Annotated in this window: 60 protein-coding genes and 5 pseudogenes (1 of these 65 running past the window's edge); 31 read left to right on the top strand and 34 right to left on the bottom strand. The window is 45.8% G+C overall.

Annotated elements, in window-relative coordinates:
- Positions 1–154 precede the first annotated feature (154 nt).
- Positions 155–1291 carry an MFS transporter gene (locus AC0IYG_RS08110; protein WP_471710590.1) on the top strand — a complete coding sequence of 379 codons (1137 nt, stop codon included), beginning with the start codon at positions 155–157 and terminating at the stop codon, positions 1289–1291.
- A gap of 4 nt (positions 1292–1295) precedes the next feature.
- On the opposite strand, the gene AC0IYG_RS08105 is transcribed toward AC0IYG_RS08110, so the two are convergent.
- Positions 1296–2387: a BamA/TamA family outer membrane protein gene (locus tag AC0IYG_RS08105; protein ID WP_471710882.1), complete on the bottom strand. Its 1092-nt coding sequence runs from the start codon at positions 2385–2387 to the stop codon at positions 1296–1298.
- 173 nt (positions 2388–2560) lie between these two features.
- On the opposite strand from AC0IYG_RS08105, the gene AC0IYG_RS08100 reads away from it, so the two are divergent.
- From AC0IYG_RS08100 to AC0IYG_RS08090, 3 genes are all read left to right on the top strand, one after another.
- Positions 2561–4669, top strand: coding sequence for a family 10 glycosylhydrolase (locus AC0IYG_RS08100; RefSeq protein WP_471710589.1), 2109 nt, complete (start codon positions 2561–2563; stop codon positions 4667–4669).
- A gap of 103 nt (positions 4670–4772) precedes the next feature.
- Positions 4773–5798: a DKNYY domain-containing protein gene (locus AC0IYG_RS08095; RefSeq protein WP_471710588.1), complete on the top strand. Its 1026-nt coding sequence runs from the start codon at positions 4773–4775 to the stop codon at positions 5796–5798.
- A gap of 30 nt (positions 5799–5828) precedes the next feature.
- The gene (locus tag AC0IYG_RS08090) at positions 5829–6302 is read left to right on the top strand and encodes a group II truncated hemoglobin (protein WP_471710587.1); all 474 of its coding nucleotides are present in this window, start codon (positions 5829–5831) and stop codon (positions 6300–6302) included.
- A gap of 7 nt (positions 6303–6309) precedes the next feature.
- Here AC0IYG_RS08090 and AC0IYG_RS08085 read toward each other — a convergent pair whose 3' ends face one another.
- The 11 genes from AC0IYG_RS08085 to AC0IYG_RS08035 form a co-directional block, all read right to left on the bottom strand.
- Positions 6310–7863 (bottom strand): SMP-30/gluconolactonase/LRE family protein, encoded by a 1554-nt coding sequence (locus AC0IYG_RS08085; protein ID WP_471710586.1) that lies wholly within the window; start codon positions 7861–7863, stop codon positions 6310–6312.
- 50 nt (positions 7864–7913) lie between these two features.
- Positions 7914–9104, bottom strand: coding sequence for an acetyltransferase domain-containing protein (locus AC0IYG_RS08080; protein WP_471710585.1), 1191 nt, complete (start codon positions 9102–9104; stop codon positions 7914–7916).
- Between the two features lie 100 nt (positions 9105–9204).
- Positions 9205–9492: an ROK family protein gene (locus tag AC0IYG_RS08075; protein WP_471710584.1), complete on the bottom strand. Its 288-nt coding sequence runs from the start codon at positions 9490–9492 to the stop codon at positions 9205–9207.
- A gap of 29 nt (positions 9493–9521) precedes the next feature.
- Positions 9522–9668, bottom strand: a complete 147-nt coding sequence (locus AC0IYG_RS08070) for an ROK family protein (protein ID WP_471710583.1) — start codon at positions 9666–9668, stop codon at positions 9522–9524.
- Positions 9661–9840 carry an ROK family protein gene (locus AC0IYG_RS08065; protein ID WP_471710582.1) on the bottom strand — a complete coding sequence of 60 codons (180 nt, stop codon included), beginning with the start codon at positions 9838–9840 and terminating at the stop codon, positions 9661–9663. The genes AC0IYG_RS08070 and AC0IYG_RS08065 overlap by 8 nt, the downstream gene beginning before the upstream one ends.
- A gap of 23 nt (positions 9841–9863) precedes the next feature.
- The gene (locus AC0IYG_RS08060; RefSeq protein WP_471710581.1) at positions 9864–10112 is read right to left on the bottom strand and encodes an ROK family protein; all 249 of its coding nucleotides are present in this window, start codon (positions 10110–10112) and stop codon (positions 9864–9866) included.
- Between the two features lie 78 nt (positions 10113–10190).
- Positions 10191–10481 (bottom strand): hypothetical protein, encoded by a 291-nt coding sequence (locus AC0IYG_RS08055; RefSeq protein WP_471710580.1) that lies wholly within the window; start codon positions 10479–10481, stop codon positions 10191–10193.
- 156 nt (positions 10482–10637) lie between these two features.
- Complete coding sequence (locus tag AC0IYG_RS08050; RefSeq protein WP_471710579.1) at positions 10638–10802, bottom strand: hypothetical protein; 165 nt, start codon at positions 10800–10802, stop codon at positions 10638–10640.
- A gap of 89 nt (positions 10803–10891) precedes the next feature.
- Complete coding sequence (locus tag AC0IYG_RS08045) at positions 10892–11185, bottom strand: MFS transporter (protein WP_471710578.1); 294 nt, start codon at positions 11183–11185, stop codon at positions 10892–10894.
- A 22-nt stretch (positions 11186–11207) separates the two neighbouring features.
- On the bottom strand, positions 11208–11423 hold the full coding sequence (locus AC0IYG_RS08040) for a hypothetical protein (RefSeq protein WP_471710577.1): 216 nt from the start codon (positions 11421–11423) through the stop codon (positions 11208–11210).
- A 38-nt stretch (positions 11424–11461) separates the two neighbouring features.
- Complete coding sequence (locus AC0IYG_RS08035) at positions 11462–12220, bottom strand: alpha/beta hydrolase (protein ID WP_471710576.1); 759 nt, start codon at positions 12218–12220, stop codon at positions 11462–11464.
- Positions 12221–12484: 264 nt separating this feature from the next.
- Between AC0IYG_RS08035 and AC0IYG_RS08030 the strand changes: the two genes are divergently transcribed.
- Both AC0IYG_RS08030 and AC0IYG_RS08025 read left to right on the top strand, forming a co-directional pair.
- Complete coding sequence (locus AC0IYG_RS08030; protein WP_471710575.1) at positions 12485–12649, top strand: lmo0937 family membrane protein; 165 nt, start codon at positions 12485–12487, stop codon at positions 12647–12649.
- Between the two features lie 140 nt (positions 12650–12789).
- Entirely contained in the window at positions 12790–13350 is a 561-nt protein-coding gene (locus AC0IYG_RS08025; RefSeq protein WP_471710574.1) for a hypothetical protein, read from the top strand.
- 3 nt (positions 13351–13353) lie between these two features.
- On the opposite strand, the gene AC0IYG_RS08020 is transcribed toward AC0IYG_RS08025, so the two are convergent.
- Positions 13354–14037, bottom strand: a complete 684-nt coding sequence (locus AC0IYG_RS08020; RefSeq protein ID WP_471710573.1) for an arylesterase — start codon at positions 14035–14037, stop codon at positions 13354–13356.
- Between the two features lie 174 nt (positions 14038–14211).
- On the opposite strand from AC0IYG_RS08020, the gene AC0IYG_RS08015 reads away from it, so the two are divergent.
- From AC0IYG_RS08015 to AC0IYG_RS07995, 5 genes and pseudogenes are all read left to right on the top strand, one after another.
- Complete coding sequence (locus tag AC0IYG_RS08015; protein ID WP_471710572.1) at positions 14212–14880, top strand: ABC transporter ATP-binding protein; 669 nt, start codon at positions 14212–14214, stop codon at positions 14878–14880.
- 1 nt (position 14881) lies between these two features.
- On the top strand, positions 14882–16072 hold the full coding sequence (locus tag AC0IYG_RS08010; RefSeq protein ID WP_471710571.1) for an ABC transporter permease: 1191 nt from the start codon (positions 14882–14884) through the stop codon (positions 16070–16072).
- Positions 16073–16095: 23 nt separating this feature from the next.
- Complete coding sequence (locus tag AC0IYG_RS08005; RefSeq protein ID WP_471710570.1) at positions 16096–17427, top strand: ABC transporter permease; 1332 nt, start codon at positions 16096–16098, stop codon at positions 17425–17427.
- 357 nt (positions 17428–17784) lie between these two features.
- Positions 17785–20816 (top strand): annotated as a pseudogene (locus tag AC0IYG_RS08000) (SusC/RagA family TonB-linked outer membrane protein).
- Between the two features lie 10 nt (positions 20817–20826).
- Entirely contained in the window at positions 20827–22521 is a 1695-nt protein-coding gene (locus AC0IYG_RS07995) for a RagB/SusD family nutrient uptake outer membrane protein (RefSeq protein WP_471710881.1), read from the top strand.
- 66 nt (positions 22522–22587) lie between these two features.
- Here the strand turns inward: AC0IYG_RS07995 and AC0IYG_RS07990 are convergent, their stop codons facing one another.
- From AC0IYG_RS07990 to AC0IYG_RS07980, 3 genes are all read right to left on the bottom strand, one after another.
- Entirely contained in the window at positions 22588–22887 is a 300-nt protein-coding gene (locus tag AC0IYG_RS07990; RefSeq protein WP_471710569.1) for a type II toxin-antitoxin system RelE/ParE family toxin, read from the bottom strand.
- Positions 22869–23039: a hypothetical protein gene (locus AC0IYG_RS07985; protein WP_471710568.1), complete on the bottom strand. Its 171-nt coding sequence runs from the start codon at positions 23037–23039 to the stop codon at positions 22869–22871. The genes AC0IYG_RS07990 and AC0IYG_RS07985 overlap by 19 nt, the downstream gene beginning before the upstream one ends.
- Before the next feature lie 152 nt (positions 23040–23191).
- The gene (locus AC0IYG_RS07980) at positions 23192–24223 is read right to left on the bottom strand and encodes a LacI family DNA-binding transcriptional regulator (RefSeq protein WP_471710567.1); all 1032 of its coding nucleotides are present in this window, start codon (positions 24221–24223) and stop codon (positions 23192–23194) included.
- Positions 24224–24350: 127 nt separating this feature from the next.
- Between AC0IYG_RS07980 and iolB the strand changes: the two genes are divergently transcribed.
- The 10 genes and pseudogenes from iolB (at position 24351) to iolE (ending at position 34425) form a co-directional block, all read left to right on the top strand.
- On the top strand, positions 24351–25217 hold the full coding sequence (gene iolB / locus AC0IYG_RS07975) for a 5-deoxy-glucuronate isomerase (protein ID WP_471710566.1): 867 nt from the start codon (positions 24351–24353) through the stop codon (positions 25215–25217).
- A 33-nt stretch (positions 25218–25250) separates the two neighbouring features.
- Positions 25251–26258, top strand: a complete 1008-nt coding sequence (iolC, locus tag AC0IYG_RS07970) for a 5-dehydro-2-deoxygluconokinase (protein ID WP_471710565.1) — start codon at positions 25251–25253, stop codon at positions 26256–26258.
- A gap of 44 nt (positions 26259–26302) precedes the next feature.
- Positions 26303–27769, top strand: a complete 1467-nt coding sequence (locus AC0IYG_RS07965; RefSeq protein WP_471710564.1) for a CoA-acylating methylmalonate-semialdehyde dehydrogenase — start codon at positions 26303–26305, stop codon at positions 27767–27769.
- Positions 27770–27872: 103 nt separating this feature from the next.
- On the top strand, positions 27873–28901 hold the full coding sequence (iolG, locus tag AC0IYG_RS07960; protein WP_471710563.1) for an inositol 2-dehydrogenase: 1029 nt from the start codon (positions 27873–27875) through the stop codon (positions 28899–28901).
- Between the two features lie 52 nt (positions 28902–28953).
- Positions 28954–30566, top strand: a pseudogene (locus AC0IYG_RS07955) (sodium/sugar symporter).
- Between the two features lie 109 nt (positions 30567–30675).
- Positions 30676–30996 carry a class II fructose-bisphosphate aldolase gene (locus AC0IYG_RS07950; RefSeq protein WP_471710562.1) on the top strand — a complete coding sequence of 107 codons (321 nt, stop codon included), beginning with the start codon at positions 30676–30678 and terminating at the stop codon, positions 30994–30996.
- Positions 30941–31627, top strand: a complete 687-nt coding sequence (locus tag AC0IYG_RS07945) for a class II fructose-bisphosphate aldolase (protein WP_471710561.1) — start codon at positions 30941–30943, stop codon at positions 31625–31627. The genes AC0IYG_RS07950 and AC0IYG_RS07945 overlap by 56 nt, the downstream gene beginning before the upstream one ends.
- Positions 31628–31652: 25 nt before the next feature.
- Positions 31653–32291 carry a thiamine pyrophosphate-binding protein gene (locus AC0IYG_RS07940; protein ID WP_471710560.1) on the top strand — a complete coding sequence of 213 codons (639 nt, stop codon included), beginning with the start codon at positions 31653–31655 and terminating at the stop codon, positions 32289–32291.
- Position 32292: 1 nt separating this feature from the next.
- The gene (locus AC0IYG_RS07935) at positions 32293–33519 is read left to right on the top strand and encodes a thiamine pyrophosphate-dependent enzyme (RefSeq protein WP_471710559.1); all 1227 of its coding nucleotides are present in this window, start codon (positions 32293–32295) and stop codon (positions 33517–33519) included.
- A 3-nt stretch (positions 33520–33522) separates the two neighbouring features.
- Positions 33523–34425 (top strand): myo-inosose-2 dehydratase, encoded by a 903-nt coding sequence (gene iolE, locus AC0IYG_RS07930; protein WP_471710558.1) that lies wholly within the window; start codon positions 33523–33525, stop codon positions 34423–34425.
- Positions 34426–34534: 109 nt separating this feature from the next.
- On the opposite strand, the gene AC0IYG_RS07925 is transcribed toward iolE, so the two are convergent.
- On the bottom strand, positions 34535–34774 hold the full coding sequence (locus tag AC0IYG_RS07925; protein WP_471710557.1) for a DUF433 domain-containing protein: 240 nt from the start codon (positions 34772–34774) through the stop codon (positions 34535–34537).
- A 175-nt stretch (positions 34775–34949) separates the two neighbouring features.
- Between AC0IYG_RS07925 and AC0IYG_RS07920 the strand changes: the two genes are divergently transcribed.
- From AC0IYG_RS07920 to AC0IYG_RS07910, 3 genes are all read left to right on the top strand, one after another.
- Entirely contained in the window at positions 34950–36404 is a 1455-nt protein-coding gene (locus AC0IYG_RS07920; protein ID WP_471710556.1) for a S41 family peptidase, read from the top strand.
- A gap of 155 nt (positions 36405–36559) precedes the next feature.
- Positions 36560–37063, top strand: coding sequence for a hypothetical protein (locus AC0IYG_RS07915; protein WP_471710555.1), 504 nt, complete (start codon positions 36560–36562; stop codon positions 37061–37063).
- A 16-nt stretch (positions 37064–37079) separates the two neighbouring features.
- Positions 37080–38552 (top strand): gliding motility-associated C-terminal domain-containing protein, encoded by a 1473-nt coding sequence (locus AC0IYG_RS07910; RefSeq protein WP_471710554.1) that lies wholly within the window; start codon positions 37080–37082, stop codon positions 38550–38552.
- A gap of 29 nt (positions 38553–38581) precedes the next feature.
- Here the strand turns inward: AC0IYG_RS07910 and AC0IYG_RS07905 are convergent.
- Positions 38582–39566: pseudogene (locus tag AC0IYG_RS07905) on the bottom strand (acyl-ACP desaturase).
- A gap of 143 nt (positions 39567–39709) precedes the next feature.
- On the opposite strand from AC0IYG_RS07905, the gene AC0IYG_RS07900 reads away from it, so the two are divergent.
- Positions 39710–40447: a lysophospholipid acyltransferase family protein gene (locus AC0IYG_RS07900; protein ID WP_471710553.1), complete on the top strand. Its 738-nt coding sequence runs from the start codon at positions 39710–39712 to the stop codon at positions 40445–40447.
- Positions 40448–40578: 131 nt separating this feature from the next.
- Positions 40579–41007: a hypothetical protein gene (locus AC0IYG_RS07895; protein ID WP_471710552.1), complete on the top strand. Its 429-nt coding sequence runs from the start codon at positions 40579–40581 to the stop codon at positions 41005–41007.
- A 49-nt stretch (positions 41008–41056) separates the two neighbouring features.
- Here AC0IYG_RS07895 and AC0IYG_RS07890 read toward each other — a convergent pair whose 3' ends face one another.
- Positions 41057–41515 carry a GNAT family N-acetyltransferase gene (locus tag AC0IYG_RS07890; RefSeq protein WP_471710551.1) on the bottom strand — a complete coding sequence of 153 codons (459 nt, stop codon included), beginning with the start codon at positions 41513–41515 and terminating at the stop codon, positions 41057–41059.
- Positions 41516–41652: 137 nt separating this feature from the next.
- Between AC0IYG_RS07890 and AC0IYG_RS07885 the strand changes: the two genes are divergently transcribed.
- Positions 41653–41865, top strand: a complete 213-nt coding sequence (locus AC0IYG_RS07885; protein ID WP_471710550.1) for a hypothetical protein — start codon at positions 41653–41655, stop codon at positions 41863–41865.
- Position 41866: 1 nt separating this feature from the next.
- On the opposite strand, the gene AC0IYG_RS07880 is transcribed toward AC0IYG_RS07885, so the two are convergent.
- The 14 genes and pseudogenes from AC0IYG_RS07880 to AC0IYG_RS07815 form a co-directional block, all read right to left on the bottom strand.
- A complete protein-coding gene (locus AC0IYG_RS07880) occupies positions 41867–43717 on the bottom strand; it encodes a glycoside hydrolase family 9 protein (RefSeq protein ID WP_471710549.1) in 1851 nt (616 codons plus the stop codon).
- A gap of 27 nt (positions 43718–43744) precedes the next feature.
- Positions 43745–43984, bottom strand: a complete 240-nt coding sequence (locus AC0IYG_RS07875; RefSeq protein ID WP_471710548.1) for a Dabb family protein — start codon at positions 43982–43984, stop codon at positions 43745–43747.
- A 44-nt stretch (positions 43985–44028) separates the two neighbouring features.
- Positions 44029–44157 carry a hypothetical protein gene (locus tag AC0IYG_RS07870; RefSeq protein ID WP_471710547.1) on the bottom strand — a complete coding sequence of 43 codons (129 nt, stop codon included), beginning with the start codon at positions 44155–44157 and terminating at the stop codon, positions 44029–44031.
- Positions 44158–44164: 7 nt separating this feature from the next.
- Positions 44165–44341, bottom strand: a complete 177-nt coding sequence (locus tag AC0IYG_RS07865; protein ID WP_471710546.1) for a hypothetical protein — start codon at positions 44339–44341, stop codon at positions 44165–44167.
- 36 nt (positions 44342–44377) lie between these two features.
- The gene (locus tag AC0IYG_RS07860; protein ID WP_471710545.1) at positions 44378–44857 is read right to left on the bottom strand and encodes a DUF6934 family protein; all 480 of its coding nucleotides are present in this window, start codon (positions 44855–44857) and stop codon (positions 44378–44380) included.
- A 92-nt stretch (positions 44858–44949) separates the two neighbouring features.
- Positions 44950–45976, bottom strand: a pseudogene (locus tag AC0IYG_RS07855) (DUF6807 domain-containing protein).
- Between the two features lie 43 nt (positions 45977–46019).
- Entirely contained in the window at positions 46020–47360 is a 1341-nt protein-coding gene (locus AC0IYG_RS07850; protein ID WP_471710544.1) for a Gfo/Idh/MocA family protein, read from the bottom strand.
- Positions 47361–47386: 26 nt separating this feature from the next.
- Positions 47387–48754, bottom strand: a complete 1368-nt coding sequence (locus AC0IYG_RS07845; protein WP_471710543.1) for a 3-keto-disaccharide hydrolase — start codon at positions 48752–48754, stop codon at positions 47387–47389.
- A gap of 263 nt (positions 48755–49017) precedes the next feature.
- Positions 49018–50680 (bottom strand): annotated as a pseudogene (locus tag AC0IYG_RS07840) (RagB/SusD family nutrient uptake outer membrane protein).
- 44 nt (positions 50681–50724) lie between these two features.
- Positions 50725–50952 carry a hypothetical protein gene (locus AC0IYG_RS07835; protein WP_471710542.1) on the bottom strand — a complete coding sequence of 76 codons (228 nt, stop codon included), beginning with the start codon at positions 50950–50952 and terminating at the stop codon, positions 50725–50727.
- Positions 50939–52060, bottom strand: a complete 1122-nt coding sequence (locus AC0IYG_RS07830) for a TonB-dependent receptor domain-containing protein (RefSeq protein ID WP_471710541.1) — start codon at positions 52058–52060, stop codon at positions 50939–50941. The genes AC0IYG_RS07835 and AC0IYG_RS07830 overlap by 14 nt, the downstream gene beginning before the upstream one ends.
- Positions 52032–52838 carry a hypothetical protein gene (locus tag AC0IYG_RS07825; protein WP_471710540.1) on the bottom strand — a complete coding sequence of 269 codons (807 nt, stop codon included), beginning with the start codon at positions 52836–52838 and terminating at the stop codon, positions 52032–52034. The genes AC0IYG_RS07830 and AC0IYG_RS07825 overlap by 29 nt, the downstream gene beginning before the upstream one ends.
- Positions 52839–52866: 28 nt before the next feature.
- On the bottom strand, positions 52867–53187 hold the full coding sequence (locus tag AC0IYG_RS07820; protein WP_471710539.1) for a hypothetical protein: 321 nt from the start codon (positions 53185–53187) through the stop codon (positions 52867–52869).
- Between the two features lie 151 nt (positions 53188–53338).
- Positions 53339–53671 (bottom strand): hypothetical protein, encoded by a 333-nt coding sequence (locus AC0IYG_RS07815; RefSeq protein ID WP_471710538.1) that lies wholly within the window; start codon positions 53669–53671, stop codon positions 53339–53341.
- A gap of 32 nt (positions 53672–53703) precedes the next feature.
- On the opposite strand from AC0IYG_RS07815, the gene AC0IYG_RS07810 reads away from it, so the two are divergent.
- Positions 53704–53838, top strand: a complete 135-nt coding sequence (locus AC0IYG_RS07810; protein ID WP_471710537.1) for a hypothetical protein — start codon at positions 53704–53706, stop codon at positions 53836–53838.
- A 654-nt stretch (positions 53839–54492) separates the two neighbouring features.
- Here the strand turns inward: AC0IYG_RS07810 and AC0IYG_RS07805 are convergent.
- Positions 54493–54666: a hypothetical protein gene (locus AC0IYG_RS07805; RefSeq protein ID WP_471710536.1), complete on the bottom strand. Its 174-nt coding sequence runs from the start codon at positions 54664–54666 to the stop codon at positions 54493–54495.
- 1202 nt (positions 54667–55868) lie between these two features.
- Between AC0IYG_RS07805 and AC0IYG_RS07800 the strand changes: the two genes are divergently transcribed.
- The 3 genes in view from AC0IYG_RS07800 to AC0IYG_RS07790 are tightly spaced (each overlapping or abutting the next) and all read left to right on the top strand, a layout consistent with a single transcriptional unit that may run on beyond the window.
- Complete coding sequence (locus AC0IYG_RS07800; RefSeq protein ID WP_471710535.1) at positions 55869–56168, top strand: integrin alpha; 300 nt, start codon at positions 55869–55871, stop codon at positions 56166–56168.
- The gene (locus tag AC0IYG_RS07795) at positions 56165–57646 is read left to right on the top strand and encodes an FG-GAP-like repeat-containing protein (RefSeq protein ID WP_471710534.1); all 1482 of its coding nucleotides are present in this window, start codon (positions 56165–56167) and stop codon (positions 57644–57646) included. The genes AC0IYG_RS07800 and AC0IYG_RS07795 overlap by 4 nt, the downstream gene beginning before the upstream one ends.
- A protein-coding gene (locus AC0IYG_RS07790; protein WP_471710533.1) for a hypothetical protein crosses the window boundary here: on the top strand, positions 57643–57671 show its 5' end (the start). Its footprint extends 97 nt past the window's final position; 29 of the gene's 126 nt are visible here — the first part of the coding sequence; the start codon lies at positions 57643–57645; the stop codon falls past the right edge of the window. The genes AC0IYG_RS07795 and AC0IYG_RS07790 overlap by 4 nt, the downstream gene beginning before the upstream one ends.

Raw genomic sequence — 57671 nt, 5'->3', positions numbered from 1 at the left:
TTTGAAAAAACTATCCGGCTTCAACAAGCCCGGATAGTTTTTTTTTGAGTTTGTATTAACAAATGAATTTTTGCTGTTTTTTGCAATTTGCAATGCTGAAATCTCGCATATGTTGCATATTATTGCAAATCAATTCTGTTGAACTATTCCTTTTATGCAAGAAAAAGCAAAGATCAGTGCCGCTCGCCGGGCAGTTTTACTCATTTTCCTGGTCTGCGGGATCGGACTTTCCAGCTGGGCACCCATGGTCCCGTTTGCAAAGCTAGCGCTCGGACTGAGTGAGGCAGATTTAGGCATTGTGCTTTTATCATTGGGTGCGGGCGCCATTTTAACCATGCCGCTAACGAGCGTTCTGATCAATAAATATGGAAGCAGAAGGATCTCATTAATATCTGCCATTATTATTGCTGTGGTGCTCCCGCTGCTTTTACTCGCCCGGACTCCTTACGAATTGGCTGCGGCACTTTTTGTTTTCGGCGCGGGAATCGGATCAGTGGACGTCGCCATGAATGCGCAGGCTGTTTTGGTTCAGGAGAAGCACGGAAGCCACATTATGTCGTCGTTTCACGGAATGTTCAGCGTCGGCGGCTTGCTCGGCTCCATTGGACTGGGTTTTCTGATCAAGGCAGGATTATCGCCAACGGTTGCGGCAGTCAGCATTTCAATCATGCTAATCATTATAACAGCGACGCAATTCAAATATTTACTCCCGCATGCCGAAGAGGCTAAAATGGATAGCGCGGGTTTTGTTCTGCCTAAGGGCCCGGTGGTCATCCTTGGGTTGATGTGTTTCATTCTTTTTCTTGCAGAAGGCTCATTGCTCGATTGGAGTGCGGTTTTTCTGCAATTTTCGAGAGGCTTTGATCCTTCACTTTCCGGCATCGGCTATGCTGCTTTCTCTGTCGCAATGGCCGTTATGCGCTTAACCGGCGACGGGCTGATCCATAAGCTGGGGCCTTCCAAGGTGGTTTTTTACGGAACATTTTTAGCGGGAGCTGGTTTTCTGCTCGCAGTGCTTTTGCCCTGGGCGCCGGCAGCATTGATTGGTTTTGTTATGGTAGGCCTGGGCGCTGCAAACGTGGTCCCTATCTTTTTTACGGCTGCGGGCACATTTCCCAACATTCCTCCCTCCATTTCTTTGCCTGCTGTCACGACACTGGGTTATGCAGGACAATTGGCCGGACCTGCATTGATCGGTTTCATTGCAGAATTTACGTCCCTATCCATTGCACTGGGTTTTGTAGGCGTGCTGCTGTTTATCGTTGCATTTACTTACAAACACAGGGAATAATTTATCAAAAAGCCTCACCTGTAAACAGATAAAAGCCCGGGCCATCTTTGGTAAAACCAACGTCCAATCTCAGGAAAATGTCTTTTTTAGGAAAAAGCAGATAACGCAAACCCACGCCGCCCGAAGGACGGAGGTGCTTAAACGTAAACGCATTGATCTTCGGCGCAACGACCGCGGTGCCGGCAAATGCCACCGCACCAAATCTTTTACTAAAACCAAAAGGCAGCCAACGATGCTCAACCTGGCCCGCAATCATGTTTTTATCCCGGTAGCGGCCATAATAGTAACCACGCATAATCATCTCGCCGCCCATTAATGCAAGCTGATTAAACGGCACATTACCCGAATAAAAATTGCCTAAAACCTGCCAGGCCAGCACATTACGTGAACTGGTAGGATGTGACGAACGCACATCCAGGTTAACGCCCTGAAAACTATAATTGCTTCCGACTTCCCGTGCGTATTTCAGGAACGATATTTCACCAAAAAACCCTTTCCGGACATTGAGAACATTATGCCGGTTGTCATAAACCAGCGCAGCGCCCAGCCCAATATTCCGCGTGCCGTCACTGCCGAGCGGCTTATCATAAGTGTGGTTATCAGGTTGCTCAAAGTGTGTGTTATAGAGTTGCTGATAGTCGATTTCAGGTCCTATAAACAGATTAGGCCGTATTTTTCTTAAAACGCGCTGCTTAAACAGGATATAATTCGCATCAATCAAAGCCGGATCTTTGCCCACCGTTTCTGGCCCTATTCCGTAATAAAGGAGCGGAAACCGCTGGAAACGCGTTCTGCCGAGAAAGAACCATTTGTCTTGGTCACCATAAATCGCATTGTCCAGCCAAATGCCGTATTGCGCCTCTAATGTGAGAAATGTGAAAGCCTGAATTTCGCTCAGCCGGTTCAGCGTGTCTTTTTTTGCCTGAAAAATGAGCAGGGAAGAAAGTCCGAACTCGAAGCTCGTTTCGGGTGAATAACCCAAAGTGGGGTAAATCCTGAAACTCGACTCGCCCGGTGCGGTGGTGTCGGAAATGGTCTTTTGTACGAAGCGCTTAAACCAGCCTTCCTGGGCCTGGACGCAAGGATTGGCCGCCATGAAAATAGCGGAGACAAGCAACAGGGCTTTGATCTTCTTCAATTTTTGTAACTTTTGATAAGAAAGCATTTACAAATGCAAAAGATATAAAAACTGAGCCAGTTACCGGATCGGATTAAGTAGAACCTAAATAAAAGGCCGCTTTCCACTTTTAAACGACCTTAATACCGATAATGAAAAAATTCGCAGCACTATTTTGCCTTATATTCTTTGCCAATTTATCATTTGCTCAAAAAAATCCGGCTGGCGATCTCTGGTGGAAACGCAATAATCTGCGGGTGATCCAGATGAACCTCCCGCAATATGAAGCCGCAACAACCAATGCCGATTCCATCGTTGCCGACCTGATCACTTATTCTGCTAACACGCTGCTGATCAATGCTGGTGGCATCATGGCATTTTATCCAACCAAGCTCGATTTCCATTATACAAATCCTTTTATGAAGGAGAATGTGCTGGGCGATGTGATCAAAAAATGCCATCAAAACAACATTAAGGTCATCGTCCGTTTTGATTTCAGCCGGGTGCATGAAAGCATTTACAAGGCACATCCGGATTGGTGTTACATTTCACCCAAAGGCGAAAGGATCATTAACACGGATATGTATGTCGTGTCCATAAATGCGCCTTATGTGCAGGAAAAGGCATTCAAGATCATCGAGGAAGTGATTGATATGTTTCCAATCGACGGCGTTTTCCTGAATATGCCGGGTTATCAGGTCAATAATCCTTACGAAGGAAAATATCACGGCATTGATCAAAATGATTACGACAAAAAAGCCTTTGCTGCGTATACAAATGGAGAAGTGCTTCCAACCGAGGAGAATAAGGCCGATTCGCTTTACCAGAAATATCTGGCATTTAAGAAATATTCGGTTGAAAACTGGTCAGAAAAACTGCATAAGCTAGTCAAATCGAAGAATGAGCAAATCGCCATCTGCACGTATTCCGACAAATTTGTGGACATTATCCGGCATGAATCGCAGAGCATGACCACCCTTCCCTACTGGCCTTACACGGCTTCTGATAATGTGAGTAATGCCGTTAATTCGTTTCCTGACCACATTATCAGCAATGCGAGCATTCAGCAGATCTCATTTCAGTCGCGCTACAATGCGGTGGAGCCGCAGGAAGTTCAGATTCGTCTTTATGAGAACATTGCGAACGGTTCGGGGCTGGATCTTAGCATGATGGGCGACATGCGGGGTTATGAAGACGAACGAAATTATGGCGTGATCAGGAAGGTTTATGCGTTTCACAAAAAGCATGAGCCCTATTTTGGCAAATATAAATCACTTGCAAAGATCGCCATTATTGCACCAGGAGCCTGGCCAAACGGCGAGCCAATGCAGGAATATCGCGGCATTCAGCTCATGCTACGGGAAGCGCACATTCCGTTTGACATTATTGAAGATGGGCAGATTGGGAATCTTGCAGAAAAGATGAAAAGCTACAAATTAATTATCCTGCCCGAGATCACTTACTTGAAACCGGAGGCCATTCAGGTGCTGAAAGATGCTAGCAAAGCGGGCACAAACCTGATTGCGACAAACCGCACGCTGTTTGATAGTCCCGAAACATTGCAGGAATTGTTTGGGGCGAAAATTGAGAAGAAAGACAATGACGGAGCTGGAAATTATCTGGTGCCTGATGACAGGAACATTTTTAAAAGCTTTCCCGGCCAGAAAATGTTATTCTGGAAATTCAATCTCGGGCTTTATGATCTTTCGGGCACCGATCAAAAGTTACTTCCCGTTTTATCCAAAGGCCGCCCCGGCCCACCCGAAATCATCGGCGGCCACGAACCGACTGGCTATTATGCATTAGGGATCAAAAACCATCCAAACAGCAAAGCATTAATTTTCCCAATCAATCTCGGCCGGATTTATTATATGCACGGTTATCAGGAACACAAAAATCTGCTTCTGGACGCCATTAACCACGTTTTACCGGAAGCCAGCCAGGACATTCAGACCAACGCCCCGGAAAGAGTTGAAGTTATTTTAAAGGAATTTTCGAAGAACAACGTCAGTAATAAAGAGAAGGTGAAAAGCGACGGTCTGATCCTGCATTTGGTGAATCTGACAGGTTTCAGCGGCAACACATATTTCGAGCCGCTGCCGGTTTACAATCTCAATTTCAAGATCAAATCAGCAAAAAAACCCACGAAAATCTTCTCATTAAGCACCGGAAAACCAGTCAAGTTTGCATACAAAGATGCCGCTATTGACTTGGAGGTTAGCAAGTTGGAAGGCTTTGATGGGATTGTGATGGAATATTGAACCATTGTCCTTTGGGTAAACGATTTGCACCGAAGGATAACTTAAACGGGATTTTGTATTTGATCTATGAAGCTTAGTTGTCACACTACTAAACTTCTCTGAGATGAAATACATTCTGAGTGCATTATTCGTCATTTTTATTATCTGGGTGTGTTCAAAATTCGTTGGCTGCTCTTTCAAGAAAGGCGTTTTCAAACCGGGCATTTTAACACCGAGTGGCTATCACGTGCGAGACCATCGGGTTTATTATTATGGAGGATTGATGAATGCTTATATCCAAGAACTCGCAGAAATTGATGCATCGTCTTTTCAAATCGTTAAACTCGAGAAAGACATAACGGAAAGTATAAGTCAATCAGACTTTGCGAGGGATAAGACACATGTTTATTGGAAAGGTCTTTTAATCGCTGGCGCCGACCCGGAGTCGTTCAAAGCTTTGGGAATGGAAAGAAGCAAGGATAAATACCATATGTATGACGGGACTAAACCATTTTCAGATGATCCAGAGCACTATAAGCACTTAATTGGCGATCTATTCATTGACTCAAAATATATTTATCGGGGCACGGTGATCATTTCCGATCAGCCGTACAATTTGAGATTTAAAGTGAGTGCAGATCCAAATTCGATCACTTACTTCGCCGATAGTAAAGGAGTCTTTTCAAGTTATGGATGGCGCCTGAAAGACGTTGATGCATCCACCTTTAAGCCGCTGCCTGGAATGTATTGCGCAGATAAAGACCATGTTTACGTTTTTGATTATCTGGTGCTGAAAGAGATTGAAGGCGCTGACCCCGCCAGTTTCAAATTGCTTGGTGGAAAGTATGCTATGGATAAAAGTCGTGCTTATTGGCATTTTTCAGCAATTCCCGGTTCAAATGCAGGCGCATTTGAAATAATAAATGAAATGTATGCAAGAGATAGCAAACACGTATACTTCAGAGATAAAGTCATAACCGATGCAGATCCCCAAACCTTTGCAACATTCAGGGATAGCCTGGCGTGTTCACGTGACAAAAACCATGCGTACTATGGCGAAAACATCATTCCGAACATAAATCCTGCGGATTTGCCGAAAGACAAACTATGTAAATTTTGTGATTCTGAAAGGATCATTTTCAAGGAATAATCAATTTCATTTTTACCAGAAAGCATCACAATGGAACAAAACACAACACCAACATTATACGAGTGGGCGGGTGGAATGCCTGTTTTTGAGAAACTGACGAAGCTTTTCTATGAGAAAGTGTTGTCTGATCCGTTGCTCGAACCGGTTTTCAAGCATATGTCAACGGAGCATCAGCTGCATGTGGCGCATTTTATAGCCGAGGTTTTTGGCGGGCCCGAAATGTATAGCACGCAGGAAGGAAGTCATTTTAAAATGATCCAGAAGCATTTGTCGAAGCATTTGAGTGAGGCGCACAGAAAACGGTGGGTTGCGCTTTTGCTGGAAACTGCTGATGAAATCAATCTTCCCGACGATCCTGAATTCCGTTCCGCATTTGTGGCCTATATCGAATGGGGAACGCGGATCGCTGTGCTGAATTCCAATATTGACGACCTGCAAATGAACCCCGACGAACCAATGCCGAAATGGGGCTGGGGCGTTCCGGGCGGGCCTTTTGTTGGCTAAAATCTAGTTACAGTTTCGGTGCGTCAGGCTTGTTCGGGACGTCCCGACTATTTGCTCCTTTGACATTTAGTTTGCGGCGATATGTTTTGCCGGACGCATTGACGTAAAGCGTATCTAAATCTTTGCCGCCAAATGCAACATTAGTTACTATGCCTGTGGGCGTTGGCAATATTGCATTTACACGGCCCGTTTGGTCCAAAACCTGAATTCCAGAGTGCGTAGCTACGTATATTCGACCATCGCGATCGCAAGTAAGCCCGTTTGCACCTGCGTTTTCATCATCATCGCGGACGTGCAGCCAGCCAAACTTCTGCTTGTAACTCAATTTTCCGTCAGGCTGGATTTGATAAGACCAAACCCAATGCGAGGCCGACTCGGTTGCATATAATAAGGTCTGGTCAGGAGATAATGCAATGCCGTTGGCTGAAAGACTTTTGTCTGCAACGACTTTTTTGCCATTCGGTTTCAGCAAAGAAATTGTGTTTGCTTTTGTGCCTACGTTTAATGTTGTGAAATAAACATTGCCATTGTGGGCGACCGTCGAGTCCGTTTTCTCAACCTCTTTTTCAATTTTCTGTTTGCCATTTTTACCAGCATTCACTTCTGAAACGAGCTCCCAATCCTGCGCGGTAATGAACATTGCGCTTAGCATTTGATTTTGAGAAGTGCCTTTTTTGACCGGTTCAGGCCAGTTTTTCCATAAATATCGCATAGCTTCGGGAAACAATGCTGTGCCGTGTTTGCCATTGTGGCCGCCCTCGCCCCACTGATGTTTCACCTCATAACCTGCAAATGTCAGCGCACGCAGCATGGTTTGATTGGCCATCCACCAGTCACCCGCATAAATGTTCAGGTCATTGGCGCCATCCTGCAAAAAGATCCGGATTGGTTTTGGTTCAAACTTCCTGACCAGCGTATGATAATGATCGGCGCCACGCAGCCCTACATACGTTCCAATGGCGCTATAAACGCGTGTAAATGCATCCGGCCGCTCCCACGCAGCCGTAAAAGCGCAAACCGCTCCGCTGCTCGATCCGCCTATCGCCCGGTCGTTACCATTTTTAGATAAACGGATTTGCCGGCCGTCGCTCGATTTCTGTTTTTCCACTTCCGGCAGGAGCTCTTCCAAAATAAATCGCGCATAAGCATCCCCCAAACCATCATATTCAAAGCTTCTGTTAAACCGGTCATTTGCCTCACTCGCATTGGCCGCCCTTACTTTTCCATGCATCACGAAAACACCGATCGTAACCGGCATTTCACCTTTATGGATCAGATTATCGAACACAACAGGTGCTTTCCACTGAATTCCATCCTGATTAATGTAAACACAAGCGGGCTTGTCGGACTTGTATTGCGCAGGCACATAAACCCAGTATTCACGCCAGGTGCCCGGAAAAATTTTCGATTGATCAAATGTAAATTTCAAAACCTCGCCTTTGGGAACGCCGAGCTGCTCTTCCGATGCCGGATCTGCGGGATAATTTTCTTCCTGGGTCTGCGCAAAGAGGGTTTGGATTGATATAGAAAAAACAAGCAGAAGCGTGCGCAAAATGTGCATAAATTGGTCTGATTAGGGTAAATTTCAATAAAAATTGTGATCTGCAAATGCTATAAATAGCTCAGCCACCATTTCTTATTTCGCTCGCGGTAATTCCCAAACCAGCGACACGGATAGTAAAGGGCGAGCACGACCGAGATCCAGATCACATACACCAGTCCGAGGTTATAGCCAAAATCTGTCGGACGGAAATTAAAAAAAAGCTCCGGCGCAGTGGCCTGCTCCCACGTGTAACCCGAGGACAGCACGGCGATCATGGTCAGGAAGTGAACGAGATAAAAATGCAGCAGAAAATAGAAGAAGGGCACTTTCCCGTAAACTGTGAAAAACCGCGTCAGTTTTGTATCCGTATGCTCGGTTAAGGCCAGCAAAATTGGAATCGGGCCCAATGTCATCAACGTAAACATCAGCGAAGGCGGGTATTTGGACACATTCATAAAAGAAAAGAATGTCCTCAATGCCTCCGGCTGCGCACTCCACGGAGCCTGATCTCCATAATAATTAATCAAGCGAAGCACGATAGAGAGGGCGATTGCCGCAAATCCTGATTGCAAAAGCAGTTTTCTACGCTTCGCTTCCGGAAAAGCCCGGTTATAAATCATACCCAACCCATAACCGGACATCATTACGCCTGCCCAGGGCAGAATTACGTAAAGAAATGCAATGTTGCCGCCATCGCCTCTCGGTACAAACAGGCCAGCGCCTTTCAAGAAAATACTAAGGAAAATATCGAGTCCTGAACCAGGCGGAGCTTTTACCAGATCAACCAGATTGTGGCCAAAAATCAGGATTAATCCTGTAATAAGAATTGCTTTTGGAGAAAAAAAACGAACAGATAAGCCCAAAACAAGCATGCTCGTTCCTAATGCCCAGAGCACTGCCAGGAAAATGGTTTTGAACGTAATGTCAAATGAAAACGCAAATGTCATGAAGGTCAGCTCCACGATAATGAGCCACAAACCGCGTTTCAAAAGAAATGATGAGGTCTGTGCAGGCGTTTTATTTTGGCCGGATAAATAGGCCGAAATTCCGGAAAGCAGCATAAAGGAAGGCGCGCAAAAATGCGTGATCCACCTTGTGAAAAACAATGCAGCGGTGGTTGTGCGGGGATCGAGCGGATCGGCTGTGAATGCGGTGATGTGAAAATAATCCCGGACGTGGTCCAACGCCATGATGACCATAATCAGTCCGCGGATTGTATCAATGGACTTTACGCGCAAGGAGATTACGTTCGTAGACATACAACCAAAGGTTTTCCGAAAAGTGTTAGAATGCACTAAGAAGCTTCGGAACGTGCTGGTTTACTGCTTTATGCGACGGAATCGCCTTGCTTTACACGTATTACAAAAGTGCTGCTCCAAAAACCCCTGCGCTGTCGCCCAGCTTTGGTTTAAGGATCGGAGTGGTCACCACACCTTTATTGAAAATGTATTTTTTGATTTTTTCAAAACCTGCTGTATAAAGCAATTCAACATTGCCCACGCCGCCACCAATGACGATCAAACCCGGATCGAGGACATTGATCAATGTGGAAATGGCGCGGCCGTAAAATTCAAGTAAACGCTCAATTGTTGCTTTTGCAGGAAATTCGTCCTTGCCTTCGTGATATCGTTCCAAAATAACCTTCATCGTCAGCTTTTCGCCGCTCAGCTTTTTCGTTAAAAACGCTCCGATGCAGGACCGGAAATCGCCTGCTCCACGCAGCCTGCTTTTCCGCAATAACACGGCTCGCCGTTTTCTTCGAGGATATTATGACCCCATTCGCCACCGATTCCGTGATGTCCGGCAATGATCTTATTATTCACTACCAAATCCGCCGCCAACACCCGCGCCCATGATCACGCCAAAAACAACTTCTGCTTTTGGAAAATCTTTTCCGGCACCGATTAATGCCTCCGCCAATGCAAAGCAATTGGCATCATTGGCAAGCTGAACGGGAATGCCCAGTATTTTTTCGAGGTCAGCTTTTAACGGCATGCCATTTCGAGGCAGATCGTACCTCAGTTTTTCATCGGCTGCGAATCCGGCTCCAAAACGCCCGGCGTAGCAAATCCAATCCTCGTTGGCTTCTCTCCCACTTGCTCAGCCACCTGATCCATGAGCTTTTTGATCTGTGACAAGATGTGTTCGTATCCATTTGCGGATTCAGTCGGAAGGCGCATGCGCACAACCACTTCCAAATTGCGGTCCGGATCGAGAACGGCACATTCTATTTTGGTTCCTCCTAAATCAATTCCCCAGAGTTTCATAATATTAAGGCTGTCGGCTGTTGGCTTTCAGCAATCGTTTTTTTATTGATTAATTTAATTTCAGGATGCAATCGGCGCTTACAGCACTTTGTAATATTTGTATCCAAACATAAAGATCACCGCATAGCAGATGATCGGCAGATAATAAGCATGCGCCACATCAGACTCTGCAACAGCGCCCATCGCGAATGGGAAGAATGCTCCGCCCACAACACCCATTGAAATAAAGGAAGACGCCTGTTGTGTATGTTGCCCAGGTTCTTCAATCCCAAACTGAAAATGGTCGGGAACATAATGCTGAAGAAAAAGTTGAGCATCAGTAACGCGATGAATGAAGGCCAGCCAAGGCTTTGTGCGATAATGAAGCACATTACAATGTTACAAGCTGCAAAATGGCTGAGATGGTGTGGCGCTACAACCCGCATCAGGAAGTTGCACAAACAAGCAGTTAGCATTAACACGAAAAACAGAATCATGTAATTACCCGCCACAACGTCGGTGAAACCCATTTTTTCGTGACCGTAATTAATGAAAAACGCCCATGTTCCGGCTTGTGCCGCCACGTTTGAAAAATTGTGCTATAACTGCCCATTTGAAATGTCTGTGATCGAAAAGTCCTCTTTCCGGATGCGTGTCCACATTGGCAGCGGAAGGATCGGCAACAACGTGCGGGTCAGTAAGCGCAGGCACTTCACAAAGGAAAAGAGCACTGCGATCGTTGCGATAACGCTCCGATTACAATATATAATGTCTTAACCGACGTAAGGTCCGTGCTGCCTTCAACATTGTTTCTCAACAAAAAGTAAGCCAACCGCTGGCCCGATGATCGTTCCCAATGCATTGAATGCTTGTGCAAAGTTGATGCGCATATCACTCGTGCGCTGGTCGCCGAGCGATGCTACAAATGGGTGCGCTACGGTTTCCAATGTTGAAATGCCGCATCCCAGAATAAACAATGCGCCGCCAAAGAATGGAAATGAAGCCGCAGCAGCAGCCGGAACAAAGAGGAATGAGCCGAGCGCAAAAAGAGACAATCCAAAAAGAACGCCATTTTTATAGCCGAAACGCTTCATAAAAAGCCCCGCAGGAATGCCATCACACCATAAGCGCCGAAAATCGCAAATTGCACAAATGCGGATTGTGTTTTGGTAAGACTAAAACGTGTTGGAAATGCTTGTTCAAAACGTCGCCCATCGTAATGGCAATCCCCCAAAACATGAAAAGAGACGTGACGAAAATGAGCGTGATGAGATATTTATTTTCAGTGAACTTGGCTTTTGTAGGCTCCGCAGTCGGGGAATAGTTGCTCATTTAGCTGAATAGTAAAATTAAATGTAAGGTAGGTTCTATTATTGCAAATGTAAATTAGAGAAATTTAATTGGAAGCGTTTGGCTTTCGATTGAAAAAATTGCTCATAAAAAGCAGTTGATATTGGATCGCATTCGTCCAGTAAGGCCAGTTGTGTCGCCGGGCGAACCAGATAATCATGCGGAATATTCCTGTAAACAAGCTGATCGTGCAGGTTTTCATTCACTTTGAAAAAGAAATCGTCCGTGCCGCAATCGATGATCAATGCTAATGCGTTGGGCGTCAGCAGATGCAGCATGTTAATGACTGTATTTTTCTCCCAACGCTCGGGTTGCTCGGCATATTTACCCAGATTTTTGGCCATATCCCAGTTGTTAGGAAAAGGCCTTATATCGACGCCGCCGCTCATGCTTCCGGCTGCTCCAAACACATCCTGGTGCTTCAAAGCCAGATAAAGCGCGCCATGTCCGCCCATGCTCAGTCCCGTGATGGCCCGGCCGCTTTTGTCTTTAATGGTTTTGTATTTGCTGTCAATGTGTGCCACCAATTCCTTAGCTACATAAGTCTCAAATTGCGATTTCGGATCCACTGGACTATCCCAATACCAGCTTCCATAACCCCCGTCCGGGCACACAATGATCATATTATGCAGATCAGCCGCCTTTTGGAAACCAGCGGCCTTTGAAACCCAGTCGGCATAGTTGCCGCTGTAACCATGCAACAGATAAACGACCGGAAAAGCCTTGCCGGCATCGTACAGATCCGGTCTGATAATCACAGTCTTTAAATTTTTCTTCATCGCGTTGCTGTAAACCTGAATGGTGTCAACAGTTGCGGCGTGGGCCTGGAATGCCAGGGAAAGACAGCAGAATGCTAATAACAGGATGATTCTTTTTCATAAAACTTTGAGAAATTTTTCTACAACAATAAGCTATAAGATTTGTCATTTGCTCAATTATTGTAGAATACGGGGAATAATAAGGCCTTATTTTGGGCAGGAGTCGCTGGCACCCTAATTGATATATCACTGTTGTCACAATCTCTAACTCAAAAAATTAATACGATGGGAAATCTTCTTTATACAATCGCCGTGATCCTGGTCATTATCTGGCTGATCGGCTTTTTCGGCTTCGCGAGCTTTGGAATGGGTAACATCATTCACATTCTTTTGGTGATTGCAGTTGTTGCAATAATTCTTCGTGTGATTCGTGGCGACAGGGTTGTGTAAGGGAATTTCCCTGCTAATATATTAGCAAAAGCCCGGAATGGATGTTTTTAACATCGTTCCGGGCTTTTAATTTTTTGGCATAGTTGTTTTTTATGAGAGAATTGAAAAAGAAAGAAATGCATTCTTGAAGCTATAATATCATGGAAAATACAACCGATTTTAATGTTCCGACAATGGTTAATGCTGCTTTTACAGACAAACTGGAAGCGCAGAAAGCCTATGATGAACTCATTTACCGTGGTTATAAAACGGAAGAAATCAATGTCATCATTTCCGATGAAACGCATAGAGTTCATCACGCAGACACTGCAAATGAGGCACATACGGGAAATCGCACAATGGAAAAAGCAGGCGTTGGTTCAGCAATTGGCGGAACGGCCGGTGCCATTTTCGGAGCGCTGGCGGCGATTGGAACAGCTGTTGTAATCCCACCATTGGGCATCGCGGTTGCGGGACCATTGCTGGCGGCATTGACGGGCGCAGGCGCTGGCGGATTAACGGGCGGGATCATCGGTGCATTGTCTGCCTCCGGCGTTGCAAAAGAGCATGCCGAGGAAGTCGAATCCAGTTTGAAAGCAGGCGGCGTGGTTATTTCATTTACTCCGAAAACTGTTGAAGACAGAATGGAGATCATCACGGCCTGGAAAGCTTATGGTGCAAGATTACTCCACGGCAACGAAACTTATAAAGCCGACGCTTAGCGCTTATAAAAGATCCTTAATCTTCACCCAAACGTTCTCTGCAAGGATTTTATGTCCTTCCTCGGTTGGGTGAATGCCGTCGGGAAGATTCAGTTTTGCCTCACCGCCTACGCCTTCAAGCAAGAATGGAATGAGTGTGATATTGTTACGTTTGGCAATGTCGGCGTAAACGGCTCTGAACTCAGAAGCATATTTTTGCCCCATATTAGGAGGAATTTGCATGCCCGCGAGGACAAGTTTCGCGTCGGGATATTTGACCTTGACTTTGTCTAAAATGGATTGCAGATTTTTCCTTGTTTCTGAAACCGGAATCCCTCTTAATCCATCATTTCCACCCAATTCGAGCACAAATATGTCCAGAGGCTGCTTCAATAACCAGTCAATTCGGCTGTTTCCCCCCGAAGTTGTTTCGCCGCTTACTCCGGCATTAATCACCTTATAATTCAGGCCAAGCGAATCAATGCGTTTTTGAATGAGCCCGGCAAAACCTTTTGAAGGGTCGTCGAGGCCATATGCCGCGGTAAGGCTGTTTCCAAAGAAAACAATGGTCTTTTTTGCATCGGCTGCGGGTTTTGAAGCCGTTTTTGTGGAGTCAGTCTGTGCTGCGGTTTCCTTCTTTTCGTTATTGCAGGAAGTAAAAACTGCTATTAAGAGCAGCAGCTTGGTCATCAGGACTATGCGGTTCATATTTATTTTTTATAGGTCAATCTGAACATTGAATTTGCAGCGGTGCCCGTTCATTTAGTTTTAAACGCCGCTTACACTATATTTATGTGCAACCTTAATCCAAAACAGCCAAATTGGAGTAAATCAAAATGCTCTGATAAGGCGCTGCGGAAAACATAAAATTAAAAACAATTGATGGATACCATACTCGATCTGCAACAGGTTAGTAAAATATATAAAAGTGGCGACCGTTCCCTGACCGTTTTAGACAATATTAATTTTTCAATAACTGCTGGCTCAACCATGTCTATCGTGGGACCTTCGGGAAGCGGAAAAACAACATTATTAGGCCTCTGCGCCGGTTTAGATCGCGCAACTTCGGGCAGCGTTGAATTGCACGGAACCCGGTTGAACGGATTAAGCGAAGACCAGCTTGCTGCCGTAAGAAATCAATATGTAGGCTTTATTTTTCAAAATTTTCAATTGCTGCCAACGCTCACGGCACTCGAAAATGTAATGGTCCCTTTGGAGCTGCGCGGCGAAAAAAATGTTAAGCCCCGCGCGCTGGATTTGCTCGATAAAGTGGGATTGGCTGAACGGAGCCACCACTATCCTACCCAATTATCCGGTGGAGAACAGCAGCGCGTTTCTCTTGCCCGCGCATTTTCAAACAAACCACAAATCCTTTTTGCCGATGAACCTACAGGAAACCTGGACGCTGAAACAAGTGAGAAGGTTGTTAAGCTGCTTTTTGATCTCAATAAAGAGGCCGGAACAACATTGGTTTTGGTAACCCACGACCTGGAACTGGCCGCAAAAACGCAAAGAATTATCCGGATCAAAGGCGGCAAACTGGCTGAATAACATGCAACAAGATAAATTGAATTTCCCCTGGTTACTGCAAATGGCATGGCGCGACAGCCGGAAAAACCGCTCACGCCTTTTGCTCTTCATATCATCCATTATTTTAGGAATCGCTGCATTGGTTGCCATTTATTCATTGGGTGACAATTTGCGGCTGAACATTGATAATCAAGCCGCTACATTAATCGGAGCCGACCTCGCATTGTATTCCGGAAAGCCGGTTGAGGGCAAAGCGAAAGCCCTGGTCGATTCGCTGGGCAAGATCCGTTCGGAGGAGCGCAGTTTCGCGTCCATGGTTTATTTTACAAAAGGCGGTGGCAACCGGCTTGCGCAAGTGAAAGCCCTCGATGGTGATTTCCCTTATTACGGCAAATTCGAAACTGTTCCGGTTACGGCTGAGAAAACCTTTCGTTCTGGCCAGCAAGCACTTGTAGATCAGGCGCTTATGCTTCAATATCAGGCCAAAGTCGGTGACTCCATCAAGATCGGCAATGTGACATTTGCCATTGCAGGCATATTGGAAAAAGCCCCCGGCTCGACGGGCCTAACCAGCACAGTTGCGCCTTCGGTGTACATTCCGATGCGTTATCTCACACAGACGGGCCTGATGCAAAAAGGAAGCCGCGTGGCATATCGCTATTATTATCAGTTTCCTAAAACCACGGATGTAGAAAAGCTCGCTAAAAGGCTGGAACCGCGTTTTGAAGCCGGAGACCTTGATTACAAAACCATTCAGTCACAAAAAGAAGACACCGGCAAATCATTTCGCGACTTGACGCGCTTCCTGGCATTGGTCGGATTTGTTGCATTATTACTTGGCTGCATCGGTGTGGCGAGTGCCATCCACATTTACATCCGCGAAAAGCTTAATTCCATTGCTATTCTGCGCTGTCTGGGCGTTAAAGCTTCGCAGGCATTCCTTATTTATTTAATTCAAATCGTTGGAATTGGCGTAATAGGCTCCATTTTGGGTGCCATTTTGGGGACAACGATCCAGCAGTTTTTACCTATTGTTATCAAGGATTTCCTCCCATTTGAACTCACTACGGATATTTCCTGGCTGGCGATCGGGCAAGGACTGGCCATTGGCGTGCTGATTTCCATCTTATTTGCCTTGCCGCCGCTGGTTTCGATCCGGAAGGTTTCTCCATTGAATGTCCTGCACGCGTTTCTCTGGACGCTCAAAAAATAGAACGCGATCCTGTAACCTGGTTTTTGTATAGTTTAATCGTGCTTTTCATTTTCGGATTCTCGTTTTTACAAATGCGGACCTGGATCGAAGCGCTCGTTTTCACGGCGAGCATTCTGGCTTCATTTGTCGTGCTATATGCGACTGCGAGCTTGTTAATGTGGCTTGTTCGCAAGTTTTTCCCGACTTCGTGGAGTTATTTATGGCGGCAGGGACTTGCTAATTTATATCGTCCTAATAACCAAACGGCCATTCTCGTGGTCTCCATTGGACTGGGCACCGCGCTGGTTTGCACATTGTTTTTTGTTCAAACCATTTTACTCGACCGGGTGAAGTTATCATCCAGCGGCAATCAGCCTAACATTGTTCTTTTTGACATTCAGGGAAATCAGAAAGAGGCTGTTCTGGCATTGGCAAAAGCACAAAAAGTGCCCGTTAACCAGAATGTGGCTATCGTTAACATGCGTTTGGAAGAGGTTAACGGAAAGACTGCGGCTGATTTTGAAGGCGACACCACGGCGGAACAATCGCGCCGCATTTTTGGCAGGGAATATCGCGTGACATTCCGCGACTCGCTAAGCACATCGGAGAAATTGACCAAAGGAGAATGGAAAGGCACTTACAAACCGGCCGACGGACTTATCCCCATTTCGCTGGAAGAAGGTTTTGCCGATCGCAGTCGCATCAAATTAGGTGACACGCTCGTCTTTAATGTGCAAGGAACAATGATGACCACCGCAGTAACCAGTTTCCGGGAAGTAAACTGGGGCGAAGTGCAAACCAATTTCCTGGTTATTTTCCCAACCGGCGTGCTCGAAGATGCGCCGCAATTTCACGTAATGCTCACGCACGTGTCCGATCCGCAGACATCCGCAACATTCCAGCGAGCGATTGTAAGACAATTCCCCAACATCTCCATCATTGACCTGGCCTTGGTTTTACGAGTTTTGGATGACATTTTTAGCAAAATCGGCTTCGTAATCCGCTTTATGGCAGGATTCAGCATTCTCACGGGATTAATCGTGCTGATCGCCTCTGTTTTAATCAGTAAATATCAACGTCTGCAGGAAAGTGTCTTATTAAGAACATTAGGCGCAAGCCGGAAACAGATCTTTGCGATCACTTCACTTGAATATTTTTTCCTGGGATCACTGGCCGCATTAACCGGCATTTTGTTATCGCTGGTCGGAAGCTGGTTATTAGCAAAGTTCAGCTTTGAAGCAGATTTCAAACCCGAATTGCTGCCTGTTGCCGGCATTTTCTTTTTTGTATCCATGATGACCGTTTTCATTGGTCTCATCAACAGCCGCGGCATCCTTTCCAAGCCTCCACTGGAAGTTTTGCGTCAGGACGTTTAGACGTTTGCGGGCTGATTTAACAATTACATAAACTTAATTTGTTTCCATTCGAAGGGATAACACCGACTTTTGCGCGCAAATGAAGGTGCTATCGCTTGGTTTCATCCTATAAAATCTTCTTATTTTTTCAAACGTTTGCATAAAATTTCAAACGTTTGCATAGGCTATTAACTAATTTCTATTAATTATTTTAAAAATACAATCTGTAATCTTGTGTTAACAGAACCCTAAAAATTACAATATGCCTCTTCAAGCTTGCGCACTCCATTGTTCATTAACAATTCAACCCAATAATTTGATCTTATGAAAAAAACTTTGACTCTAATAGTCAGAACCGGCACACTGGGTGTCTGCCTCATGCAAGCCGCTGCCATTTGCAGCCCGCACGCAACGGCAGCGACCATCAAGCCGGGTTCGGGAAGCTTATCAAAGCATGTCATTTCGGATATGCGTGTAATGCAGGACGTTACGCTCACAGGAAAAGTGCTTGCAGACGGAACAACGGAAGGATTGCCCGGCGTGACAGTGGTTGTCACACCTGTTTCCGGTGGCACCAAACAAGGCGCGACAACAGATGAAAATGGTGTTTTCACCATTCAGAGCCTGCAAACTGGAACGCGCTATAACCTGGAATTCAGTTATATCGGTTTTGAAAAACAATCCATCAATGACTTTTTGTTGACAGAAACCAATAACAATAGCATCGAGATCAAGCTGAAAGAATCCGCTGCGAATCTGAGCGAAGTGGTGGTTGTAGGTTATGGAACGACTGTTAAAAAAGACATTACGGGATCTGTTAAGTCATTGAAAAGCAGCGATTTTAACACGGGGATCATTAACTCGCCTGAGCAATTGCTGCAAGGAAAGGTTTCGGGTGTGAATGTGACTTCTGCAACAGGTGAGCCCGGCGCAAAAACCAGCATTACAGTTCGCGGCCCGGGCGGTGTGCGCACAGGAAGCACGCCTCTTTTCGTCGTCGACGGACTGGCGCTCGACAATAGCGGAACGGGCGGCGACTCGAATCCATTGAATTTCATTAATCCACAAGACATTGAGTCAATGGATGTTTTGAAAGATGCCTCTGCGACAGCAATTTATGGAGCGCGTGGTGCGAATGGCGTTATTTTGATCACAACCAAAAAAGGAAAATCAGGACAAGCGAGTGTGAATTATTCTGGTTCGCTCGGCATTTCTACATTGGCTCGTCCGCTTGATGTGTTATCCGGTCCTGAGTTTTTGACGGAAGCTGCGAAATTAGGCGGCACGGTGATCGATGGCGGTGCGGATACGGATTGGCAAAAGGAAATTTCCCGCAAAGCCACCACACATAACCATAACATTTCGGTTGGCGGCGGAACTGATAAAATGACTTATTACGGATCATTCGGCTCACAAAAACAGCAGGGTGTTTTGAAAGGAAGCCAGCAGGATCGTTACACAGGCCGCATTAACCTGTCTCAAAAACTGCTGAATGACCGCGTTACGCTAGACATTAACCTGAACGCGACGAACACAAAAAATAGAAAACCAAACATTCAGGGCATGATCGGCGGAGCCATTACGGCAAATCCGACTTACGCGCCTTACGATGCGGACGGCAATCCATTCCAATATCAGGATGGCACGAACCCGCTGATTCCGTTGCGATTGTACAAAGAAGTCCTGAGCACAAACAGGGTTTTGGCATCGATTTCGCCTTCTGTAACGATCATTAAGGGATTGGTTTACAAACTGAATTTCGGTCTTGACCATTCAACTGCGACACAGGATAAGCAAACATTGCCGAACACGATCCCGTTTGAAATCGGCCGGCTTGAAAATTATCAGTTCAAAAACAGCAACCGCCTGATTGAGAACTATCTGACTTACACGGCTGGCAACAAAACGCATAGTTTTGCCGCGCTTGTGGGTCATTCTTACCAGCATCTTTTTGTGCAGGACAAAAGGTTCAGCATTAACAAGTTCCCGATCTCGGACATTGAGCCGATCTACAACCCGGGTCTCGGACAAGATCTTTCACTGATCCTGAACGCGCCCGAAGGTCACGCGACGATCAATGAAACTCCAAGTCCTTTTTTGGAAGGGTGAATTATGGTTTTAAGGACCGTTATCTGGCTACTGCAACATTGCGTGTGGATGGTTCTTCGAAATTTGGGGCAAACAACAAATATGGTTATTTCCCTTCATTCTCATTGGGTTGGAGAATTTCGGAAGAGGCTTTCATGAAGTCATCACCATTCTCAGAATTGAAACTGCGTGCAGGCTGGGGATCAACGGGTAACCAGGAAATTCCTTCTAAAATCACACAGGCGCGTTTTACATCAGTTGTCTCACCTACAACAAGTTACCCAATAGGAACAGGCGCCTACTCCGCCGGAACCACGAACACAAGGTTAGCGAATCCGGACATTCAGTGGGAAGTTTCCAAACAAACAGACATTGGTCTTGACTTTGGTTTGTTCAAAGGCGCATTGAGCGGTGAGATCGATTATTTTACCAAAACCTCTGAGAAAATCCTGCTTGAAGTGATTCCTGCCGATCCTATTCAGCCAGCCGGAACATTCTGGACCAACGTGCCGAATATGCAGATCAAAAATCAGGGACTTGAAATTGACCTGAACTATCGCGAATCGCTGGACAACGGCCTTCGCTATGGCTTTGGTGGTAACATTACATTTATCAAAAATGAAGTGACGGGTTCTCCTTACTCGGTAATTCCATCGGGTTCCGCACAAGGCTCGGGCCTTACTTCTGCCACGATCAACGGTTACATTAACAATCAGCCGATCGGAACATTTTTCCTAAAAGAATTTACAGGATTTGATGATAAAGGCATCAGCACATTCCGGGATGTGGACGGCGACGGCATTGTGACGGACAAGGACCGCATTGCAGCAGGAACGGCACTTCCTACCCGCATGTATAATTTCAATGGTAATGTGTCTTTCAAAGGCTTTGACTTAACGGCTAACTTCAATGGTGTTGCTGGAAACAAGGTTTATGACAACACTGCAAACTCCAATTTCTTCAAACTGAGGTTGCAAAAAGGTCTGAATGTAACACGTGAATCTTTCGCCGACGAAGCAGAATCGATCAATAACTCAGCGCCGGTTTCTACGCGTTATCTCAAAAGCGGAGCTTATCTGAGGCTCAATAACCTTGCGTTGGGATACAACCTGAACACAACAAAACTGGGCATTAACAAGTGGGTTCAGAGTGTCCGCGTGTCCGTTACAGGCCAGAATCTGGCGCTTTGGACCAAATACACGGGTTACGATCCTGAGGTGAACAACGACCGTTCTATAAATGGCATCACTTCCTATGGTGTTGACTATCTGAGTTATCCGAAGGCTAAAACAATTCTTTTTGGTCTTAATGTTGGCTTTTAAAATTTAAATGATGAAAAAGAAATTATCACTCATATTTGCGGTTGCCGGCATGCTGTTCATGGCATCTGGCTGCACCGATCTTGAAGAACAAGTGCTGGACGAAACCCTTAAAGCGAATTTGTCTCCCGACGAAGCCGCGAATGGTCTTGTAGCGCCCGTTTACGCATTGCTCCCCAATTTATTCCAGCATACAACCTATTTCGCGCTGAACGAAATCACCACCGACGAGGCTATTTTGCCTTACCGCGGCGGAACCGACTGGGGTGACAACGGAATTTATCTCGCGCTCCACCAGCACAACACCACAGCCACAGACCCCAACGTGAACAACACCTGGGGCATACTTTCTCAATCCATTTCCAGGTCTATCACGGCTATTAATGGTTTGAAAACTTCGACTTCGGCGACAGCCGCATTGTACAGCGCCGAGGCACGCGGAATGCGAGCATATTATAACATGGTCATGCTCGATATGTTCGGAATTGCGTTCGTAAAAGACGATCCGAATGCCATTTCAACGATCATCAGAGGCGATGAAGCTGTGAAATACATTGAGAGTGAGTTGCTTGCTATTGAGCCGATTGTTCAGCCAAAAGCTGCTGTTGGTCCGGGAAGGTTGAATCAGGTGGCAGTTTGGGGATTGCTGGCTCGTCTCAATTTGAATGCAGCCGTTTACCGCAACATTTACGCGCCTACTTTCGAGTTTCGCGCGGAGGATATGGACAAAGTGATCTCTTATACAGATAAGATCATTGCATCCGGGCAAGCCAAATTGTCGGCAGATTATTTCTCCATTTTCGGCAACCAAAACCACGCAAATTCCGAGCTGATTTTTGCAGTTGACCAGCGCTCAGATTTGAATGGTCACAACCGTCTGGCTTACTTCTCGATCTCCGGAGACCAATTCCCGCTCGCAGCATTCCCCGCCGCAAACGGAACGGACGGCCCTGGCATCACATCTGATTTTTACCAGTCATGGGTGCAGGCATACGGCGCAGTGGATCCGAAACGTGACCCTCGTTTTTATCAGGAAAATATGTCTGTGTATTCCAATGCAGCCGATACATGCGTGAAGGATTCGGATTATAAGATCAACCGCGGCATTTTGCGCGGTCAGCAATTTGGTGCACTGCGCGTGAATGGTGCTTTTGTAAGATGCCCGGATGGCCGTCTCAAAGTTGGAAAACTGGCTTATGTAACCCGCAACAGGGCCGATTTGCCAGTAAGTTTTGGCGAGCTGGTTGACTTTACAACGGCTGGAAGTAATTACAACACAGGTTACCGTGTAGCAAAATATGAATTCGGCAGCGAGTCAAACACGGGCCGTAACAAAGGCGACGCCGACATCGTAATCCTGCGCCTAGCAGACATTTACATGATGCGCGCGGAAGCCAAGTTGCGCAAAAGCAACGACGCCGCAGCCGCATTGGCCGACGTAAACTTCGTAAGAGCGTCCAGAACAGCCACAACGCCTCCGCCTGCATTAACAACAATGAATCTAGACTTACTATTCCGCGAAAGAGGTTTCGAATTCTACTGGGAAATGCTCCGCCGCAGCGACATGATCCGTTTCGGCAAATACGAAGGAAAATGGACCGAAAAATCCAACGCCGACGTGAAGAAAAGAATCTTCCCAATCCCACAAACCGCTATCGACGGCGCTTCGAACACGCCGGGTTATTTGGTGCAGAATGAGGGTTATTGATATATTCAACGTTTATGTAAAAACAAAAAGCAGCTGGGGCGACCCGGCTGCTTTTTGCTTCTTTACTTACCAATAAATGAGTTTAGAAGGAATGATTTCGCAAATGATTAGCTCTTGATCTGTTTCGATGAAGACAATGGTGTATTTCTTTTTGTAAACAACACATTTGTAGCCGATCAATTTTCGATCTGGTTTCCGACACGTCGCAAATGATCTATCCGATTTTACGAGACTTCCCAAAAAATCGTAGGTTTCATCTACAAATTGCTTAGCTGTCTGCGGCATTCCCTTGGATTCAATAAACCAAGCAATGTCAGCAAGATCATCAATAACGGACTGCCGAATGACTACTTCCCGGAAGCCCATTCATCAATTCGCTTCTTGCTTAGTGCACGAGCTTCCTCGATGGAAAATGTTTTTTCGGGTTTCCACTTTAACGCTGCCGTTTTTTGCAGCGCTTGATACTCTTTTTTGGGAACGACAACATAATTTTCGTTGCCAATGATTAATTCTTTCATGAGGTCCATGATTTAATAATTCAATTTAAGAATTTTTGATGGACAAACAACTCACGTTCATCCAACGCATCCTTTGCGTCGTTGAATTAGACGTTAGACTTTCAAATCGGTCACAAAATATTTTTAAACATTTCAAACAGCAGTGCCAAATTTCAAATCCGCAGCGAGCTCTCCCTGATAATCAACTCCGAAGGCAATACAATGCTTTCATGCTTGAAATCTTCCGCGCCATTCACTTGATTCAAAAACAGCCGCGACGCCTCCATGCCGATCTTGCGGCCTGGGCGGTTTACGGTGGTTAGGGATGGGAATGTGTAAGCCGAAATAGGAGAATTATCGAAACCCACAAGCCCGACATCCTGCGGAATGCGGAGGCCTTTCTGCTTGACAACCCGCATGGCGCCGATTGCGACTTGATCGTTCACGCCGAAAATGGCATCTGGCGGGGTTTCCATTTCAAGCAGACGTTTGGTAGGAACGATGGCGCTTTCTACATTGAAGTTTGTGTTGATGATCAGTTCTTCGAGAACGGGCATGCCGTGTTGTTTTAAGCAATCGGCATAACCTTTGAAGCGCTGTTCGCTGACCGTCAGCCCATTGGGGCCTTTAAGATGTGCTATGTTTTTGTATCCAATGCTGATCAAATGCTCAACTGCAGCAAACGCACCATGATAATCGTCCACCGTTGCGCGGCTTGTTTCGAAATCTTCATATTCCCGGTCGATGAAGATGAGGGGGGTTTTTCTCTGGATTACGTGTTCCAAATGTTCGTAATAGCCTGAATTGTAGGTTTCCTGCGAAACGGACAAGAAAATCCCTTCCGTACGGTTGGAAAGGAGTTTGGATAAATATTCTTTTTCCAAGGCATAGTTTTCATTGGTCACACAAATGTTAAGCGTGTAACCCATTGGCTGCAATGTGGTATGAAGCCCGTCAATCACAGCCGTTTCATAATAATTGCTGATTGTCGGCACGACGACTCCTAGCGACGCAGTTTTTTTATTTAATAAGCTGAGAGACACTTCATTTCGCTGGTAACCGACCTCCCTTGCGTATTCCTGGATGTTTTTCCTGGTGTCTTCGTTGATCGCCGGATGGTCGTTTAACGCGCGGGAAACGGTGGATGGCGAGCACCGGAAACGGCGGGCAATGTCTTTAATGGTAACGGGTCGGGCGGAATTCATTTTTATAATTATGGCAATTAAATCTTTGAAATTTTTTCAAACGTTTGCATTCAATATAAACATATTTACATTTTGTGTTTAATTTATACAACGCTATCATTGTGTACAAATGTAACGAATAACCACAATGAGTGACCTGCTAGTTAAACCTGCGCCTGACCAAAAAACCTATCATTCCCTTACGAGCGATCAAGCCGGTTGGACTTACCTCAACTTCGAGGCTAAAATACTGGATGTAAACGAACAAATTTCAGGAAACACGGGCGAATACGAGTATTGCTTCGTTTTGCTCGGCGGAAACTTCAAGATGGAAGCGGCCGGAAAAACCTGGGAAACCAAAAACGGACGCAAAGATGTATTCAGCGGAATCGGGCATGCGATGTATCTGTCAAGAAATACGGATTATGTTTTGACTGCGCAGTCACCTCAAACGGACATTGCAATTTGCTACGTTGCATCTGATGAGGATCATCCGCCACGCATGAAGCGCCCCGAGGAAGCTGCCATTGAATATCGTGGCGGCGACAATGCAAACCGTCAGATTAACAGCTTATTAGAACCCGGTTTTGACTGTCATAAAATCGTTTGCGTGGAAGTATATACGCCTTCCGGCAATTGGAGTTCATTCCCTGCACACAAGCATGATGTCCGTACGGAAGATGAAAACGGCAATCTGATCGAGGCGAATCTGGAAGAAATTTATTTTTACAAAATCGACAAAACGCAGGGTTACGCGATCCAGCAAGTTTATACGCAGGACAGATCTTTGGATGAAATCGTCCGTGTGCATCATAACGAGGCAGTGCTTGTGCCAAAAGGTTATCACCCGGTTGTAGCGGGCCACGGCTACAACGTTTATTATCTCAATTTCCTGGCCGGAAGCGACCAATCGCTGGCCAACACTTCTGACCCCGATCACGACTGGATTTACGGAACCTGGAAAGGCTCGGATCCACGATTGCCGATCGTGACAGCTGAAATGAATGGAAAATAAGCACGTCGCGCTCTTCCTTATTAAATCTCCGCAATGAAAAAATATGACTTACTAACCCTTGGCCGCTCGTCTATTGACTTGTATTCGGCCAATGTGGGCAGCCCTTTTGAAAAAATTGAGGCATTTAATGCGTTCGTGGGCGGTTGTCCGCTCAATATCGCCACCGGCGCACGCAGACTTGGTCTGGAAACAGCGATTCTGACGGGAATTGGCAATGATCAGGTTGGGAATTTTATCAAACATTTCCTTGCCGAAGAAGGCATTGTTACGGATTGGGTTCCGACAATTGAAGGCACCAGAAGCTCAGCCGTCGTGTTGGGCATCGAGCCGCCAGACCGTTTTCCACTCGTATATTATCGTGAAAATTGCGCCGACATTAATCTGAATCTCGATCACGTTGACGCCATTCCGTTCGGCGATTTTAAAGCTGCGGCATTTTCCGGAACAGCATTCAGCAAAGATCCGAGCCGCACTGCGATGTTCTACGCTTTGGAATTGGCTAAGAAGAACAATGTTACGCGCTTGCTGGACATTGATTTCCGCGCCGATCAATGGTTTGATCCAAGAGCATTTGGCGTGACGATTCGTGCCGCATTGCCGAGTTTCAACATTGTGGTTGGAACGGAAGAAGAGATTCTGGCCACATTCCTGACAGACAAAGAACAGCTGCTCATCAAGCATCAGCAGATCTCGGCTCCTGAAATCCGTGGCAACATTGAAAACTCGATCCAGGAAATCATGCTATCCGGTGTGGAAACATTGGTTGTAAAGCGCGGGAAAGATGGCGCCTCTATTTTTCAGCCTGGGAAAGATGAGGTTAAGGTGCCCGGTTTCCCTGTTGAAGTGCTGAATGTGCTCGGTGCCGGAGATGCATTTTGCGCTGGGTTTTCTTTTGGGTTGCTAAGTGGCTGGGATCTGTATCAAAGTGTCAGGATGGGCAATGCTTGCGGGGCTATCATTGTCACGCGTGAAGGCTGCGCCAATTTTATGCCAACCCGTGCCGAAGTGGATGCATTTGTTGCGGGTTACGGTGGGCTTTAACAGTCTGCTGGTTTTAATATTTGAATAAATACTTTTTATACAAAATGGAAAAATTACAGAATTATATCAACGGTCAGTGGGTTGACAGCCATTCGGATCATTTCGAAAATGTGCTGAATCCTGCCAGCCAGGAAGTGCTTGCGCAGGTGCCTTATGGCAATGCAAAAGACGTTGAAGATGCTGCGGAAGCGGCGTTGAAGGGTTTTCAGGAATGGAGAAGCACGCCGGTTTCAAAGCGCGTTCAATATTTATTTAAACTAAAAACCCTGCTGGAAAACAACCTGGACGACATTGCAAAAACGATCGTGCTGGAATCCGGAAAAACATTCATCGAAGCCAAAGCCGAAATGGTGCGGGCGATCGAAAATGTGGAAAACGCTTGCGGAATGCCCGCTATGATGCAGGGCGAATTTTCCGAGGACATTGCCAAAGGAATTGATGAATATATGATCCGTCAGCCGCTTGGTGTTTGTGCTTGCATTGCACCATTTAACTTTCCCGGAATGATAACATTCTGGTTTTTGCCTTACGCCCTGGCTTGCGGGAACAGTTACATCATTAAGCCGTCTGAAAAAGTGCCTTTGACGATGACCAAAATCGTGGCATTGATGGAGCAGCTGGATTTGCCAAAAGGCGTCCTTAACCTCGTTCAGGGAGCACGCGAAGTGGTGGATGGCATTCTGGAACATCCTGCTATTAAAGGAATTAGCTTCGTAGGATCATCCAATGTTGCGAAATATGTGTATTCCAAAGGCGCTGCAAACGGAAAGCGTGTGCAGGCACAAGGCGGTGCTAAAAACCCCGTGATCGTGCTGCCGGATGCCGACATTGAAATGACTTCGCAAATCGTCATCGACAGCGTTTACGGTTGCGCGGGACAGCGCTGCTTAGCTGCCTCGACCATTATCACAGTCGGTGATCACAAGGACATTACGGAAAGTCTGGTTGAATCTGCCAAGAACAGAAAGACGGGTTTCGGACTGGATAGCGACGTGCAAATGGGGCCGGTAATTACGGCGGAAAGCAAATCGCGGGTTCAAACATTGATCGACAAAGGATTAAGCGAAGGCGGAAGACTTCTGGTTGACGGTCGCAATGCGCAAGTGAATGGTTATGAGCACGGTAACTTCATTAATCCAACCATTATTGAAGACATTCCACTGGACGGTGAGCTTGCGACAACCGAGATTTTCGGGCCGGTTTTGAGCTTGGTGCACATTAACACCATTGACGAAGCGATCCGGTTTATCAATGCGGGCAGATATGGAAATATGGCCTGCATATTCACCAGCAGCGGTTCCAACGCCCGCAAATTCCGCCATGAAGCAGAGGCTGGAAACATCGGAATCAACATTGGCGTAGCTGCTCCCGTTGCCCAATTCCCCTTTTCAGGCTGGAAAGAAAGCTTCTACGGCGACCTGCACGGACAAGGCAAACACGCAGTAGAATTCTTCACGCAAACAAAAGTCGTGATCGAGCGCTGGCTGAAAGAATGGAACAGGAAATTTTAGGGAAGCGGTCGGCTCTCGGCGATCAGCTTTCGGCCATCGAAAAAAACTGACAGCCGACTGCCGAATGCCGAAGTAAACATTAACAATTATACCAACCAGAAAAATGACAAAAAAATTAAAGACCGGGGTGATTGGCCTTGGTCGGATCGGGCAGATTCACCTTAGTAACCTGGTTCACCATATGCCGGATGCGGAAGTGATTATTGCGTCTGACGTTTCTCCTGCGGCGCATGAATTTGCACGCAGTCTGGGCGTTGCCGAAGTTACAACCGATGCTTATGATGTAATTAATCATCCTGATGTTGAGGCCGTTATCATTTGCTCCCCTACTCCATTCCATGTTCCTTACACGGTTGCTGCGGCAGAAAAAGGCAAGCATGTTTTCTGTGAAAAACCATTGGATGTAACATTGGAAGCCATTCAAGCTGCTGAAAAGGCGGTTAGCGATAACAATGTGAAACTGATGCTGGGCTTTAACCGCCGTTTTGACGCCAATTTCAGCAATGTTCGCAATCTGGTGGAAGCCAACAAAATCGGCGATCCGCATATCTTGCGCATTACCAGCCGTGACCCGGCGCCTCCGCCAGTGGAATATCTGAAAATCTCCGGCGGCATTTTCCTCGACATGTCCATTCACGATTTTGACATGGCGCGTTACATTGTCGGCAGCGAGGTGAAGGAAGTTTTTGTAAAAGGCGACGCATTGATTCATCCGGAGATTAAGGAATTTGGTGATATAGACACGGCCGTTATCGTGCTAACCTTTGAAAATGGGGCAATTGGCGTGATTGACAACAGCCGAAAAGCCGTTTATGGTTACGATCAGCGCCTTGAAATCTTTGGTTCAAAAGGCATGGCAAAGGCCGAAAACAACACTTCGGACACGCTCGTGCATTTCGACTCTGCTGGCGGACACATTTCCCTGCCGCTGCATTTCTTCCTCGAAAGATACGAAACAGCTTACCGCGTATGCCTTAAATCGTTCATCGACTGCGTGTTACAAGACAAGCCATCGCCAGTTGACGCGCATGACGGATTAATGGCCACAGCCATCGGCATCGCAGCCATGAAATCGCTGACGGAAGGCCGCAGCGTGCGAATGGATGAGGTTTTGCAGTATGCGGCGGTTTAAGTTAATTCGTAGATAAAATCGAAAGCCAAATTTTACCTAACCCTTTACCCGAATGTCCAATACCGGTTTGCAGTCGCTGGATTACATTGTTTTCTTTATTTATTTGATAGGCGTATCTGCTTATGGTTATTGGATTTACAAAAGAAGAGCTCGAAAGAAGTCAGTTCGACGGACTATTTTCTAGCCGAAGGTTCGCTTACATTCTGGGCGATTGGGGCTTCAATTATTGCTTCTAACATCTCAGCTGAGCACTTTATCGGGATGTCGGGGTCGGGTTTTGCGATCGGTTTGGCGATTTCTTCTTACGAATGGATGGCCGCGGCTTCGCTGATCGTGGTCGCCCTTTTTATCCTGCCGGTTTATCTCAAAAACAAGATTTACACCATGCCGCAGTTTCTGCGGGAGCGTTATAATCCTACGGTGGCGACGATTATGGCCGTTTTCTGGCTGTTGCTCTATGTTTTTGTGAATTTGACTTCGATTCTTTATTTGGGTGCGCTTGCATTGGAGGTGACGGCTGGTCTGGACTTTACCTGGGGAATCATTGGTTTGGGTCTTTTTGCTGTTGTCATCACCATTGGCGGCATGAAAGTGATTGGCTATACCGATGTTGTGCAGGTTATCGTGCTGGTTCTGGGCGGGTTAGCAACCACTTATCTAGCTTTGGATCTGGTTTCAACACATTTCAACCGCCCGGGAATTTTCAATGCATTGAGTTTGCTCAAAGAACAAGCGGATTCACATTTCCACATGATCTTGCCAAAAGAAAACCCGTTTTACAAGGATCTGCCGGGACTTTCGGTCATCATTGGAGCCATGTGGATTAACAACCTGGCGTATTTTGGGTGCAATCAATACATTATACAAAGGAGTTTGGGTGCGGATTTGAGAACAGCGCGTAAGGGAATTCTTTTCGCCGCGTTACTAAAACTCCTCATTCCGATTATCGTGGTTATTCCGGGCATTGCCGCTTATGTTTTATACCAAAATGGCATGTTTCAAAAGGAAATGCTGGACGGAGTTGGCGTTGTAAAACCCGATCATGCGTATCCTGTTTTGCTAAATTTGCTTCCGGGCGGACTAAAAGGAATGGCCTTTGCAGCATTAACAGCGGCGATTGTGGCCTCGCTTGCAGGAAAAGCGAACAGTATTTCTACGATTTTTACGCTCGACATTTACAAACAATACATTAACCCGAATGCCAGCGAGAAGCAATTGGTAAAAACGGGCCGTTACACCATTTATGTTGCGATGCTGATCGGCGTCGTTATTGCGCCGCAGCTTCGTGCGCTGGATCAGGCTTACCAGTTTATTCAGGAATACAGCAGCTTCATTACGCCCGGCGTTTTTGCGATTTTTATTCTCGGAATGTTCTGGAAAAGAACCACTTCCGCGGCGGCACTTACGGCTGCAATACTAACCATTCCGCTTTCTACGGCCGGCAAGTTTCTGGCTCCTGAAATTCCGTTTCTGGATCGAATGGGGATCATTTTCCTGATTCTCTGCGCCGTAATCGTGGTCATGACATTGGCTGATCCCAAAAGCAAACACAATCCGAAAGGGCTGGAAATTGACCGGACCATGTTTGAGCCGGGCAGAAGTTTCGTTGTCGGTTCCATTGTGATCTGCGGAGTGATTGCGGCATTGTACACGGTATTCTGGTAAGCTTACAGCGATCGGCTGTCGGCCATCGATGATTAATGGATTAATAAAAAAGAATTTCTCTTAATAACTAAATGCTGACGGCTGATTGCCGAAAGCCGATAGCCAAAAAATGCTTTTAACGACGAAACAACTTTTTGAAAAATGCTATGGCCGCTATGCGATTCCGGCGGTGAATGTGTTTTTCATGGAAGAAATTCATGGTCTTTTTTCGGCGGCGCTGGAAGCAAATGCGCCCTTTATTGTGCAGACAACGCCTTTTGCGAGGGATTATGCACACCCGGATATGCTCCTGTCCATGATCAATGCGGCGGCGCGGATCGATCCTAATGTAACCTTCGCGATACATATGGATCACGGCTTTGAAGAACACATTTTTGAAGCCATTGAAAAAAGGCGGTTACACCTCGGTAATGATCGATGCGAGCCATGATGATTTTGATCAGAATGTTGCCCGGACCAAAGAAGTCGTTCGCCGTGCTCATGCGGAAAACATTAGCGTGGAAGCTGAATTGGGCGTTTTGGCTGGTGTTGAAGATGACCTGACCGTGGATGCTGCGCATTCATTTTATACCAATCCGCAGCAGGTTGAGGATTTTGTCAAAGCCACGGATTGCGACAGTCTGGCCATTGCGGTGGGAACGAGCCACGGCGCTTACAAGTTTTCGGGTGGACAAGGTTTGCAGTTTCACATTCTGAAAGAGATCCAGGAGCGGCTTCCGGGCTTTCCACTTGTGCTGCACGGCGGTTCTAATGTGATTCCGGAAGTTGTGGAACGCATTAATGCAGCTGGCGGAAACCTGAAAACGGATGCAAAAGGTGTTCAGGAAGACGAAATTAAAAAAGCCATTCCGCTCGGTGTTTGCAAGATCAACATTGCGACGGACACTCGGCTGCTATGGACAATGGTAAACCGCGAATTTTTCCGCGACAAGCCCGATGAATTTGCACCTACAACGCCGGGGAAGATCTTTATGGAAGAATATAAAAAATTTATGCTGAAAAAATTCGACTTGTTCGGTTGCACTAACAAAGCGGGCGATTTCAGCTTGGTTAACGCCTGATATTTCAAGCAAAATCATTAACAACATGACCAGAAGACTCACCGTAGCGCAGGCTACGATCACATTTTTAAAGAACCAGTTCATCGAGCGCGACGGGGTTGAACAACCCTATTTTGGCGGCTGTTTCGGGATTTTCGGGCATGGTAATGTGGCCGGATTGGGCCAGGCTTTGCAGGAAAACCCTGATTTTCGCTACTATCAATGTCGGAATGAACAGTCCATGGTGCATACGGCTGTGGCTTATGCAAAAGTAAAAAACCGGCTCGGCGCATTCGTTTGCACGACTTCCATAGGCCCCGGGGCCACGAATATGATTACGGGTGCAGCATTAGCAACCATTAATAGGCTGCCTGTTTTGCTTTTGCCGGGCGACATTTTCTCGACCCGCGAACCTAACCCGGTTTTGCAGCAATTGGAAAGCGCTTCGACCCAGGATATTTCGGTGAATGATTGTTTCAAACCCGTTTCCAAATACTGGGACCGCATTAACCGTCCCGAACAGCTCATTTATTCCCTTCCCGAAGTAATGCGCGTGCTCACTTCGCAAGCCGAAATGGGCGCCGTAACATTATCCATGCCGCAGGATGTGCAAACACATGCCTATGACTTCCCTGAAGAGCTTTTCAAGAAAAAGAGTATGGCATATCGGCCGACCACGACCTGATTTGACCACATTACAAAAAGCCGCAGAATGGATTAAATCTTCCAAAAATCCGGTCATTGTTGCGGGCGGTGGCGCCATTTACAGTGACGCTTGCCAGGTTTTAGAAAATTTCGCGAGCAAAACAGGCATTCCGGTTGGCGAAACATTCGCGGGAAAAGGCGCGGTCCGTTATGATGCGCCTTACAGCATTGGCGGCCTTGGCGCAACGGGAACGAAATATGCCATTGACATTGCCAATCAAGCAGACATTGTGATCGGCATCGGAACGCGTTACAGCGATTTTACGACGGCTTCCAAGTCAATTTTCAAGAATCCGGCTGTTAAATTTATCAACATTAACATCAGCGAATTCGATGCTTTCAAGCACGCTGCGCTGCCGGTTATCGGGGATGCGAAGGCTGTTTTGGAAGAGTTATCGGGCTTATTAGGCGATTATGAAGTCGATTCAAATTACCGCCAGCACATCGCTGACATCAATAAAGCATGGGACAATGAAGTTACCCAGATTTATGCGGAAGGAAACAGCACAGTTTCTCCTATTGATCAGGCCGTTGTGATCGGGACATTGAACAGCTTTATGGACGACCGTGATGTGATGATCAATGCGTCTGGGAGTGCGCCGGGCGATTTGCATAAGTTATGGCGTGCGACGGACCCGAAAAACTTCCATCTGGAATATGGCTTCTCCTGCATGGGCTACGAAATTGCTGCTGGAATGGGCGCTAAAATGGCCGATCCGACGCGGGAAATTTATGTAATCTGTGGCGATGGCGGTTATCTGATGAACAACCATGAGATCGTTACTGCAATCCAGGAAGGCATTAAATTCACGATTTTGTTATTAAATAATAATGGCTATGCCAGCATTGGCGGGCTTTCCGAAAGCATTGGCAGTGAACGCTTTGGCACCATGTATAAATATCGGGATGAAAATTCAGGACAGCTTTCCGGCGATTTCCTTCCTGTGGATTTGGCTAAAAATGCAGAAAGTTTAGGTGCTAATGTCATCCGCGCGACGGATCGCACATCTTTGGAAAATGCTTTGGCTCAATCCAAAACAGCGGACAGGACAACGGTTATTTACATTGAAACCAGCCTTTACCGCACCGTGAAAGGTTATCATGCCTGGTGGGAAGTGCCTATTGCGGAAGTTTCGACTTCGCCGAGCGTGCAAAAGGCATTTGAAACGTATAAAACAAACAAAAAAGAACAGCGCATTTTCCTTTAAGTCATGAATTTCGAGAACATTAAACTAGGCGTTGCGCCCATCAACTGGACCAACGACGATATGCCCGAACTGGGCGGTGAAAATACATTTGAGCAATGCATAAGTGAAATGGCCTTGGCTGGCTTTACGGGTTGCGAAGTCGGCAACAAGTTTCCGCGCGATACGAATGTTTTGAAAAAGGCATTGGAATTGAGGGGATTGCAGATTTGCAATCAGTGGAATAGCTACGAACTTACGACCAAAACATTCGCCGAAAACCGCGAGAACTTCACAACATTACTTGATTTTCTTGACACCATGGGCGCAAAGGTGATCGGTGGCGGCGAAACTGGAAACAGCTGTCAGGGCCAGATGAATGTGCCGGTTTTTGAAGGAAAAGGCATGTTGAAAACCAAAGAAGAATGGAACAGCTTCACATTCGGTTTGAACGAACTTGGCAAAATCGCCCGTGACCGCGGCATGAAGCTGGCTTTTCATCACCATATGGGAACCTGTATTCAGACTATTGAAGAAACGGATCGCTTATTAAATGAAACTGATCCCGAAAACGTCTTCCTGAACTATGACTGCGGACATTTCCATTTTGCAGGCGAAGATCCGACGGCGGCGCTTCAAAAATACATTGGCCGCACAGCGCACATTCACTTAAAAGACGTCCGCCCGAATGTGCTGCAACGCGTTCACGACGAAAAACTGAGCTTCTTAACCGCAGTAAAAAGCGGCGTTTTCACCGTCCCCGGCGACTCCGAAGGCTGCATCGATTTCCCATCCCTTTTCGCCATCATCAAAGAAAGCGATTACATCGGCTGGATCGTCCTCGAAGCCGAACAAGACCCAGCAAAAGCGAACCCATTAGAGTACGCAATGATCGCCCGGAAGTTTTTCAAAGGATTGACAGGAATTTGAGAAAACAGCAACTTACATTATCGCCACCGGCCCAAGCGGCAGTCTTGATTTTTTGAGATAAGCGTGGACTTGTGGCGATAATTTTGTTAGTCTCTTTGGTAAGTTTTCGTCAAGCAGCAGCTTCATAAAGTGCTGCTATGTTCTTTGAAGAAGTTATTTTACTTGCGATTTCCAAAAGACCAATCGCCTGATCCTTGGTAACCGTCGGAAAATCGTCCAGAAATTCATCCAGCGAGACACCAGCTTCCAAATGACCAAACAATGACTCAATCGGCACACGCGTTCCGCTAAAAACGGGCTGGCCGTTCAGAATGTCATTATCGATTGTTACTATTTGCTTAATGTCCATAGTCACGTTTTTTCACTTGCTGTAAATTTAAACAAAATTCACACTTATTAAATCTCAATTAAATTGCACTGATTTTCCCCATTCAAAGCCAATCCTAACGCCACAAAAAACCAGTGACATACGTATTAACAGTGTAGTTCGTTGAAAGAACTTGAATTTTCAACAACCTGCTAATATGTTAATTATTAAAAAATTAAACCTTCTAATTGCACTTGCGTTTGCGGTGACGGTTGTCGGTTGTAAGGATAAAGACGTTCAGCCTGACGTCCTTACGGCTGCCGATACAACCTCTGTGGCGGATCGGAAAGCAGTCAATGCGTGGCTGTATGAGGTCATGGACGATGCATATTTTTGGTATAAAAATCTTCCTGCCGAGGCTAGCCTGGATGCCACTTTAAGTCCTTACGATTATTTCGAAAAACTGGTTTATCAACGCCAAACTGTCGATCGTTTTTCGGCTGTGACGGATGATATCGATGCTTTGCAAAACGAATTCAATGGCGTAAGCAAAATTTTCGGGATCAGTTATTCGCTTTCTTACATTGACGACGGCAAGTCGAACATTGCTGCATTTTTGAATTATGTCGTAAAAGGAAGCCCGGCTGCGACGGCGGGTTTGAAAAGAGGCGACATTATCCTGAAAGTGAATGGGACTCAGCTGACACAAGCCAATTATGTGTCGCTTTTGAGCGGCAGCGAAACCGTAAATGTGACGCTGGGCGCCGTGCAAGACAGTAAAATTGTGGCGACAAACACCACTTATTCAATTACAAAAGCAGAGGTGAGCGAGGATCCGGTGGCGTTTTCAACGGTAATTTCCAAACCTGCGGCTGGCAAAACGATCGGTTATCTGGTCTACACGCAATTTGTGCCGGGAAGTGCGGCTGACGCGGACAAATATGACAATGAACTGCGCCAGGTCTTTGCTGATTTCAAGGCAAAAGGTGTAAACGAACTCGTTCTGGATCTGCGACTTAACTCAGGCGGATACATCAGTTCGGCAAACACATTGGCTTCGCTGATCGGCAAGAATGTGACGGCTTCCAAGATTTTTTACAAAGAGCAATGGAACGATAAATACATTGCTTACTGGCAAAAACAGAATGGTGCGAATGCCCTTAACTACACTTTCCAGGCTGAACCCAACAACATTGGCAGCAATCTGAACAGAGTTTTTGTACTCACTTCCAACGGAACAGCATCTGCTAGTGAATTAGTAATCAACGGATTGAAGCCTTACATGAATGTTATCACCATTGGAGAAAACACGGCAGGCAAAAACCTTTTCGGTTCCTTGATCAGCGACGATCAGGAAAGATGGAAATGGGGTGCATATGTAATGCTTGGACAGACAGCCAATGCGAATGACGAATCGGATTACGGAACGGTTGATGGAATGACTCCGGATTACATCGTTGAAGATTCGAAAGTCCCTTACAGCCCGTTTGGTGACGAAAATGAAACGCTTCTCGCAAAGGCATTGCAAGTAATGGGTGTTCCGGCGCTTGCAAATGGCCGGGTTGCAGCGGTGAAAACAGTTGAGCCGTTCCGGAAATTGCTTCGCGATGACCTGAATTCCCGCAAAAATCTGATGATTAAAGATGGTGTGAAAAAGGCCGTTAACCTGTGACTTTCCTTTTATCCAAGCAGCAAACGAGGTTTCGAATAGGGACCTCGTTTGTTTTTATAAGGGGATAAGTCTTTAAAAAAACGGGATTTAACATCTAGTTAACCGGATTTGACGTAATTTTAGTTTGTTCCTGTATTTTCCGGCCTCGGCTGACTATGAAAATAAGATTACTACTCCTCTTTTTTTGCACATTATATCAATTGCCTGCTGTTTTTGGTCAGGCTGTTAAACATACTTACCGCTTTTACAAAACACTGGAAGTTTCCGAGCCAGAATGCGGACCTGCTCTTCAGCCGGTAAAAGCTTTGGGACAATGTCCTGCTCCGGCCTCAGACGGCAGTTTCGTGGCCGATGTCCTGCCTTGTGGTGTTCGGCGGAATGTTTATGAAAACAGCCTGAATTGGGGATTAATGTATCCCAACACTGAAGGCGCCATTACCAATAATTACACCATTCAGATGTATATCAAACCCACTGACTGGGGTGTAACATGGGCTCGGATCATTGATTTTTCAAATGGTGGTTCGGATCAGGGCATTTATTTTAAAGACAGAAACGGCTCAAAAGACCGCTGTATAGATTTTTATCCCTACGGCATTGCAGGCGCTTGTCCGTTTTTCAACACAAACACTTATTATCTGCTGACATTTACCGCGTAACGGGCAGACCGGAATTATGGATGTGTATGTGGACAATATGCTTTTTGCGTCTTACAACGATGCCGACGGAAGATATGTGGGGAAAGCCGGAACGCCAATTTACATTTTCAGGGACGACCAGTCCGTTTCGTGCGAATCTGGCCGTGCGCGATTTGGGTATATGTCGTTCAGTGACCAGTTTCTTTCCAAAAGTGATGTTGAAAAATCTTTTAGCGAAATATGCTTTACGGCCAACATTAATCCCAATGCTGACTTTGCGATAATCCCTGATAATATCTGTGAACGCGATAAAAAGGTTGACATAAAATATACGGGAACGATTCCTGTTCCTGGCGACGGTTACACATTTGAATGGGATTTCGATGGTGCAAAAGTGCTTTCCGGTTCGGGAATGGGGCCTTTTGTTGTAAATTGGGAAACCACGGGCAACAAAAAAGTGGCGCTTAAAATCACTAACATCAAGTGTAACAACTCCATTACCAACATTAAGGATGTGTTGGTAAGCCATCTCAGCTTCACCACTGACCTTATTCCCGGCACATGTGACCAGTCCAGTGACGGCACGCTAACCATCAAACCGGAAGGCGGGCAAACTCCTTACCAATATTCCATTGATTCAATCAATTATCAGCCCAGTGAAATCTTCAAACTGGCTCCGGCGGACTATAAAGTCTATTTCAAAGATGGTAATGGCTGCGTGCTCAGTAAGCCTGTAAAAGTTGAGTTTTCAAGCAATCTCACAGTTCAGACCATCGCGGACACGACCATTTGCGCAGGTGATCCGGTGCAGTTGAGGACGACGAGTAATGCGCAGAATTTTGTGTGGGAAGCTCAGCCAAGTCTTGATAATCCGAATGTCAAAGATCCGGTTGCAAGTCCGACCGTTGAAACGCAATATGTCGTAAATGCGATTTTGGGCGTATGCAATTTGCGGGACACGGTTAATATCCGCATCGCGCCAGCAATTGAAGTCAAAGTCACGCCGGACGCGACAATCGAGGCAAATGTGCCATTTCAACTCATCGCTTCTTCTCCGCAGGTTACCAATCTGAATAATGCCCAATTCCTGTGGTCGCCACCGGAAGGACTCAGCAATCCGGCGAGCCCGAGTCCGATTGCTACATTGCAGCAGGATCAAACTTTTACGGTCGAAATCACTTCCGGAATGGGTTGTTCGGGGCAGGCATCGGTGAATCTTCGGGTGATACGCCGCGAGAAATTGAATGTTCCCACTGCCTTCACACCAAATGGAGATGGCAATAATGAAGTGCTAACGCCGGTTTTAAATGAAATTACAAGTTTGAATTATTTCAAAGTCTATAACCGCTGGGGCCAGCTGGTGTTTTATACAAAAGAGTTAAACAAAGGCTGGGACGGAACATTTAAAGGCAGCCCTGTGACTTCGGGTGCCTATGTATGGAGTATCGAGGGAATTGCCAGCGACGGAAAAGTCTTGAAGAAAGACGGAACTGTGCTGCTTATCAAATAAAAATGTCAGCCGTTGAGGCTGACATTTTCTTATTTAATCCAACTGAATTCGTATTGCAGCTCCGGAATCCTTGTCCGGTCGGCGATTCTTTTTAACCTGTCCGGAAGCGCCATCAAGTAGTCTCTGGCTTTCTCCGCTTTTTCGTTAATGTTCCTTACCGCGCCTATCTCCCACTCGATCAGCAGACTGTCCAGGATTTCAATGTAATCATTGGTTGTGTAAACGCCTAGTCTTTGCGCTGCATCGGAGAAATGGGAAAATGTATCACCCATTTTCACACCTGATTCACGAAGGAAATGTGCAGGCATTACAATTTTTTTCCGCATCATATCTTCCAACGCCAGAAGCAGCTCGGATGGATCAACTTCAAGAATGCGGCGAACGAAATCTTTGTACGCTTTTGCATGGCGCATTTCGTCTGATGCGATCACTCCGCAGATTTTTGACAAATGCGGGTTACCAAATTTCTTGGCAAGCGTCGCTGTTCTTCTGTGCGAAACATTGGTTGCCAATTCCTGAAATGAAGTGTAAATAAAGTTGCGATACGGATCGCGGTCTGTGCCAATGTCAAAACCGTCAGCGATCAGAAACTGCGTCGAAACCTCCATCGCACGCATATTCACGCGCCCCGACAGATACAAATATTTGTTTAAAAGGTCGCCATGACGGTTTTCTTCTGCTGTCCAGCTCCGCACCCACGCTGCCCATCCCGAAGGATTTTCCACCTGATCAACGCCGATAACGTCCATCAACCACGATTCGTAAGTGGGAAGCGCTTCTTCGGTGATGGTGTCGCCGATGAGCACTGCAATGTAGTCGTAAGGCAGCTCGCGGCAGCTTTCCTGCAATAATTTTACTTCACTGAAAAAGTTTTCGTCACTCGAATCGGGTAAGAAATCCGACGGTTGCCAATTCTCCTCAATCGGCTTTAAAATATTCCGTCATCAGCACATTCAGGTCCTTTCCTACATGTTGCATGACTTCAAGTCTTTCTGCTGAAAGTGCGCTATCCATTATATTTTCTATTTTAATGCTCTGTTTGTTAATTTACAAATTACGTGAATTTAATGTAAGTTTTGAATGACTTTTATCATTTCACGGCCCAAAAATTAGAATATTCACGGCAGTTTTAAACTATTTTTGCAGAAAAAACCCGGATGAAAAAAATCGTTGACTACATTCTTAGTGCTATCTACTTAATTCATTTTGGTCTTTCTCTGCTCGTATTTCATGTTTTTCAGGTAATTGCTTACAATGTTTTTGGCAAAAAGACCCATAAAGTAGTCGTTGATTATCTCAACTTCTTTTTAACATTCGGATTATATCTTACAGGCGCCCGGATCACACTCAAAAATCTCGCTGATATTCCTGAAAACCGTGCGATTATATTTGTTGCCAACCACCAAAGCACATTTGATATTCCTGCAATCATCTGGTTTTTAAGAAAATACCATCCCAGGTTTGTCTCAAAGATTGAACTTGCAAAAGGCGTTCCCAGCATTTCCTATAACCTGCGTAAAAGCGGCGCAGCACTTATCAACAGAAAAGATGGCAAGCAGGCTGTAACCGAAATTGCCCGACTTGCGAAATTGACCCATGACGAAAAGACGTCTGTCATTATTTTTCCGGAGGGAACGCGCACCGCGAGCGGCATTATGAAACCATTTGTCCCGGGCGGCGTCGCGACTTTACTCAAACGCGCCCCGGATGCATTGATTGTTCCGATCGCAATCAACGGCACGGGTGCATTTAATCCAAAAGGAATTTTTCCGCTTAAATCATTTTCTCATCTCTCCTGGACCGTCCTTCCCTGCATTGAACCAGCGGGAAGAAAGGCCGAAGAAATTCTTTCAGAAGCGCAGGAAGCCATTCGTGTTTCCATTTCTACGCGCTAAACTGCTGATTATCAAAACATCCCTTATTGCTGTTTAAAGGCTGCTTTTTCCCTTAACAATCATTAACAAGCGCCTTTTAAACCTATGTCTTTTCTGGCCCTCTAACCCATGAACTTAAAAATTTATTGGTCATGAAAAAGATATTTTTTGCAGTCGCATTCATCGCATTAGGTTTCACAAGCGCATCAGCACAATACAGCACACGTCACAGCAGCCGCGATCGCTATGAAGGTGAATATCGCCAGGGAGGTGAATATCGCCAGGGAGGCACGTCTGAGATCAACCATTTGCAGCGCGAAGCACGTCAGCAGATTGCAGCCGGCATTAACCGCGGAACACTTTCCTCCCGCGAAGCGAATGCGCTGATGAACCGCTACGACCGCATCCAGGAACGCGAACGTGATTACAGCCACCGCGGCCGGTTATCTCCTGAGAGAAACCCGAATTCTTCGCGAAGATCTGCACCGGTTAATGGCCGACACGCGCAGAATGAGCGAACGCAGAGGCGAAGGCTGGGCGCGCGACCGCAGAGACAGATACTAGTTTTTAATGGCAGTTGAAGGTTTAGGGTAATGCAGAAACCATCTGGTCGCTTGACCGGATGGTTTTTTATTTGTCGTTTTTAAAATAACGGACAAGTTTTACATGCGACTTTTCAAACCCTTCACGCTGATAAAAGCGGTGTGCCTGCTCCCGGACATTGCGGGAAGTGACCTCCATCTGAATTGCACCCATCCTTTTTGCATGCGCCGTGACATGCTGCATAAGCGCCTTTCCGACCTGCTGAGAGCGATATGCAGGTTCCACATACATTTCTTGTATTTCTGAAACCAATGCCGCGTGATGCAAAAGTGGTTGAATGTGGCAGCTAACCATGCCGACGGGCTTAGCGTTTAGTTCAGCAAGAAAATAGCGGATATTAGGGTTTTTAAGATTTGTATCAAAGGCAAAATCAAACCCTGCAACGTCCATTTCCATATTTTCCAATCCGCATATCATCGCGTAAATGACTGGTTTGTCATCACTCGTAACTTCCCGGATTATCAGCTTATCTGTTTCCATATCCATCCTGGCCTCTATTTAAGATCTATAAGCCTAATTTAAACAAAAGCGGTTCTATCTAAATGTGTAGAATTAAGTGAACAAACGAAACGTATATGCGCCGGGAACGGAAATTGAGCATGACATTAAAAATCGAGACAACTATGAACACGCAATCAAACAAAGAAAATGTAGAGGGCGGCTCCCCCACACACGGTGGCCCGAAAGGTGATGTAAAACAAGATCCGGACACTGACAAACCTTCCAAAACCCTCAAAAAAGAAGCGGTTAAGGAGTCAGAGGAAGAAAATATGACTGATAATAAAGGTTATAACGAAACGCCGCCGACTGTTCCCGTAAAGTCTACAAAACAGTAAGCTATTTTGCTTCGGATAATGCTTCAATAGCAGCAGACAAATACACAAAAGGCGCATTCCAGTTTATTGCAATCTCATTGGACGCGTAAGAGCAGTCATTATCTGTGAAGGATTCGTCCGCAAATTTACTGGTGTAAGTCGTGCATTTATCCTGCTGTCCGGGATTCGGTCCGCCCGATAAGAGACCCGGAACTGGATCCGCAATGCCGTCCGCCACGGACGGACGGTGATGCGGATGCATTACACGCTTGGACCCGTAGCCTGTCAGAAACGAGTAACCAGTCGCATTCCGGCCCAGCAAATAGTCCAGATTTCCTTCCGCAGCCAGCTTGTATTTTTTATCGTTTGTTAATTTATATGCATAAAGCAATGCAATGCCCTGATTAGCTGCCACTGAACTGCTTCCCCACGAATAATCTTTCGCATTTTTGCCCATTACAGTGTGGTAAGGCTGCTTTTCAAGATCTGCCAGCAAATCATTGGCATAGGAAATAACATTCTTTTTCAGACTGTTGGCAAGCGTTGCATCTGTTTTCAGATCATTGGCAAACCGGATCAAAGTGTAATATCCAAGCACCTTCACCTGGCTCCAAGTCGGCAATGGCATCGGCTTTTCAGTTTCCAATGCAATGTCCTGCAGATAATCAGACTTCTTCGTCAGCGCATACATTTCAGCAGCTGCCCAAATCCATTCATCTTTCGCATCACGGTCGCCATAAGCCCCCGTAACCACATCCGGATCCAACTTCTTGTTCATTTCCTCCTGATTATAAAGCACACTCGGATTCTTTTTCGACCATTCCCATCCATTTACGGCAGCTGTCACGCAAGAGTCGGCGAGCCCTGGAAATTTGTTTTCAAAGCTTTTGAAGATCCTTGCAGATTGCGCCATTACAGCCACAAAATCCAATGTCGCGGTGGTCGTTTTCTGAACCACATAACGTGGGTTTTTACAAGCATCCGGCATGATCATTCCGTCGAATCTTGGATTTGTCAGCTTATGATAAACGCCTCCATCCGCCGGATCCTGCATGGTCAGCATCCAGCGCAAATTCCACAATGCTTCATCCAGAATGTCCGGAACGCCGTTGTTGCTTTCGGGAATGTTAGTGATAAAATTTTCACAAAATGCAGGATAATCCTCGTACAACGAAAGCAATGTGCCCATCGTAATTCCGGAATTGACAATGTATTTGTTGTAATCTCCGGCATCATACCAGCCTCTGGGTGAACTGATTACTGCATTCTCAGCACGCCCGGGCGAAACCGCAGACGCATGAATAAGCACCTTATCATCCGGATGACCAGCGGGACGCGCCCATTTCCCGGCAAACTTTTCGGGTAATGCTGTGGAAACTCTCTGGTAATAAAAACCTTTCAGCGACGCAGCAGCGACTTCCTTGTAAACCTTTGGCTTTATTTCAAATGGTGCAGATTTGCCCAAATCCGGAACCTCAACATAATATTTCCCAGCTTTTTTTAACTCAGAAAAGTCAGCAATGCGGCTGATCTTGCCTGAATGCTGATTGGTTCGCGGCTCGCTGAGCTTCCCTTTGAAGACGGATTTGCCAGTTGAAGCATCTTTGAGCTCGAATGTTGCCTGCTTATCCGTTAAGACAATCGCAATTTTTTGTCCACTCGGATAAAACCCGATCTGGTTCAAGCGAATGGGCTCCGGAATGCCTTGTGCAAAAATGGGCTGTGTAAAATCCGCAAAAATCGAACATGCAAAAGTGAAGAGTATTTTGAATCTGAAACGGAAATGTTGCTGCATATGCTTATAAAGGATCGAAAGATTTAGTAATAAAAGCAAAAAGGCCAGCTGTTTACCGCTGGCCTCTCCAAATTTCATTTCTATCTATTCAAACATTATGATCACTTATCCGACATTCTTGGGGCCAACTGAATCATATACAACGACTTTTTCCCAGAGATGAGAATAGTCCTTGATGAAATCGAGGTGGATGGGATGGGTCTGGTAAATTTCTTCTTCAATGATGTTTTTGAAAAAACACATCCAGGAAGAGGCGTAATCTCTTACTATAACGGACCGGCTTGTTTCAGCTGGCTTGCCAATGTGCACATATTGAATGGTCGGCACTTTCGCCAGCTTGTTCAACCCTTCCAAAAGTTTCGCCTCATCCTGCGCATTATTCGGATCTTTCAGATAAAGAAAACGTGGTGAATGAACAGTTCCTTAACTCTTTCCGGCTCAGCGGCCAACGGCGAAATCGAAGCAATCGTCGCCAAACCGGCATTTTGTAAAAACTTCCGTCGAGATTTGTATTTCATGTCTTACTTAGGTGAGCGAATTGCCAGAGCTGCGTTTCAAAAACTCTTTTGGGATTGGGTTGGCTAGTAAGAAAGCTTTTGCTTCTTCTGCTCTTTTAGCAAAGTGAGCTTTGATTATTTTGATCTCACTTTCATCAAAGACTATTTTCTGCTGCTTTTCTTGTATTGGCCGTGTAGTGTCCATAGTGTTGTCATATTTTGTTTAAGCTAAAAATACATATCATTTGAGAGATAACAAAAAGGCATCATAGTTAATGCCAGGTTTAAAGTCTTCCCACTCACCTTCCCAAAAGCCGAAGGGTTCGGTGATTGCACTGCTCTCAGGTTTATCTTTGAAGCCCTGAACTGCATACTTTCCTTCTAAATCTCTCAAGAACTTATTGATGCCCATTTGATACTTTCTTGTCCTGATTGGGCAGCTACCCCTTGCGAAAAGACTTTCGGCGGGGTTTTTATCTAAAAAGTGCAAAGCTGTTTTGGCTACCGTAACAAGGATCTTGTCCGCATCACCATTCCTTGTTTGTATGGAATCATCAATATTCTTACCAATTGGATCCCAAACACCGAAGCCTAAGTTATAAACGCCAGCAATGAGCGGCATAAACATGATAGCCATGCTTATAATGCCATGTTTTCCAATGCTATTAAACTGATAGAAATGATGATCCAGCCTGGCGACAGGGTAATGCTCTTGCTTCATTGTTATATAGTGTGTGATTTATTCGCAATAATAAACAAAAAGAGCCACAGTTTCCTGCGGCTCTTTTGCAAACGATTCATTAATGCTTATGACTACTTCGTCTTCGCGTAATCGGCTGCCATGGCGTTGATTGCATCGTCCTTCAGATGTTCTGAGGCGATTACAAGCCGGTAACGGAATGTTGTGGATTCACCTTTTTTCAGCTTGAAATTGAGTGTTTCCTTTCCTTCGCTTAATGCTTTCATTCCCAATGGGTTTACAGCAAAAAGACCATAGCCACGCGCATGCCAGTAAGCCGGGTAACCCACGTTTTTCGGGGTGATCGATCATGGCTACGCTGATGTTTTCATCTTTGATTTTTCCTGTCAGATTACACCAGATTGCGCGTTTGCCCCAAACTGCTTCACCTTCCACGCCATTGCTGTTGCGGTAATTTCCGGTTATGCCTTCATTATTCATCACCGGCACTTTCGTTGCAATGCCGCTGGCGTCTGTGAAAATTTCCGGTTTATTGGAAGGCAATTCCAGTTCACGTGCGACACGAATGGCGAACATGCCGTCTTTGATATCCGGCATTGCCACCTCATCCAAAACCGCGGTCAATGTTGTAGCGCGGTCAATGATGCGCTGGTCGCCTTTGCCGCTGAAATGATATGTGGTCGTTTCCTGCAAAGTCAGCACGCCGTTTTTATCTTTCCAATCCGCGGTAACAACGAGTTCACCTTTGTTTTTTCCACTTTTCATGGATTTGATTCCCGTGTGAATAATCGTTCCGTAGGCGCGTTTTGCGTGATCAACCGCGTCAGAATTGTTCCAGTAATCGTTGCCGTTTACATCTTCATAATTCAGCCAGATGCCGACGTGGTGCGGATGATCAACGCGTTCGCCGGGTCTTGGATCCAGCGGCCAGCCTCTCGTGATCAATGTTCCCCTTGCAGTCTGAACAGGATAAAGCACTGCTTTTTTGAGCTTGTCTTCACCCGGATAAAAATAGGCTGTGAACAGTTTTCCATCCACTTTAACCTCGACCTTCTTATCCTTTTCATTATTTACCAGATCAACCTTTTGAGCTTGAACCACTCCACTTATTGCAAAAACGGTCAATGCAGTTGCTGCTATATTTTTTGTTATAACATTCACTTTCACAAATGATTAGATTAAACTAGCTTAAAACGATCTCCTTTTTCTTTGGATCCCAGCTAACGCGCTTGCCTGTATGCAATGCCTGCGTCGCCATAATGTTCGCCACCGAATGGTTAAATCCAACGCGCGCCGGTGCATTGCTTTCCTTGCGGCTGCGGATACACTCCATCCAGTTGCGCATGTGCAATGAAGTCATCGGATCGGCGCCTGTGTTGGCATCCGTAGCAATTTTATCACCCGTTTTAAGCGCCATTTCCGGAAGCAAATTTGCTTCTAGACCCATTCCTTTGGCATCCCTTTCCTTCAATCCACCCTCAGGAGTGATTTTATTGGTGTCCAGATTGATCATCCCGCCATTGGAATAGTAATATTCTTTCACGCCACCTGCTTCATTGTTGAAACGCGACGAGTAAATCACCTGGAAGCCTTTTTCCTTGTTATCAAACGGACCATATTCAAATGCTGCGCTAAACGTGTCCACATTTGTCCGACCGTCTTTCCAAGTGTAAATGCCGCCATTTGCAACAACATTACGCGGTGCGTCAAGTCCTGAGAACCAGTGCACTGTGTCGATCTGGTGTGCCATCCATTGTCCTGGAATTCCCGAAGAATATGGATAGAAAAGACGGAATTCAAGATAATAGCGCGGGTTCCAAGCCACTTTCGGACGGTTCATTAAGAAGCGGTCCCAGTCCGTGTCTTCTTTTCTGATCTGAGAAACCAGCTCCTTACGTCTCCAACGGCCCGGCTGGTTCACATTCCAGGTCATTTCCACGGTTGTAATGTCACCGAATTTGCCAGACTTAATGTATTCGTAAGCCGCCCAGTAATTGGGTGCACTGCGACGCTGCGAACCCACCTGAACAATCTGTTTTGACGCCTCAACTGCTTTCAAAGCAACTTTCGCATCTTCCAATGTTTCGGCAAATGGTTTTTCAACATACACATCACGTCCCGATTTTACTGCTTCTGCACAATGCAAAGCATGCTGAAAATCGGCCGTGCTGATGATAACTGCATCCACATCCTTTCGTCCCAGCAATTCTTCGTTATTTCTTGCTTTTGCAAACTCAGCAGAAGCATAAGGCTTGCCTTTCATAAACGCCTCAGCTTCGTCTCGACGGCGATTCCAAAGGTCAGAAACGCCCATAAATTCGAAGTTGAGCTCTTTGGCATGATCTGAAAAACTTGGCGCAAGCGAACTGCGGAAACGGTCGGAAAAACCGATTATGCCCACGCGAACACGGTCATTTGCACCTAAAATCTTACGGTAACTGGCTGCACTGAAAGCATTTGAACCAACGGCAACACCCGCCGAAGCCAGCGCTGCATTTTTTATAAATTCCCTTCTGCTAGTCATAATATTGATTATAAAAAGTTAATTGATCATTTCATTTCCTTCACTTTCAGACTGCGGAATGACACATTGTCCCCGTGATCCTGCAAGAGCAAATTGCCATGCTGAGAAAGGCCGAAGCCTTCAAAACCTTTGAACTTCGATTCTGCCACAAAATCCTTGAATTGCTGCGAACCGCGCACATATTCAACCACTTTGTAACCATTCAAAAAGTGCTGAACCGTGCCGTCCTTTTGTACAACAATGCGGCCCTGGTTCCATTCTCCTATCTTTTTTACGGCATTTTTTGGTCGGTCGGCAGGAATTACGTCGTAGAAAGAAGCAATGGTGCGGTTACCGTTTTTACCCAGTTTCGCATCCGGATGTCTCTCATCATCAAGCACCTGATATTCACAACCAATGCCCGATTTTCCACCCGAACTAAACTTCTGATCTACAAAATATTTAACTCCGCTATTGGCGCCCTCTGTCAGTTTAAAATCAAATTCAAATTCGAACGCAGGGCCGTATAATTTCTTGGTAACAATGTCATTACCCGTTTCGGAACCGTCTGATTTTGAGATTGTGATTGTGCCGTCATTGTAAGCCCAGCGCTTATTTGGAAAATCGGTGCCGCCGTATGAACGCCACTGATCCGCTGATTTACCATCATAAAGCAATGTATAACCTTGTGCTTTTTCCGCTTCGTTTAATGAATTGGGAATGAGATTGACGATGCGAATGTTGCTCGCAGGACTTGGTTTCAGGTCTTTGGTCTTAATCCTCACATTTTTCCAGCTCACCTGCGTTCCTTCAAGATCTTTACTGCCAATGGCGTGCACTTGCAGACAAATAAACCCGCTCGGCGTCATGTCATCGATCACATGCGCAACCGGAACGCCATTCAGGAAAGTGCGGATTGAACTGCCTATGGCTTCAATGCGATATTTATTCCATTCATCTTTTTTAAATGCTTTTTTTCCTTCCGGATTCAAATCCAGCGGATATAACCAGCCGCGGCGGGCTTCGTCATAAATCCCTGCTGAGTAAGCGCGGTCACTTGGGTCAATTTCAACCTGGTAACCATGCACGCGGCCGTTTTGATATTCCGGCGTTGACAAGCTGCGGATTTGAATTCCGGAGTTCAGCTTGTTATCGACTTTCACATCGCATTCAAAAATGAAATCACCGTAATTCTTTTCAGTTGTCAGGAATGAATTCGGCGTGTCTGTAACGGATGTGCCAACTATGGCGCCATCTTTTACTTCGTATTTGGCTTTTCCATTCAATTGTTTCCAGCCTGTCAAGTCTTTCCCGTTGAAAAGATTTTCCCATCCGTCTTTCGATTTCTGGGCATCCGCTAGGGAAATGGTCATTGAAAGCAGTAAAATAGTCAGCGTTAACCTGTTTTTTCTCATTGTAAAAAAGACTCTATTGAATAAGTAATCTAAGTAACGGGCTCCTATCAACTTCCGTACATTATTAATATAAACGACATTTTTGAATCGCCACCCCTACAAATCGGATGGTGATAATGGAAGTTATAAGCTGCCGGTTGTCATGCGTTTTTATTCCCAAAGCCTTCATGCAGCAAATGCTACCCGCTTTTTAGCGAGCATTCCCATCATGCAAAAGAGTTGTGCTCTCACATGATGGGAATGTTGAAATGCTTTGTGCAATCTTAATATCCGGGATTCTGCGGGAATGCAGCTGCTCCACCCTCCGTTCTGTCAATTTGTGTTTGCGGAATCGGGCGCACCAAGTGAATTTCTTTCACATTCGGTGCAGCTTGAGGATTGTATTTCTTAACACGCTCGACAAGATTTCCCCAACGTTTCAAATCCATCCAACGGGTTTGCTCTCCTAAAAGCTCGCGTCCACGCTCTTCCATTAGCATTTCCATGTTCATATCCGCCTGTTTGATCTCCATAGCGGCTGTTTTTCCGGCAAATGCTGCACGGCGACGAACCATATTAATAGACTCGGTCGCTTCTTTCACTTTTCCAGTCAGTAACTGTGCTTCTGCAAGCATTAAATACGTGTCAGCAAGTCGGAAACACATATAATCTCTGCTTCCAGGCTCGTAAGTCCGGTCAGGGCGCAATGGGTCAAGAAATTTTTTCAAAGTTGGAAACAATGCTTCGTCATAGCGGCTTGGCACCAAAATCTGATATGGCTTTTTCGCTCTTTCTGCCAGCGGCATTTCATAACCTGGAATAAATATCGCCGTATCACCCGCTTTATAAGTCACCTCAGTTTTTGAGTTGTCAAACACGTTTGTAAACTTGCCCGGGTTGTTCGCAATCCAAGTGTCTTTGAAAGTTTTCTTGTAACGTGAATCGTTCACGCGATCTTTGAACACCGTTTCAAGCGTGTATTGCGTTGGACGAAGCCTTTTGAAAGGGCGGCCGTTCAAGATATCGCGCACCATTCCAGCCTGCACGTCATATTGCATTCCAAAATAAAGGTGAAGGCTGTTACCCGTTCCATTGGTCAACGGTATCCGTTGTATACTGCACCGAGAACACAACCTCATCATGGTTTTGATTTGACTGATCAAAAACACTCGCAAAGTCTGGCAGCAATTTGAATGTGTAATTATTGATCACACTCGATGCGTAAGTCGCTGCTTTGGTATAATCATCCGCAGCTTTTGAACTCGAATTGCCTTTGGCCAGATAAACTTTTGCCAGCAAATGCTCAGCGGCAGGCTTTGTAGCACGACCATAATCTGTTGCTTTTGCTTTGGCTTCAAGATCAGGCAATGCAGATTCCAGATCCGAAATGATGGCTGCATAAATCTCTGATTCCGGCGCGCGGGAGGTTTTTTTGGTTGGCAAAATCGTTTCCGTAAGTCTCAAATCAACCCCGCCATATTGCTGCATTAAAAGGAAATAATAATGTGCACGCAAAAACTTCATTTCCGCCACGCGCATCTTTTTCACCGCATCAGACACTGTTGCTGCCGGAGCACGCTCGATCACGGCATTGCAAACATTAATTCCACGATAAGTCTCGTCCCAGATCGTCGCCAAGTAATCAACCGTTGGCTGCAATTGTGCGTCGTAAAAGTGAAAACCTTTGTAACCGCCATCTGCGCCGGTCGCATAAGGGTCCGTTCCGAACTCCGTCATGGTGAGCCCTTGCTGGGTTCCGTAATAGTTGCGCAATGATGAATAGGCCGATTTCGCTGCGTCTTCAAAGCCCTTCGGCGTGTTAATGTAGTCATTGCCAATGCTCGAAATTACTTCTTCATCAAGCAGGTCGCTGCAAGACTGGCCCATGAGCATAAGCGCCATAAGGCCAATGTATTTATATGATTTCTTAATATATCCGAATCTCATTTTCTTAAAAATTAAATGTTGTTACCAGGACTTTTCAGCATTGATCAGAACTTCACATTAAGTCCGATCGTGGAAACGCGCGTTGCAGGTGTTACGCCAGATCCAATCGTTGTGTCCGAAGTTTCAGGATCCACACCATTGTATTTTGAGCGATATTTCGACCAGATTTTTGGCTGCTGAATGCTGGCAAATAAGCGAAGCGATTCAAGTCCCAGTCTTTTGGTAAGCTTGTTTGTGAATGTGTATCCGAAGTTGATGTTACGGATTTTCACTGAATGAGCCATCGTAATAAATGATCGCCTGGTTGTTAACCGGAAACTCTTGATCCTTATTAGGTTGCGGAAATTCGTTGGTTGGATTGTTCGGCGTCCAGTAATCCACATACATTTGCTGGTAACGGCCTGCCAATGCATTGTTGTCTCTATGGAAACCGCTGATGATCATTTGTCCTTGTCTTGCATAAATAAAGAACGAAAGGTCAAATCCTTTGAAATTGAAACGGTTAGTGATCCCGCCGCTCCAATCCGGCACATCCGAGCCCAGTTTCTGACGGTCATCTGCATTGATCTTGCCATCCGGCTGACCAGTTAACTGGCCATCAGAACCACGTCCGTTTACGTCCGCAACCTTGATCTGTCCAACGCGGCTTCCGTATGATTTGGCTGCATCCGCTTCATTAGTCTGCCAGATTCCTGCTTTTTTGTAATCAAAAAACTCTGACAATGGATAGCCAATAAACCATTTGTTACCCAAATCATCCACAGCACCATTATATAGGGAGATAATTTCTTCTGTATTTTTAGTAAACTGGAAATCAGTGGTCCATTTAAAACCATTTTTTGTGTTCACGTTAATCGTAGAAACACCCAATTCAATTCCCCTGTTGCGCGTTTCACCCACATTACGCGTCACTGCATTGAACCCGATTGACGCAGGCAACTGATCAGAAAGCAGCAGATCGGTGGTGTTGGTTTCATAAACTTCAAGCGATCCCTGCACGTGTCCTTTGAGGAAGCTAAAATCGATTCCGACGTTCTTGGTTGCAGAAGATTCCCAACGCAAATCAGGGTTACCGATTGCGCTCGGACGTTGTCCGTAAGCTGGAGTGTTGTCAAAAGCATAAATTGTTCTGCCCAGCAAACCTTGTGTCTGGTAAGGCGCAACGCCCTGGTTACCCACAGAACCGTAACTAACACGAAGTTTCAACAGATCCAGCCAGGAAACACCTTTCATAAAAGGCTCATTGGAAATGTTCCAGCCCAATGCAACGCCCGGGAATGTTCCGTATTTGGTATTTTCTCCGAACCGGCTTGATCCGTCACGACGTGCTGTAACCGTTAGGAGATATTTATCATTGTAATCGTAGTTGATACGCGCCATGTAGAGAGTTCAATGTCCACGGAATCAGCACGCTACCCACGCCTAGCACTGCGCTTGCATTGCCTACATTATAAAATTGCTGCGTCTCAGCCGGCACGCCCTGAACAGAAACCGTATTGGCTTCAAAATTCTCACGCTGAACAGAATGCAGTGCAGTAATGCCCAAATTGTGTTTCGATGCAAAGGTTTTGTTATAAGTGACAATGTTCTCCAGCGTCCAGTTAAAGCCATATTGGTTGTAAATAGAAGCCTGAGGATCACCGCCTTTTCTTGCATTGGTTTGCGCACCAATGAAGCGTCCGCCGCGCTCAACTGCGAAGTCAGGACCAAAATTGATACGGTATTTCAAGCCTTCAATGATCTTGACCTCTGTATAAATGCTGTTGAAGATCCTGTATTTTTTGCGTTCGTCAACCTGAGCACCCGGCACGATTTCAGCTAACGGGTTTGTCAAAAGCGCATCATTAGTAGGCGCAAAAATGATCTTGCCTGCATCGTCATAAGCCCGGCCCAGCGGGTTTTGGTTTAATGTAAATGAGTATGGATTAAGATCCTTACCGTTTCTTACTGAGTACATTAAGTAGGAAGAAATCCCAACCTTTACGCGGCTGTTAATGTTGTGGTCAATGTTGGCACGAAGCGAAGTTCTTGTATAATCCAATCCTTCCGAAATTCCTTTGTCTCTGAAAAATCCGCCTGAAATGTAGAATTGCGTTTTTTCGTTACCGCCTTGCACCCCCACAGAGTGGTTTTGCTGAAAGCCCTGGCGCAGGATCATATCCTGATAATCTGTTGTGCGATTGTTTTTAATCCCGGCTCAATCGAACAGCTTCGAATAATTTCGAATCTGCAAAAGCATCCACTTGTCCGGTTGGAACAGGATTTCCGTTGGCATCTTTATAAATGCTTCCTGATGCAATGCCGCTGGCGTGACTCGCGCATATATTCGGCGAATATAATTCAGGACCATTGAACAAACCAATTTTATCCAAAGCATCCGTAACACCCACATAAGTATCGTAGCTGATGATCGTCGTTTTTCCTTTGGTCGCCTCACCTCTTTTTGTGGTGATCAGCACGACGCCGTCGGCACCTCTCTGCACCATAAATAGCCGTTGCAGTCGCATCTTTCAGGATTTCACGTGGACGCAACATCATTCGGCTTCATATCTTCATAACCACCTGACACAAAGTCGAATGGACGTGTCGACATTAGTTCGTTCCGGTCACCTGCCAAATGGAATTCCGTCGACAACATACAACGGATTATTGCCCGCATTAACTTGAGCGGCGCCCGCGAATCAAGACTTTTGGAGCAGAACCAGGCTTGCTACCCGACTGCGAAGAACATCGACCCCGGCAACGCGTCCCGGCATAGCCCTGACCAATGTTCGTAATGGGCATTTCACTGATTTGTTTGGAAGAAACGGAAGAGATCGCACCCGTCGTCTGGCTTTTTTTCTGGCTACCGTAACCCACAACCACCACTTCGGTAAGCGCCTTCATATCAGGATCTAATTTCAGCTCCACCACACTTTTTGCACCCACCGCGTATTCCTGCGTAATAAAACCAACTGAGGAAAATACCAGCACGGCGCCATTGTCCGGCACATCAATCTTGTAGGCCCCGTCAACATCTGTATTTGTTCCGCTTCTGTCTGCCTTTCAACACAACCGATACACCAGGAATGGGCGTATTGTCTTCCGAGGAGGTGATTTTTCCGGACACCGTTTTGTCAATGGAAAAAACGTGGCTTAAAGTTTGGGCGGTTCAGTGAAAATGCCTGGGCCGACACCGCCCGACACCATCATGGCTGCCATGGTCCAACGCAGGGCGTTGTTGACCGGTACTGGTAAATCTTCTTTTCATACGCATTAATGGAGATTGTAGGTTCTGACTGTTAATTGCTGGACGACCTTTTTAAAATACCCTTAAAAAAGTTATATTTTTTATCAAAATAATATTATAGTAAATTGCCGGTTACAATAGAATGGTTACATAACCGATCATTTACTTCATTTTAAGGGTGGCTTAGGAGGAAGCAGAAGCGTTCCGAATGATATTGATATTTTAATAACTACATTATTTGTCAAGATAATACAATTCGGAATTATTGGTCGAGAATAGAAATAAGGAAAGAAATCCGGAAATGAATCGTCAATTTTATTTACGCAATCGTTATCGGGAACGTTGCCAATGTATGCTTCATCAAATATTTAATTGTAAAATATCTGCACGAGGCATCAATAAAACGGTTACAAATCCAAAGAGAGATATCTCAATTTTGTACTATAACATTATACTGGGAAATTAAAAAGGACTGAAAATGAGCAAGATCAGCTCATTAAGGAAAAGAATACAAAAACAAGCAGAATGATAACGGCCATGGAAATCAGCCCAACGATAATGCCAGTCGGTTTCGTGGACTCTTTCATACGCTAGGCTGACCCGGTTCGCGTTCCTTAATGCCTTCAAGCGAACTGCGAATCCGGCCCCAAATCGAGTTCACTTCCTGGCTTGAGAGCGAGTCAGACTTCCAGTCAGACGCCATAAGCACCAGTTCGCGCGCTCTTGCGACCGTTTCCCGCATGGCGGGATATTTCACGATCCAGCCTTCCCAAAATGACCGGATAGGTGGATCATCGGGGAAACCGAACCCATCTAATGAATAGGTTTTCCATCGCTAACTCTTCTGCCGATAACTCCGAAAACGGTTTCATTTCAAGCGCTTAATTAATTCAAAAGGCCAATTCCTTCTGCTGTCAAATCCACAAAGCCAATTTGCAAAAAGCGTCTTAAAACGACTGCACCGGAAGATCTGCGAATTTTAACAAATAAGATCTTTTGTCAGGGTTTATACTCAAAATCCCTGTCTGAATCCACCCCTCCTTTTTCCGCTTACCGTTTAAACATGTTCTATGGCCGATAAATAAAGCGTTTGGGAATGCGAGCTTGGGAATGGGGTAAAAATCGGTGTTTCAAAAATGTAACGACAACAATACAGCCTTCCAAAATCACAAAGCTTATGAAATTTAAAAACTATCAAAACACACTTTGCATAGCCATCCTGATTGTCTTGGCAATGCTGGTTTACATGAACAGAAACGTTCGTTTGACTGATGGCAGACAAGAACTGTCCACGAAAACCAAAAGCCCAGGACAAAATTGGAGATCAAACAACAAATCAGCCTGTCCCCGCTAATACTATTGTGCAAATGCAGCAGTCCATTAGTCAGCGCGAATATCACATAACATTGGACAAAACGCTCGGAAAGCAGCAAAGCCCTAATCGTAAACACAACCTCCTGAGCCTACTACGAGCCAGGAAAGCTGCTGGTAAAAAACCGTATAGATTCAGCCGGTCATAATTTCAGCTTAGCATTAATAAATGCAGGAATTTATGCAGATGGCCACAAATTAGAAAAAAGGCAAGTTTCTTCCCGCCGACACTTCGAGTGCAGTCGTGGAAAATGTTATCCGGATCAAACGTGGACACTATACGGAAGAATATAAAAACAGCGAAGCAGGAATGCGCCAGAATTTCATTGTGCATTCCGCACCTGCAAAAACGAAAAGTCTGAAAGTTCGGTTAGCCGCAAAACGGGTTGCAAGTAAAAGATTTGGGTAAAAACAAGCTGGCATTCTACGATAAAAGCGCCACGGGCCTTTCTGGAAATTCATCCCACGTACAACGACCTCAAATGCTGGGGACGCAAATGGCAAAAAACTAAGCGCAACGCTTTCATACCATAATAACGAAATCCTAAATCGATGTAAATGCAGCAGGCGCTGCCTATCCGGTAACCATTGTTCCATCCGATCATCGCGAATGGAAATCCAGGAAATGCAAATGCGGTGTTTAACAGCCCGCAAGCAGATTCACGTTTTGGAGCATCTGTATCAAGTGCCGGCGATGTTAACGGAGATGGATATAGCGACGTAATAATAGGTGCGCCATATTACAGACTCGGAGGCGAAGTTGACCAAGGTGCAGTTTTCTTTTTCAAAGGTTCGTCAAGTGGTTTGGTGAACAACTCCACAGTGTTTTTCGGGAAAGCTGCGAAGAGCTCTGGTTTCGGTCACACGGTTTCTTCACAGGCGATTTGAATGGCGATGGTTATTCTGATATACTAGTTGGCAGCAATCTTGTATTCAATCCCGAGAAGTTGAATGGAAGCATTAACATCTTCTACGGCTCACCGCAGGGCCTGAGTGCAGCAAGTACGCGCATTGAGTCAAAACAGCCAGGCGACGTTTTCGGACACTCTTTGGGCAGTGCAGGCGATGTCAATGGAGACGGATTCAGTGATATAATTGTAGGAGCATTTCATTTCATCCATGATGGTGCTGACAATGGAGCAGCATTCATTTATCTTGGATCAGCAGCGGGCGTTAGTACGGTTGCAGCAGATACAATAACTATTCATACCCTAAACTCCCAAGCTAGATTTGGCATTTCTGTGGCCGGTGCAGGCGATGTTAACGGCGATGGATATAGCGATGTAGTTATTGGTGCGGATCACTTTTTCGACCCGGCGATTGACCTTACAAAGGGGGCAACTTACGTATACCATGGCTCGGCATCAGGAATATCTAAAGCCCCATCGCTGAAAATTCCAGGCCCTATCAATTTTAGTGATTTTGGCTACTGTGTCGCGACAGCTGGCGACTTAAATGGTGATGGATTTAGTGATATTGTTGTCGGAGCCCCAGATTACGATGTCAGTCAGCAAAACCAAGGAGCCGCATTTATATATTACGGTTCAGCTAGCGGCATTGACATTGGAACCAAGACGATAATTGAAGGAGACAAACCACAAGCCACGTTAGGAAGGCAGTTGTCATGCGCCGGAGATGTAAATACTGACGGATTCAGTGACATCCTCATTTATTCTTATAATAACACCAGAGTATATCATGGGTCAAAAGTCGGCATTAACACCAATATTCAGGCCACCATTTTAGGCTTTTCCACAATGGCAAGTGCTGGTGACGTGAACGGAGACGGATCCAGTGATATTATAGTAGGCGATCCCTCATATGACCTAGGCGGCAATGACGGACGTGCCCTAGTCTTCCACGGTTCGGCAAGTTCAATCGCTACACAGTATTTCTCCAAAATGTTTGGTTTTCAACCTGATAGCAATTTAGGGTATTCCGTTTCAGATGCAGGTGACGTAAACGGTGATGGATACGACGATGTGATTATCGGAGCCCCCTTGTTTGATAATGGTGCCTCTAACGAGGGTGCAGCATTTCTGTGTTATGGAACTCATAATGGTGTTGGCTCAGTACTTTTACCTCATCTTTTAATTGACCTAAACCAGGCAGATGCTCATTTAGGCTGGTCCGTCAGTGGTGCTGGTGATGTAAACGGAGACGGATATAGTGATGTGATTATTGGCGCAAATGGCTTTGATATACTTGGCGCGACGGATTCAGGTGCAGGTTTTGTTTATTACGGATCTTCGAGTGGGCTTTCTCTGTCAAATCCCACCATGGTCTATGTTGGCAAAGCAGGTTCAAGAGCTGGCACATCGGTAAAAAGCGCGGAGACGTTAACGGCGACGGCTATGCAGATGTGATCGTTGGTGCCCCATTATACAGCAA

This window comes from Dyadobacter sp. AC419, from assembly GCF_979253085.1.
Note: the sequence above shows the minus strand (reverse complement) of the source record. Positions and strands in the feature narration are given on the sequence as shown.

Bases quoted from the DNA above. Each gene is read 5' to 3' on its own strand.
- AC0IYG_RS08110 (WP_471710590.1), top strand. From the start codon at position 155: ATGCAAGAAAAAGCAAAGATCAGTGCCGCTCGCCGGGCAGTTTTACTC.
- AC0IYG_RS08105 (WP_471710882.1), bottom strand. From the start codon at position 2,387: ATGGCGGCCAATCCTTGCGTCCAGGCCCAGGAAGGCTGGTTTAAGCGC.
- AC0IYG_RS08100 (WP_471710589.1), top strand. From the start codon at position 2,561: ATGAAAAAATTCGCAGCACTATTTTGCCTTATATTCTTTGCCAATTTA.
- AC0IYG_RS08095 (WP_471710588.1), top strand. From the start codon at position 4,773: ATGAAATACATTCTGAGTGCATTATTCGTCATTTTTATTATCTGGGTG.
- AC0IYG_RS08090 (WP_471710587.1), top strand. From the start codon at position 5,829: ATGGAACAAAACACAACACCAACATTATACGAGTGGGCGGGTGGAATG.
- AC0IYG_RS08085 (WP_471710586.1), bottom strand. From the start codon at position 7,863: ATGCACATTTTGCGCACGCTTCTGCTTGTTTTTTCTATATCAATCCAA.
- AC0IYG_RS08080 (WP_471710585.1), bottom strand. From the start codon at position 9,104: ATGTCTACGAACGTAATCTCCTTGCGCGTAAAGTCCATTGATACAATC.
- AC0IYG_RS08075 (WP_471710584.1), bottom strand. From the start codon at position 9,492: ATGAAGGTTATTTTGGAACGATATCACGAAGGCAAGGACGAATTTCCT.
- AC0IYG_RS08065 (WP_471710582.1), bottom strand. From the start codon at position 9,840: ATGCCGTTAAAAGCTGACCTCGAAAAAATACTGGGCATTCCCGTTCAG.
- AC0IYG_RS08060 (WP_471710581.1), bottom strand. From the start codon at position 10,112: ATGAAACTCTGGGGAATTGATTTAGGAGGAACCAAAATAGAATGTGCC.
- AC0IYG_RS08045 (WP_471710578.1), bottom strand. From the start codon at position 11,185: ATGAAGCGTTTCGGCTATAAAAATGGCGTTCTTTTTGGATTGTCTCTT.
- AC0IYG_RS08040 (WP_471710577.1), bottom strand. From the start codon at position 11,423: ATGAGCAACTATTCCCCGACTGCGGAGCCTACAAAAGCCAAGTTCACT.
- AC0IYG_RS08035 (WP_471710576.1), bottom strand. From the start codon at position 12,220: ATGAAGAAAAATTTAAAGACTGTGATTATCAGACCGGATCTGTACGAT.
- AC0IYG_RS08030 (WP_471710575.1), top strand. From the start codon at position 12,485: ATGGGAAATCTTCTTTATACAATCGCCGTGATCCTGGTCATTATCTGG.
- AC0IYG_RS08025 (WP_471710574.1), top strand. From the start codon at position 12,790: ATGGAAAATACAACCGATTTTAATGTTCCGACAATGGTTAATGCTGCT.
- AC0IYG_RS08020 (WP_471710573.1), bottom strand. From the start codon at position 14,037: ATGAACCGCATAGTCCTGATGACCAAGCTGCTGCTCTTAATAGCAGTT.
- AC0IYG_RS08015 (WP_471710572.1), top strand. From the start codon at position 14,212: ATGGATACCATACTCGATCTGCAACAGGTTAGTAAAATATATAAAAGT.
- AC0IYG_RS08010 (WP_471710571.1), top strand. From the start codon at position 14,882: ATGCAACAAGATAAATTGAATTTCCCCTGGTTACTGCAAATGGCATGG.
- AC0IYG_RS07995 (WP_471710881.1), top strand. From the start codon at position 20,827: ATGAAAAAGAAATTATCACTCATATTTGCGGTTGCCGGCATGCTGTTC.
- AC0IYG_RS07990 (WP_471710569.1), bottom strand. From the start codon at position 22,887: ATGGGCTTCCGGGAAGTAGTCATTCGGCAGTCCGTTATTGATGATCTT.
- AC0IYG_RS07985 (WP_471710568.1), bottom strand. From the start codon at position 23,039: ATGAAAGAATTAATCATTGGCAACGAAAATTATGTTGTCGTTCCCAAA.
- AC0IYG_RS07980 (WP_471710567.1), bottom strand. From the start codon at position 24,223: ATGAATTCCGCCCGACCCGTTACCATTAAAGACATTGCCCGCCGTTTC.
- iolB (WP_471710566.1), top strand. From the start codon at position 24,351: ATGAGTGACCTGCTAGTTAAACCTGCGCCTGACCAAAAAACCTATCAT.
- iolC (WP_471710565.1), top strand. From the start codon at position 25,251: ATGAAAAAATATGACTTACTAACCCTTGGCCGCTCGTCTATTGACTTG.
- AC0IYG_RS07965 (WP_471710564.1), top strand. From the start codon at position 26,303: ATGGAAAAATTACAGAATTATATCAACGGTCAGTGGGTTGACAGCCAT.
- iolG (WP_471710563.1), top strand. From the start codon at position 27,873: ATGACAAAAAAATTAAAGACCGGGGTGATTGGCCTTGGTCGGATCGGG.
- AC0IYG_RS07950 (WP_471710562.1), top strand. From the start codon at position 30,676: ATGCTTTTAACGACGAAACAACTTTTTGAAAAATGCTATGGCCGCTAT.
- AC0IYG_RS07940 (WP_471710560.1), top strand. From the start codon at position 31,653: ATGACCAGAAGACTCACCGTAGCGCAGGCTACGATCACATTTTTAAAG.
- iolE (WP_471710558.1), top strand. From the start codon at position 33,523: ATGAATTTCGAGAACATTAAACTAGGCGTTGCGCCCATCAACTGGACC.
- AC0IYG_RS07925 (WP_471710557.1), bottom strand. From the start codon at position 34,774: ATGGACATTAAGCAAATAGTAACAATCGATAATGACATTCTGAACGGC.
- AC0IYG_RS07920 (WP_471710556.1), top strand. From the start codon at position 34,950: ATGTTAATTATTAAAAAATTAAACCTTCTAATTGCACTTGCGTTTGCG.
- AC0IYG_RS07915 (WP_471710555.1), top strand. From the start codon at position 36,560: ATGAAAATAAGATTACTACTCCTCTTTTTTTGCACATTATATCAATTG.
- AC0IYG_RS07910 (WP_471710554.1), top strand. From the start codon at position 37,080: ATGGATGTGTATGTGGACAATATGCTTTTTGCGTCTTACAACGATGCC.
- AC0IYG_RS07900 (WP_471710553.1), top strand. From the start codon at position 39,710: ATGAAAAAAATCGTTGACTACATTCTTAGTGCTATCTACTTAATTCAT.
- AC0IYG_RS07895 (WP_471710552.1), top strand. From the start codon at position 40,579: ATGAAAAAGATATTTTTTGCAGTCGCATTCATCGCATTAGGTTTCACA.
- AC0IYG_RS07890 (WP_471710551.1), bottom strand. From the start codon at position 41,515: ATGGATATGGAAACAGATAAGCTGATAATCCGGGAAGTTACGAGTGAT.
- AC0IYG_RS07885 (WP_471710550.1), top strand. From the start codon at position 41,653: ATGAACACGCAATCAAACAAAGAAAATGTAGAGGGCGGCTCCCCCACA.
- AC0IYG_RS07880 (WP_471710549.1), bottom strand. From the start codon at position 43,717: ATGAAATTTGGAGAGGCCAGCGGTAAACAGCTGGCCTTTTTGCTTTTA.
- AC0IYG_RS07870 (WP_471710547.1), bottom strand. From the start codon at position 44,157: ATGAAATACAAATCTCGACGGAAGTTTTTACAAAATGCCGGTTTGGCG.
- AC0IYG_RS07865 (WP_471710546.1), bottom strand. From the start codon at position 44,341: ATGGACACTACACGGCCAATACAAGAAAAGCAGCAGAAAATAGTCTTT.
- AC0IYG_RS07860 (WP_471710545.1), bottom strand. From the start codon at position 44,857: ATGAAGCAAGAGCATTACCCTGTCGCCAGGCTGGATCATCATTTCTAT.
- AC0IYG_RS07850 (WP_471710544.1), bottom strand. From the start codon at position 47,360: ATGACTAGCAGAAGGGAATTTATAAAAAATGCAGCGCTGGCTTCGGCG.
- AC0IYG_RS07845 (WP_471710543.1), bottom strand. From the start codon at position 48,754: ATGAGAAAAAACAGGTTAACGCTGACTATTTTACTGCTTTCAATGACC.
- AC0IYG_RS07830 (WP_471710541.1), bottom strand. From the start codon at position 52,060: ATGGCGCGTATCAACTACGATTACAATGATAAATATCTCCTAACGGTT.
- AC0IYG_RS07825 (WP_471710540.1), bottom strand. From the start codon at position 52,838: ATGATCCTGCGCCAGGGCTTTCAGCAAAACCACTCTGTGGGGGTGCAA.
- AC0IYG_RS07820 (WP_471710539.1), bottom strand. From the start codon at position 53,187: ATGCGACTGCAACGGCTATTTATGGTGCAGAGAGGTGCCGACGGCGTC.